We start from the raw sequence: 57,671 nt of genomic DNA, 5'->3' as shown, positions 1-57,671 counted from the left end.
CGCGCCTCGACCGCGATCTCGTGACTGGTGCGTTGGCGTTCGTTCTTGTCGGTCAACTGAACCTGGATTTCACCCTGCCACGGATCCGAGCGCAGATAGTAGTGCCGCACCATGCCATTGAAATCGAATGGCCGTGCCGTCCCCGCGTAGAGCTGGATCGCGGTCACCTCGGGGATACCGCGGAGCTTGTCCGCCATGCGGTGCGCGAGATTGGCCGTCACCGGCAGTGCCGTGCCCTCCGGCATATCGAGGACGACCGAGAATTCGGGCTTGTTGTCCAGCGGGAGCATCTTCACCGCGACCCACTGGAAGTAGAAAAAGGACAGGGTGAAGAGGAAGGTGCCCCAGAGGACGAGCTTGAAGACGAGACGCTTGCGCCGGTTCTCGATCAATGGCGTCAGCACCCGGCGATAGATCTTCTCAAGATTCTCCGCTTCCTTATGCTCACGCTTCTCCGCCGCTTCCAGATAGCGCATGGAGGGACGCAACCATTTGGAGATCGCGAAATAAGGCGTGAAGACGAAGGCGGCGAACAGCGAGATGAACATCGCCACCGAGCCGAGCACCGGGATCGGGGCCATGTAAGGCCCCATCATGCCACTGACGAAACCCATGGGCAGCAACGCCGCGATCACGGTGAAGGTCGCCAGGATGGTGGGGTTTCCGACCTCCCGCACGGCGTCGATGGCGGTGTCCTCGTCGGTCCGTCCCTCTTCGAGCCAGCGTCGGTAGATGTTCTCGACCACCACGATCGCATCATCGACGAGAATTCCGATCGAGAAGATGAGTGCGAAGAGGCTGACTCGATCGATCGTGTAGTTCGCCACCCAGGCGACGAAGACGGTCATGAAGAGCACGACCGGGATCACGAGCATGACCACGATCGCGGGGCGGATCGCCCGGAAGGCGAGGAGCACCAGGATGACAACGAAGAAGGTGGCCTTGATCAGTTTTCCGATCAACTCCGAAACCTTCTGATCCGCCGAGGCACCATAGTTGCGGGTGATGCTGACCTCGACATTCGCCGGGATGCGGTGCCCCTTCAGTTCCTCCACGCGCTCGATGATGGCATTGGCAACGGTCACCCCGTTGGTCAGTTCCTTTTTCGCGATCGCGATGGTCACGGCGGGGCGCCCATCGGCGCGATCCTCCACCTCCGCCGCGGGGCCGCTGTAATAGGCAACCAGCTCGCGCGCATCTTCCGGACCCTGTTCGACCCGTGCGATGTCGTGGATATAGACCGGCCGGTCGTTGAAGGTGCCGACGACGAGCCGGCTGATGTCCTCGACCCCGGTCAGGAAGGCTCCGGTCGTGACCGAGAACCGCGCACCGCTCGCCTCGAGCCCGCCCGCGACCTGCTCGGCATTGGCACTGATCAGGGTCTGGGCGACCTGATCGAGACTGACCCCATGCCCCGACAGACGCTCAGGCAACACATCGACGGTCACCACCTCGCGTCGCCCACCCACGATGAAGGCATTCCCGGTATCCTTCACCTGCTTCACCGCTTGCAACACATCCTGGGCAAGCAGACGCAACTGACCATCATCGACATCCGGAATGCCATCGCCATCGAGGTCTTTTGACCAGATGGTCAGGGTGACGATCGGCACATCATCGATCCCCTTACTTTTCACCAGCGGTGACATGACGCCAGGCGGGATCTTGTCCATGTTCGACGCGATCTTGTCGTTGACCTTGACCAACGACGGCCCCATCGACTCACCGACTTCGAACTCGATGGTCACGATGCCCTGACCACGCTCGGATGCCGAATAGACGTGCTTGACCCCCGGAATCTCACTCATCATGCGCTCGAGCGGCTGCATCGCCATGTTGGCGACCTGCTGCGCCGAGGCTCCGGGGTACTGCACCATGATGTCGATCATGGGGACCGAGATCTGTGGGTCTTCCTGACGCGGCGTCAGAATGAGACCCAACAGCCCCATCAGGAGCATCGCCACGTAGAAGAGCGGCGAGAGGGGCGAGCGAATGAAGAAACGGGCAGTTCGCCCGGCAATCCCGAGGCTGTCCTCGTCGTAAGCGGGTTCCTGACGCTCCTGCGGGGGGGATGTGACGTCTTGGCTCATGTCGAATCCAGATTAAACCGGCCGGGGCCGCATCACTGCGACATCGATGCCGGGGCGGCCGCGGTTGCGACCTCCCGACGGGTGCAAGATAGAGGTCAACTCAACGCGGCGCGGTGCCGGTCGCCCAACCCGCGGTGACGCGCGGTCCCGGGTTGGTCATCACCTGTTCACCGGCCCGCAACCCACTGAGCACGGTGATCATTCCGCCCCGCAGCTCTTCACCGACCCGAATGAGTCGGAGTTCAGGCTCACCGCGTGCATTGATCACATAGACCCCAGGCAAGCTTCCGTTGTAGCGCACCGCCGTACTCGGGATGACGGGATTGGAGCGGGCCGGTGCATTGACGTCGGGCACCAGCACCCGGGCATACATGCCGGGTTCGGACACCCCCTGGGGCAGGTCGAATTTCACCTTCACGGTATGACGTTGCGGATCGGCCATGGGGAAGATCTGTGCGACGCGAATCGGCACGCGCCGGTTGTCCTGGTCGAGCTCAGCCTGCACCATCATGCCGTCGCTTAGCCCTGGGCGCAGACGCGCTGGAACGTCGACATCCACCTGCAGGTATTCGACATCCGCGAAATTCAGCATCGGTTGTCCGGGCTGTACCGTGTCACCGACCTCGACCATGCGACGCACGATCACACCGTTGAAGGGAGCGATGCTGCGGGCGTCACGAATCTTTGAATCGAGGGCCTGAAGTTCGGCCTGCAATCGCAGCATGGCGTTCTGTGCCTCCTGGATCTGGATGCCTGAGGCGAACAGATCCGCGGAGCGCTCCGCGGTGCGATCCCGCTCGCCGATGAAGCTCTCAACCGGGCGGGTGAACATCTGATCGAAGAGATTCGGCAACCCCATCCCACCCATGGCCGAACGCGACTGCGGTGAGTAAATCTCTCGCGAGTACTGCACCCCCGCATTACGCAACTGGGCATCGGCGCTGGCAATCTGTGCCAGCAGGGCACGCCGGTTCGCTAGGAGTTCCTCATCGCCGATCGCCACCAGGAGATCTTTCTCGTTGAAGCGGTCCCCCTCACGCCCAGCCATGAAGGTGACCCGGCCTGGCAGTTGCGCCGCTAACATCACCTCCTTGTAGGGGACGACCGTGCCACCCAAGGCGACCGTTGGGGTGCCTTGCGCCTGCTGTACGACGAAGGTTTCGCCGAAATCGGCCTGGGCGAAGCTCGCGGGAGCGATCAGGGTGAGCGCGAACGCGCACGCTATCGGGGCGTTTCGAAACTGTATTGACATCGGATCGCACACCAAACGCTGGAAATTTGAATTGCAGTCCGTCAGCGGCATGGCGGTCGGACTTGCGGTGGAAACCGGGATGGCGCCGCGCACCCGGCGCTCGTCCGTTACCGGACAGCCGACATCAGGATACGGTCTCGGGCGACCGTGCCCGTGCAGCGTTATCATTTCATTCTAGCCACATCGCAGTGCGGCAGTATGCCTTCGAGCACGCTCGACATTCAAGCCGAAGCGCGCACAGCGCCCACCTAAGTCCGCAATTCCTGTGCGTGAATACCTATCCCTGGTCCGCGGGTTCAGTGTAACATTGCCACTTAAACACCCAGATTCACCGTGCGGGCGCCCTGCCCGAGCCACCTACCGCGTCTTGATCCATTCGGACGTCGAGCGCGCCCTCCTTCAGCGCTCCGCACGGACATCCGTCACCACCACCGAGGAGTCCGCCCCATGCCGTCTACCGCTGAGGCCGTTCAACAACGCATGCAGGAACTGGAATCGCATCTGGAGCAAGAAAACCCCGTTTTGTTGAGCGCTGTACAGAGTTTTCGAGCCATCGATGGCGTGGCTTACCAGACGGGTTTGCTCGAGCGCAACCAGTCGTTTGCGACGCAGATCCCCTGGTGGCCCCTGATTTCGATCCTCGGCACCTTCTCAGCGGGAAAATCGACTTTTATCAACTATTTTCTCGGTCAGAAATTACAACGGACCGGCAACCAGGCGGTCGACGATCGCTTCACCGTGATCGTCTACAGTCCCGAGAAAGTCAGCCATTCGCTCCCGGGCGTCTCGCTCGACTCCGACCCCCGCTTCCCCTTTTACCAAATGTCACACGACATCGAGCAGGTGGCCGGTGGGGAAGGGAAACGCATCGACGCCTACCTGCAATTGAAGACCAGTTGCAGCGAACGGCTGCGGGGCAAGATTCTGATCGACTCCCCGGGGTTCGATGCCGACGCGCAACGCACGGCGATCCTGCGCATCACCGACCACATGATCGATCTGTCCGATCTGGTCCTGGTGTTCTTCGATGCCCGCCACCCCGAGCCGGGCGCCATGCGCGATACCCTCCGCCATCTCGTCAAGGATACGATCCACCGCGCCGACTCCGGGAAGTTTCTCTACATCCTCAATCAACTCGATACCGCGGCGAACGAGGATAATCCAGAAGATGTCGTTGCCGCGTGGCTGCGTGCGATCGGTGAGGCGGGACTCACCGCGGGGCGCTTCTACACCATCTACAATCCAGAGGTTGGGATTACGATCGCGGACGAGCACAAGCGCCGTCGCTTCGAGAAGAAACGTGATGCCGATCTCGGCGAGATCTTCCTGCGCATGGAGCGGGTCGAGATCGAGCGCGCTTACCGCATCATCGCGGCGTTGCGCGAAACCGCGACGAGTTTCATTCAGGCCTCGGTCCCCTTGCTCCAACGGGCGATGTTGCGCTGGCGCTCCTTGACCCTCCTCGGGGACACCATCTTGGCCGCGCTCGTCGGCTTGCTGTTCCTCTACTGGAGCATCGGCGCGGGGCACTGGGTCGGGTTCTCCTACGAGCCCGCGTGGCTCAAGACCCTCACCGAGCAGGTGGCCTGGGGTCATGAGGCGCTGATCGGGATCCTCGTGGCGTTCGCCCTCGGTGTCCACTTCGGCTTTCGCAAGCTCGCCGCCGTGGTGGTGGCCAGTTGGTTGAAGAAAGAAGTCACGCGTAGGAATCCACCCGGCAACCTCATGACGGCCTTTCGCCGCAATACCAGGTTCTATCGACCGATGATCCTGGGACGCCCCTTCGGCTGGAGTAGCCGCGCTCGCCAGAAGATCGATGAAGTGCTACAAAGCTGTGAGAATTATGTGCAAACGCTCAATGAGCGCTACACCAACCCGAAAGGGCTGAAGGAGCCGCCACCCAAGCCACAGACCGAGCGGCTGCCCGCGCAAGCGGATCAACTGCTGGCTCAGAGCGCTACCGCATCCGCCTCATCGGGTTCGGACGCCTGAGCGGACCACTCTTTGTTGTTAGGAGCCTCAGGAGCATGACCAGCGCAGACCCTGTGCCGCGACCCGAGGGTCGGGTTGAGATTCCGCCACACCCACGGTGGCCGGTGTTGAACCCGGCCGCGAAGACGGCTCTCACCGAGCGCATCAAGGCGTTGCTGCACGCGCAGGACGCCGTGCTGGTCGCGCACTATTACACGGATGGCGATCTCCAGGCGCTGGCCGAGGACACCGGCGGCTGTGTCGCCGACTCGCTGGAGATGGCGCGTTTCGGTGCGGCCAGTCGGGCACGCACCCTGGTCGTGTGCGGGGTTCGCTTCATGGGGGAGACGGCGAAGATCCTCAATCCCGAGAAACGCGTTCTGATGCCCGATCTGCGCGCGACCTGTTCGCTCGATGAAGGCTGCCCGGCCGACGCCTTCGGCGCCTTCTGCGATGCGCACCCCGACCATCGCGTCGTGGTGTATGCGAATACGAGCGCCGAGGTCAAGGCACGTGCCGACTGGGTCGTGACCTCGAGTATTGCCTTGGCGGTCGTCGCCCACCTGAAGGCACAGGGCGAGAAGATCCTCTGGGCACCGGACCGACATCTCGGTCACTACGTCGAGCGCATGACGGGCGCACAGATGTTGATCTGGGACGGGGCCTGCGTGGTGCACGAGGAATTCAAAGCCTTCGCCCTTGAACGGGTCCGCAAGCTCCACCCCACGGCGGCGGTCCTAGTCCATCCCGAGGCCCCCGACGACGTGGTCGACCAAGCGGACGTGGTGGGCTCGACCACGCAACTCATCAAGGCCGTCGCCGAGTTACCAAACCCCGAATTCATCGTGGCTACCGACACCGGGATCTTTTGGAAGATGCAACAGGTCGCACCCGGAAAGCGCCTGATTCCGGCACCCACCATCGGGGTCGGCGCGACCTGTGAGAGTTGCGCCCATTGTCCCTGGATGGCGATGAACGCTCTGCAGAATCTCGAGGCCGTGCTGCGTCGTGGCGATCAAGAGATTCAGGTCGACCCAGCCGTTGCGGCGCGCGCCATGATCCCGATCCGTCGCATGCTGGATTTCGCGCAAGCACGAGGCCTGGGTTCTCGACGCGAGACCGACTGAGACGCGGTGCCGTCCGCGCCACTCACGGGAACGGCCAACCTCCCGGGGCGCGACCCGTCCCGAGACGGTCTCGAGTGCCTTCGCGACGGAGTGAGAGCCATGACCCGTGGGTGTCGTGATGCCTCTCGGCTAGGCCATCGGCCCCACCAATCCAGCTCCGCATGGCTCGGTTCAGGGGCCACCATGGCGCTTGCCGACGTGAGTCCGGGCGCGATCGGTCACGCATGGAGTCAACTTGGCAAGTGAACCACGGATGCCTTAACATCGTCCCGAATAACAATAAACCTTTCGGTCACACTGAATAATAAAAACAGCCGAAGGGATCACGACGTTCCAATCGTCGTTGCCGTCAAGAGGATGGACATGTCAAACCACCCCACATCATCACGCTCGAAATCGATCATCGTTATCGGCATGGTCTTTATTGCCGGGATCGGCTTCGCGGTGCTCCTGAACACCGGGATCGCCTACTCCAATCGAATGGACCTGTGCGTGTCCTGCCACAGCCTCCAGTTGCCCTACGAGGAGTATCGAGAAACGCGCCATTTCAAAAATCCATCCGGCGTGCAGGCCACCTGCGCGGATTGTCATGTCCAGCAGGAATTCATCCCGAAACTCCATGCCAAACTGATGGCTGTCAAGGATGTCTACCATGAAATCATGGGCACCATCGACACACCGGAGAAGTTCGAGGCGCGCCGTTGGGAGATGGCCAATCGGGTTTGGGATCGAATGAAGGCAACGGATTCGGCAACGTGTCGCAGTTGCCACGACTTTGCCAACATGGACCTATCGGAACAAAGTCGCACGGCACGCAGCCGCCATGGCGCGGCACAGGATCGTGGGCAGACCTGTATCGATTGTCACAAGGGGCTGGCACACCGCTACCCACGAGAGCCGCGCGAGGATCCCCCGGCTGCCGCGGCGGCGGAGGACGCGCCGGCGCAATCCGCCGACCCAGACGCCGCCTAAGCACCCGGTGCCGCCGACCATGAGGTTCACCATGACCGCACCTCCACTCCACGCGTCGCGTTGGTTCCGCGTCGCCGTCCCATTCGCGCTCATCTTGTGCTGGCTGGCCTGGGGCACGCCAACGCTGGCCGCCGGGGCTGATCTTGGCAAGGAGATGCGTCTGGCCGCGACCATCGGGGATCTCGAAACCGTGACCGCCTTGCTCGATCAGGGCGTGCATGTGGATAGCGCGAACGAGTTTGGCAAAACGGCCCTCATGTTCGCGGTCGAATCCGAGGACCTCGAGACCGTGGCCCTGCTGCTGACTCGGGGAGCGAATGTGAACGCCCGCACGGTGGCCAGTTGCACCCCGCTCACCTTCGCGGCCGAAACGGGGAATATCGCGATCACGGCATTGCTGATCGAGCGCGGGGCCAATGTCCACGACCGCACGCGTGTGGGGTGGGACCCCCTCATGATCGCCGCGCGCTATGGCATCCCCGATATGGTCGAGCAATTGCTCTTTCGCGGCGCCGACCCCAAAGCATCCGACCGTGATGGGCGAACCGCGCTCATGCTCGCCGCTGCTCATGGGCAGACGACTGTGATCGAGCTCCTCATCAACGCCGGCGCGGAAATCGAATCGCGCGACGTCGAGGGTGAAACGGCGTTGCTGATCGCGGCCGACCGTGGTGCCTGGCCCGTCGTCGCGGCACTGATCGCACGCGGCGCCGATGTCAACGCCCGCGACCAGATGGGCGCCACACCACTCATCCTGGCCGCGAGTCAGGGACACCTTGAAGCGGTTCGATTGCTCCTGGAACAGGGGGCAAATCCGAACATCCAAGACGAGGACGGGACATCGGCGCTCATGGAATCCGTGCTGATGGAGCAGGCGGAGGTGATGCGTGCCCTCCTCGCCTATCGTGCCAATCCGCTGTTGACCGATGCGGCTGGACGCACCGCGGCGGATCTCGCCGAGCTGAACGGGAATCGCGAGGCCGTTGCCATCCTGACACAAGACACTGGGCCCTGAAGCCATCCACCACACCGATGCCACTGGAGCCATCGACGAGTCGACGTCTGGATCGGTGCGCAGGCACCAGGGCTGAATATGAATGTAGGACGACGCTCGGACAACCGGCGTCTCATGCATCGCGGCGTCAGATGCCGCGTCAACGCGACTGCTCAGAGACCATTTGGAGGAATTATGGCCAGAATATCACCAACAGTGGCCCTACTTGCGGGGGCGATCGTCCTCGGCGCGTCCTCAAGCGCCCAGGCTGAGGCGACCGGACCCATGCTCGCCAACACCTGTGCCGGCTGTCATGGGACCAATGGGCAAAGCGTGGGACCCGCCTCGCCCATCATCGCCGGGATTAATCGCGATGTCTTCGTCGACATGATGAAGGGATATCAAAGCGGCGACATCTACTCCACCATCATGGGCCGGATCGCCAAGGGCTACACGGATGATGAAATCGAGGCCATGGCCGATTTCTTCAATGCCAAACCCTTCCAACCGGCCGCGCAGGAATACGAGGTGGCGCTCGTCGATTCGGGTGCGCGTTTGCACGATCAATTCTGCGAAAACTGTCATGCCGAAGGCGGGACGCCATTGCGTGACGAGGACACCGGCGAGGATGAGGAGGACTTCTATCTGCTGGCAGGCCAATGGACGCCCTACCTCGCATACACCATGTCCGATTTCCGCGAGGACCGTCGCCAGATGCCGCGCAAGATGAGGGAGAAACTCGACGAATTGCTCGCCGGCGATGGTGAAGACGGTCTTGCCGCCATTTTCGCCTTCTATGCGAGCCAGCAGTAAGACACCGGAGGAGAGGAAGGCATGAAATTCAACAGACGTGATTTTGTCAAAGTCGCCGGGACCGCCGGTGCACTCGGCATGCTGGGTGTCCCACACCTAGCGTTCGCAGCCAGCCGCAAGGTCGTGATCGTGGGTGGTGGAACCGGTGGCGCAACGGCCGCGAAATACATCAAGATGGCCGATGAGAGCATCGACGTCACTGTCATCGAGCCCAACACCGAGTATGTCACCTGCTACCTGAGTAACGAAGTGATCGGGGGCGACCGCGCCTACGATACGCTCCGTGTCAGCTATGACGGTCTGAAATCGCATGGCATCAATGTCGTGCACGAGATGGCGGTTGGGATCGACGCCGACAAAAAGGTGGTCAAGACGGCGGATGGTAGCGAGTTCGCCTATGATCGCTGCATCGTCGCTCCGGGGATCGAGATCCTCTACGATCAGGTCGAGGGCTACAGTGAGGCCGCATCACTGATTGCTCCGCACGCCTGGAAAGCGGGTGAGCAGACGAAACTGCTGCGCAGCCAACTTGAGGCGATGGAGGATGGTGGCGTCGTGCTGATCTCGGCTCCCGCCAATCCCTTCCGTTGTCCCCCCGGCCCCTATGAGCGCGCCAGCCAGATCGCGCATTATTTGAAGACCTACAAGCCCAGCTCGAAGGTCATCATCCTTGACGCCAAGCAGGCCTTCTCGAAGCAGGGTCTCTTCACCCAGGGCTGGGAGCGGATGTACGGCTACGGCACCGACAACGCGCTGCTGGAGTGGCGCCCCGGTCCGGATTCGACCGTGACAGAGATCGATATCGACGAGATGACCGTCGAGACCGGCTTCGGTGACGAGATCAAGGCCGACGTCATCAATATCATCCCTCCGCAACGCGCTGGCGAGATCGCCCAGACGGCTGGATTGGCGGATGACAGCGGTTGGTGCCCGGTCGACTTCCGATCCTTCGAATCGACCTTGCTCCCCGGTGTTCATGTGATCGGGGACGCCTGTATCGCGGGCGCCATGCCGAAATCCGGCTACTCCGCGAACAGCCAGGGTAAGGTTGCCGCCGCGGCCGTCGTGGCCATGCTCAATGGAGACGAGCCGGGCACCCCGTCCTATGTCAACACCTGCTATTCCATCGTGGGCACGGATTACGGCATCTCGGTTGCCGGGGTCTATCGCCTCAGCGAGGACGGCGGCATGATCGTCGATGTCGAGGGTGCCGGCGGCGTGACCCCAATGGATGCACCGGATTGGGCCTTGGCCCGTGAGGTGCACTACGCCTACAGTTGGTACGAGAACATCAAGCAGGACTCCTTCATGTAATCGTGGGATGAGGAAACGTCACCCAACCGTCCGAGCGTCATTCGGCGCTTGGGGGTGAACAACAAAAGGGGCCTCATCGGCCCCTTTTCCCATTCCGAGATCGGATGGATTGCAGGCGTTCAGCCCTGTTGCATCAGGATGCGCAAATCGAGCACCGCCGCGTTCGCCTTGGAGATGTAAGAGGCCATGACGAGCGAATGGTTGGCCAGGAATCCATAGCCATGACCATTCAGCACGATCGGACTTGCCATGGGCTTGGTCGCGCCCTCGAGATCGCGGATGATCTGTTTCAGAGAGACATCGGCGTTCTTTGAAGCCAGAATGTCGGCGAAATCGATCGAGATCGCCCGCATCATGTGCAGCAGGGCCCATGTGTAGCCTCGGGCTTCATAGAAGATGTCATCGACCAGATACCACGGGGTTCGCCCGGTACTATCCATAAACTGCGCCGACAACTCGAGTTGGGTGGCTGCGTCATCCATGTCAGTGGCATCATCATCCTTCGGAAGCGACTGAAGCAGGGCGGAAGTCAGTTCATGATCCCCAACGCTCGCACTCAGACGCACCGCCAGACTGCCCAGTCGCTTCTCGACAACGGACAGATAAGCCGCAAGGTTATCGGCCCGCGCGAAAAATCGTGCCGAGCGATCCTGGCCCAAACTGAGATCCCGCATGAAGGAACGGAGCGACTCCACGGCGAGGCGGTATTGATCTTCAGCCGAGGGGAGCATCCAGGACTTGGCATCGATCGCGAGCCGCACATCCGCGTCCTTCACGTGGGTATTTTCAATGGATTGGGTCTGGGACCGACTAAAGTCATTGCGCAGGGCCCGTACCGAATCCCGCAACTCCTTCAGAGCTCCGTACTCCCAGTTCGGCATGTTATCCAGATAGATGCCGGGGGGCATGATGTCGTTGTAGATAAATCCACCTGGCTTATTGAGCAAGGTCTCAGCCACACCGATCGACGCGGCGACCACGGCGGTGCCGGGTACGGGTCTGCCCGAGTAAGGCTTCAGTTCCTCGGCTTGCAAGGCCGCCACGTTGAAGGTCTTCGGCTGCTGGGACCAATAGATACCGAGTCCCACGATCGTCACGGCAACGACCACGATCGCGATCAAGAAAACGCGCGCCGGTGATGGTTGCTTGGCATTCCCGCCCGGCTGCCCCGCCTTCGGGTGCGCGGCTGCGCCCGGCGCACCGGTTGGCGGGGGCGTGGAGGGGTTGGGAACAGTGGTGGTTTTCTCACTCATGTCTAGCTCTCCATCAAAAGATAAAGTATCGATCTCATTGGCAAGCCGCCGTCATCAAAGCGGAGCCGTCGCTACTCGAGCCGAGATCAGGCTTCGTGAAGCGAATGGTGGCGGGGGCGGTGGTGCCGCCTGAAATCACAAAGGTCATGGCCTCGTCGACCGACCAGTCTTGCATGATCACACGATCCTTGGGAACGATTTCGAGATAGCCGCCGGTGGGATTGGGTGCAGTCGGAACGTACACGGCAGCCAGTTCGATCCCCGTCTCTTCGTCGACCATGGTGTGGGTGAGGAAGCCCACCGCTTTCATGGCGCTGTGAGGAAATTCGATCAACACGACCTTTTGCGGCCTCTCGCTCCCATCGGATTGAAATGTCTCAACGAGTTTTTTCGTCGCGCCATAGATGGTGGTCACGAACGGGATCCGCTTCAGGCCATCCTCGATTCGATTCAAGATGCGCCGCCCGACGAGGTTCGTCACCGCCCAACCGAGAACGTAGAACATCACGAGCGTCAGGGTGATCGCCAGGGTCGATGACAACCAGGGCACGTCGAGTATCCAGCGCGCCAGGTCGGGAGACAGAGGGCGCACGGCATTCGCGAGCACGATCACCTTCGGTCGGCCAATCCCCGAGAGCAGGTTCAGGAAGAACGAAAACACGAACAGCGTCACCATGATGGGGATCACGGTGACGACGCCGGTCAGGATATAGCGCCGGAAATGCGTCATGTCGTTCCAAATGCCTCGCTATGAGCCGTTGAGATCGCGGGCTCGGCCCGACCCGCAAGCGAGTCTGAGCTTGTGAACCGAACGATTCTGGTCTTCCTGCTCTCGACAAGTTCCGCATCCGCGCCGCACACTATTTTAGATGGTTCGTATCTTCTTATGGAAACCAAATCAAAACATCGATTATTTCATGGTTTTTGTTCGAATTTCCCTGATGATCCAGTTTTTTCTCGTTCTCCTTTGAACTCGGCTTGATCCTGCCCCAACAGTCGATACATCCGTGACGAACGGCTTCTTGGTGGGGAACTCCGCCTGGCCGTCATGACCCCGTCGGCCAGACCACCGTGTCGCGGGACAGTCGCGCCGGACGAGACCGAATAAGTCGATTATAATGCGCAGCGCGGTTTCGCGCCCCACCCATCCACGGCTGGATTGAGATCTGCCTGGATGCGGTTTCCGCGGCACTGGCTCAAACACTGGCTCAGACACTGGAATCAGATGCATCACGACCAATCCAGAGCGCGCGCGGCCGTCGTCTCGACCTCATGGAGGGCGCGTGGTCGATGAACAAGCGATACGTTTACCGCCACCCCCTTTCGGGCCTACTCCGTGGCACCCTCTTCATGGGATTGTGGTTCGTTTTCAACGGCCTCGACCCTCAGTCGCTGATGATTGGCATCCCCACGGTCATTGCGGCGACCATCATGAGCATGCGCCTGTCGCCACCACGCAAGCGGACCCTATCGGTGATCGGCAGCATCCGCTTCGCCCCCTATTTCCTGTGGGAGTCACTGCTCGGCGCGATTGATGTCGCAGCACGGGTGTTGTGGCCGCGCATGGCCGTCAACCCCGGATTCCACTCCTACCGGACGCGCCTGCGCAATCCCTCGGCGCGACTGGTCTTCATCGATAGCATCAGCCTCCTGCCGGGAACCTTGAGCGCGGACCTCCGAGGTGACGTCGTCGAGGTCCATGCCTTGGACCGCGAAGCCGATCTGGATCTGAGTCTGTCTGGTCTGGAGCGGCAGGTCGCCATCCTCTTCAATGAGTCACTCGAAGAGATTCGTACGACCCCGCATCCGCATCATCCGTCACCCGAGCCTGTATGATGCAAACGCCCCCCAACGCCATGACGCGCTCGCCATCATGACCGACGCCATCCTGATCGTGATCCTCATTCTGATGGCCAGCGTCGCTGCTGGACTGGTGCGCGTCGCAATTGGCCCGACGCCATCGGACCGCATGATGGCGGCGCAGTTGATGGGGACCTCTGGCATCGCCGTGGTCCTGCTGCTCGCGAACGTGGTCGAGGTCACCGCGCTGATCGACGTTGCGCTCATCTTCTCCCTGCTTGCGGCGATTGCCGTCACGGCATTCACGCGACGACGGGTTCAGGACAACGAGGAATGAATGATGAACGTAGCCGATCCGTTGAATTGGACGGCGATTGTGCTCATGGGTACAGGCGCCTTTTTTTTTGTGGCCGGTTCGGTCGGTCTGCTGCGCTTGCCCGATCGCTTCAGCCGGCTGCACGCCTTGACGAAGGCTGACAATGTCGGTCTTGGTTTCATCATCCTCGCGTTGATGCTGATCGCGCCCGACCCCTTCCACGCGGTGAAGCTCGCCTTGATTTGGCTGCTGGTCGTGTTCGCCGGGGCAACGGGTGCCCACCTCATCGCGAAACGTGCCTTACGCAACGATGGCGAGGATTCACGATGAGCGAACTCCTCCTCCTATTTGACCTCTTGTTGACCGTGACTCTGTTGGTTCTCGCCACCGCCGCGATCATGAGTCGCGAGCCGCGTCGCGCCGTGATCCTCTACATCGCCTTTGGTCTCCTCCTGGCGCTGGTCTGGGCCCGTCTGCGCGCCCCCGACCTCGCGCTGGCCGAGGCCGCGATTGGTGCCGGTCTCAGCGGTGCGCTCATGTTGGCCGCGGCGCGGCGCGCGACGGCGGCGAAACGCCAACACGCCAGTCAACCGGGCACGAAGGGTGAGACCTCATGACACCCGCATGGGCGAAAGTCCTCATCCCGATCGTCCTGATCGCCATCGGCGCGGTGCTGGTTTGGGCCTTTTCACTCGCTGCCCTCGAGGGCGGTGATCGCCTTGCCCTGATCGCGCTCGAGCGGGTACCCGAGAGCGGTGTCAGTAACCCGATCACCTCGGTCCTGCTCAATTTTCGCGCTTACGATACCTTGCTCGAAGTCGCTGTCCTCCTGACGGCCCTGCTTGGAATCTGGTCCCTCGGTCCGGCGGCCCCAGCGTTCCAACCGGCCTCCCCCATCCTCGGCGGCATGATCGCCTGGGTCGTGCCATTACTGATCCTCTCGACCGGCTATATGCTCTGGGCGGGCGGTCATGCACCAGGCGGGGCCTTTCAGGCTGGCGCCCTGTTGGGTGCGGCCGGCGTGACGCTGGCGCTCGGTGGCGATGCCTCGGCGGGGCTACCGGGCGAGACGCGCCTGCGGTTTCTGAGCGTGCTCGGCGTCCTCGTCTTCACGGCGGTTGGCGTCATCTTGATGGCCCTCGGCTATGGTTTCCTGACCTACCCAGAAGGCTATGCCAAGTGGTTGATTATTTTCATCGAGACGGCCGCAACCCTGTCGATCGGCGTGACCTTGGCCGCCGCCTATCTCGGTGGCGAACCGAGGGATGAGCGCACCTCGAGGTCCGCGACATGATCACTCAGTTCCTCTATGGTGGATCCGGGATCCTGCTGTTCCTGCTCGGCACCTGGTCCTTCATCGTGCATCCACCGCTCATTCGGAAGTTGATTGCCATCAACGTGATGGGCGCCGGTGTCTTTCACACTCTCGTGGCCTTGGCGTATCGCGGCCTGACCGCCCCGGCAGACCCGGTGCCTCATGCCTTGGTGCTCACCGGGATCGTGGTCGCGGTCAGCGCAACGGCCCTCGCGCTGGCCTTTGGCCAACGGTTGGATCGAGATCACGGGTCGTCTGCCGATGATGATTGATCTGCTCGCTCTCGCGGTGGCGTTCCCACTGCTTGGGGCCGTCGTGGTCACGGCAACCCCGAGTCATGCACGCGGACTTGGCCTGGCCTCAGCCGTGCTGACCACCCTCACCAGCCTGGTCCTGAGCCTGGGGGTTTGGCGGGACGGCAGTGTGCGGTCGGATTTCGGCGGCTGGGGAGCCCCACTCGGGATTGGCTTGCAAGCCGATGGGCTCTCGGTCGCCATGTTGGTGATGTCGAATCTGGTCGCGCTGGCGGTCAGCGTCTATGCCGGGAGTTATTTTTCGGCCACGGCCCGGCGCCACTTCTGGCCGCTCTGGTTGCTGCTCTGGAGTGCGCTGAACGGGCTCTTCCTGGCCACGGACCTCTTCAACCTCTACGTCACGCTGGAGTTGCTCGGTCTGTCCGCCGCCGCGCTCGGCGCGCTGTCCGGCACGCGCGCCGCGGTGGCGGCCAATCTCCGTTACCTGCTGGTGGGACTGCTCGGCTCCATGACCTATCTGATGGGTGTGGCGCTCCTCTACTCGCGCTATGGCATGTTGGACATTGGCCTGCTCGCTGAGGTGATCGAGCCCGGTCTCGTGGCCTGGACCGCGATGGCATTGATGTTCAGCGGCCTCTTCCTGAAGGCCGCCTTGTTTCCAATGCATTTTTGGCTGCCACCGGCCCATGCCAACGCCCCCGCGCCGGTGAGCGCGGCGCTCTCCGCGCTGGTCGTGAAGGCGGCCTTCTATCTGGTGCTGCGTTTGTGGCTCGACCTGTTCGACCCGGTCCTGAACGCATCCGTGGCCAACGTGCTCGGACTCCTCGGAGCCGGGGCGGTCATTTGGGGGTCCTGGCGTGCGCTGCGGGCCGAACGGCTCAAGCTCCTGGCCGCCTACTCCACGGTCGCCCAGATGGGTTATCTCTTCATTGCCTTCCCGCTGCTCGTCGCCACGCCGCCCGGGCTTGCGCGCGACAACCTCCTCGCTGCCGTGGTGCTGCTCGCCATGACGCATGGCTTTGCCAAGGCCGGATTCTTCCTCGCCGCCGGTTTGGTGCAGAAAACCGCCGGCCATGATCGCATCAACGAACTCGGCGGTGCGGCCCAGGCCCTACCCGCGGCGACCTTCGCCATCGGCCTGGCCGGAGTCGCCTTGATCGGACTGCCGCCGAGCGGCACCTTTCTCGCCAAGTGGATCATGATCGAACAGGCGATGATCCAAGGCCTCTGGTGGTGGGTCGTGGTCATCATGCTGGGTACCCTGCTGGCGGCGGCCTACATCTTTCGCGTCCTCGGACATGCCTTCAACCGTGAACCGACGCCTTATCGCTTTGTCAACGATGCCCGTACCGAAATCCCAGCACTGCTGCTCGCGTTCATCTCCGCCTTCGTCCTGGGCCTCATCGCTCAGCCGCTCTGGACCCTGCTCGATCAAGGGGTCTTAGGATGAACTTCGACGCCTTCCTGCCCGCCGCCATCGTCCTGAGTTCGATGATCCCAGGCGCACTGATCTTCTTCCTCAAGGAAGAGAGTCATCGGCTGCGCACCGTCCTCAACATGACCGGGGCCTTAGTCAAATTGGTCCTGGTCATCTGGATGATCTGGGGCGTCTACGACGGTCACAGCTACGAGACACGGCTGACCCTGGCTCCCGGCATCGACCTGGTGCTGAGCGCCGATGCCCTCTCGGTGTTGTTCGTCGCGCTCTCGACCCTACTGTGGCTGGTCACCACCATCTATGCGATCGGCTACCTTGAGGATTCGCCCAACCGGAGCCGCTTCTTTGGCTTCTTCAGCCTCTGCGTCTCGGCCACGGTGGGCATCGCCCTGAGCGGTACCCTGCTGACCTTCGTGGTCTTCTACGAAATCCTCACCTTGGCGACCTACCCCCTGGTCGCCCACCGTGGTACCCCGGATGCTGCCCGCGGCGCCAAGATCTACCTCGCCTACACCATGGGCGGCGGGGCGCTGCTGTTGGTGGGCGCAATCTGGTTGCAAGCCTTAGTGGGACCGGTTGAATTCACCCAGGGAGGCATCCTCGGCAACGCTCCCGAGGAAATCCGCGGGACGCTCGTCATCATCTTCTTCGTCCTGCTCGGCGGCCTGGGGGTCAAGGCGGCGCTGGTGCCACTGCACGGCTGGCTGCCGCAAGCCATGGTGGCGCCAGCCCCGGTCAGCGCGTTGCTGCATGCCGTCGCGGTCGTCAAGGCCGGCGCCTTCGGAATCGTGCGGGTCGTCTATGACGTCTACGGGGTCCAGTTCGCCCATTCCAACGGCCTGCTGTTCGCGCTCGGGATCATCGCCTCGATCACCATCATCTACGGGTCATTGATGGCGTTGACGCAGGACAGTCTGAAGAAGCGGCTCGCCTATTCGACCGTCAGCCAGGTCTCCTACATCGCGCTCGGCGCCTCGATCTTCGGTCCCATCGCGACCATTGGGGGCGTGGTCCACCTGGTCCATCAGGGACTCATGAAGATCACCCTCTTCTTCTGCGCCGGAAACTATGCCGAGGCACTTGGGGTGCACAAGGTCAGTGAGATGGATGGCGTCGGCAAACGCATGCCCGGCACCTCCCTGGCCTTCACCCTGGGCGCGCTCGGCATGATCGGGATTCCGCCGGTCGCGGGGTTCGTGAGCAAATGGTATCTCGGACTCGGTGCCGCGGAGGCCGGGGCGAATTGGGTCCTGGCCGTGCTCGTCGCCAGCAGCCTGCTCAATGCAGCCTATTTCCTGCCCATTCTCTACAAGACCTGGTTTCGCCCGACGCCAACCCAGTGGCCTGCCGAACACCCCCATCCGGGACGCCTCGAGATCGGTGGCGCCCTCCTGTGGCCACCCCTCATCACGGCCGCGCTCGCCCTCGCCGCCGGGTTGTTCGCGGCCGCGCCCTTCACCCCGTTGGAGTGGGCCAGTCTGATCGCTGAGCGGGAGTACGGACGGTGATCTGGCTCCTCCCCCTCGCCGTTGCCTTGCCGCTGCTCCTCAGCGGCGTCGCGGCGCGTCCCGCGGCCTGGTGGACACCAGGACTGGCTGCACTGCCGGCCTTGGTGGCCGCCTTCGTGATCCCGCTCGGCGAGATCCTGTCCTTGCCCTGGATCCTCCTGGGCATGCACCTGGGGCTCGACGAGACCACCCGGCTGTTCTTGTTCTTCACCGCCTTCCTCTGGGCGGTCGGGGGAATCACGGCGAGTGAGGCATTGCGGCAGGATCCCGCTGCCGGTCGCTTCCGGGTCTTTTTCCTCCTCGCCATGAGTGGCAATCTCCTGCTCGTGGTCGCACAGGACCTGGTCAGCTTCTATACCGGCTTCGCCATGATGGGGATTGCGAGCTATGCCCTCGTGATCCACGAAGGCCATCGCGCAAGCCTGCGCGCGGGCAAGATCTATCTGATCCTGACGCTGGTTGGCGAACTCGCGCTGTTTGTCGCGCTGGTGCTGATCGCCAGTCAAGTCGGCCTCATGATGCCGGACGCGGCGGATCTCGCCACGCTCCCGGGAGGGGTGATCGCCCTCGTGATTCTCGGGTTCGGGATCAAGGCCGGTCTGGTCCCAGCCCACTTTTGGGCACCACTCGCCTACCCCGCGGCGCCGATCGCGGCGGCGGCCATGCTCAGTGGAGCCATGAGCAAGACCGCGCTCCTGGGCTGGCTGCGGTTCCTCCCGCTCGGAGATGTGGCGCTGCCAGCCTGGGGCACGCTCCTCATCTTCCTGGGGCTGGTGAGCATGTTCTACGCCCTGACCGTCGGGCTCCTGCAATCGAATCCACGCGTCATCCTCGCCTATTCGAGCATCAGCAAGGCGGGGCTCTTCGTCTTGGTCCTGGGCATCATCCTGATCGACCCGCGGTTGGCGCCCGTCGGCACGGCTGGGCTCGTCCTCTATGCCACGCATCATGCCTTGGTGAAGGGCGGTTTGTTTCTAGGGTTGGGCCTGCGCCGGCCGGACCGCGATCCTGACAGGACGCAGGTCTGGGTGCTGGCCGGCCTCGTGCTCCTGGCCGTGGCGATGGCGGGGGGGCCGCTGACGAGTGGAGCCATCGCCAAGGACGCGCTCAAACCACTGCTGAACCTGACCGATTGGGGCTGGCTTGAGACCGCCGTGATGATCGCGGCGGTGCTGACCACGCTCTTGATGATCCGCTTCCTATTCACCCTGTGGAGTTTCCCACTTGCGGCGCGCCCCGGCGATCATGACCCGCTCGACCCGTCGAGCACTCAGCCCGCGTCGCTGGCCGTGTGGGCGGTGCTGGTCGGCATTGTCGCCATCATGCCCTTCGTGTTTGCCACGCCTGGCGCCTGGCTGACGAACTGGAACATCCTGCTCATTGCGTTCGTGATCGCCTGGCCCCTACTCGACGCCGCCCGTCACCATCGCGGCCTGTTTCGCCCGCTACAGCATGCCGTCCCACCGGGGGATCTGGTCGTGCCGCTGCGCGCGCTGCGGATCGCCTTGGTCTGGAGCGGGCGACAGGCGCTGCGCCGCCTCGCTCGGGGCCTAGCACGGCCACAGACACGCCTGACCGCCTGGATCGTCCAATGGTTCGGTCCCGCTCCCGCGGACCCGGAACGGTCCCTGCGCGACTGGGCGACCGCGGGATTGCTGTGGCTCGTCATCCTCGTCGCCCTCTTGCTCGCGCTGGTGCTAACCGTACAGAATCCATGAGCCTCCTGCTGATCCTGGCCTGGGTCGTGCCCTTGTTCCTGACGGTGTTTGCACGACGCCCCGGGTTCGGTTGGCTGCCCGCGATCGCAGCGCTGCCCGCGCTGGCCGCCGCCTTGCTCGTTCCAGACAGCGCATCACTGCGGCTCGACTGGCTCCTCCTGGGTTCGCATTTTGCCCTGGACCAGACCACGCGCCTCTTCCTGCTCTTCACCGCGATCCTCTGGGTCGCGGCCGGCATCTACGCCAGCGCAAGCCGTCATCACACCCACCACGAGGGGCGTTTCAACACCTTCTTCCTGCTCGCCATGACGGGCAACATCTGGCTGATCACCGGTCAGGATCTGGTGAGTTTCTATGTCGGCTTCGCCCTGATGGGGATCGCCTCCTACGGACTGGTGATCCATGAAGGCGACCGCGGCGCCTTGCGCGCCGGTCAGATCTATCTGACCCTCACCCTGGCCGCCGAGGTGATTCTCTTCCTCGCACTGGTGACGATCGCGAGCACGACAGGCACGCTTGAGCCAACCCCGGAAGACTTGAACGCGCTCGATGGGGCCACGATCACCCTGCTGGTGCTGGGACTCGCGGTCAAGGCCGGTTTGCTCCCCGTGCATGTGTGGCTGCCGCTCGCCCACCCCGCCGCACCGATCGCGGCAAGCGCGGTGCTCAGTGGCGCCATGATCAAGGTGGCGCTGCTCGGTTGGCTGCGGTTTCTACCCATCGGTGAGATCGCACAGCCGGATCTCGGTCTCTTCTTCGTGATGATGGGGCTTGCAACCGCACTCTATGCGATTCCCATCGCGCTGGTGCAATCGAATCCCAAGGTGTTACTGGCCTACTCCAGCGTCAGCAAGATGGGGCTGATGGTCTTGGTGTTGGGTCTAATCCTGATCACGCCCGCGTTGGCTCCGAGCGCCACGCTCGCGCTCGTACTCTATGCCGCACACCACGCGCTGGCGAAGGGCGGACTTTTTTTGGGCATCGGTCTGCGCAAGCATGCAGGCACGCGCGGCTGGGTGTTCGCTGGGCTCCTGGTGCTCGCGTTCTCGATGGCCGCGGTCCCCTTGACGGGCGGCGCGGTGGCAAAATTCGGCATCAAACCCGCGATTGACGCCCTCCAGTGGCCATGGCTCAAGGCCATGATCGCCCTCACGGTGATCGGCACCGCCTGGCTGATGGCGCGCTTTCTCTGGCTGCTGTGGAGGATCGAGCCCCAGTCAGACGTTGCCCAGACCGCGGCAGCTCGGCGCATCGAATGGGCCCTGCTGGGCTGGTGGCCTCTGGTGTTCCTGATTGCGCTCTATCCGTGGGCGCTCGGCTCACCGGCGGCGTGGCTGACCGACGTCGGGCTGATCCTCATAGCACTGATCATCGGCCTGCCCGTGGTCTGGGCCGCCCGCCATCGCCGCGCCCTGTTCGCCCCGCTGATCGACGGGATCCGGCCGGGCGATCTGCTCGGACCCATCCGCGTGATTCTGGCCGCGCTGCACTTCACGCTGCGTCATCGCCTGCGCCGCGCCCAGGAGGCGCGCATCCTGATCAATCGCCGTGCCCGCGTCATCTGGGAACAGGTGCTGGAGCGGCCAGGCGACGACTGGGAACAACGCTTGAGCGCCTGGCCAATGGCTGGAACACTCTGGCTCGCGCTGATCGTTGCCATCATCACACTCTCACTTCTCATCGTTTGATGACCTGATGGCTCCGTGAGTCTCGGACCCACGAGCGCAACCGCTCAACGCGGTTCCAAGGCACAGGCCTCGCCGGTACCGATCCAAAAATCGAGCCGCTTGCGCAGAAAGTCCTGCCAGGGCATGTAATGCGACCCATCACAGGAAAAGTTCAAACCAACCATCCCATTGAAGATGTTCAGCGAGCCCGAGCGCAGATAGATGGTCTCGTCCATGAATCGCAGTGCCTTGAAGGTCTGGAACACCTCTGCCAGTTGCTCCACGGGAATCACCGCCTGCGCGGGGTAGGGACGCTGCGGATAGGCCAGACAGATCCCGGGGTCGGCAAGGTCCTCGAAATCAAGGATGCGAAAGCGGAACGGATCATCCACGAGCCAGAGGGTGGCACGAGAACTCGAGAAATGGAGCTTCCCGTGAAAAACCCCGTGCGTACTGATCAGGACGATCAGCAAGTCGAGGATCTCATCGATCGCGCCATCCATCAGACTGGCGATCCGCTGTTGATTGAAGAGACCGCCACGAATGGCGGGGTCGCCCTTGAGTTGGAGCCATTGCTCGGGCTGTGCATACAATTCCCGGGTCAAGGGCAAGTCACGCAAGTCGAAATCGGCGCCAAGAAAGCCCAGGATCGCCCCTGTGTCATCCTCGATCCGCTGAATGGCCGTGATGGATGGTCGCCGAGCATTGCGACTGAGATAAACCGACGAGATCGCGAAGCGCTCACCCGCCAGTGACGCCAGCATGTAGGGCCTTTCACTGCGATCGCGCCCAAGATGCTCCGGCAACGGCCCGCGTGGACTCAGGTTGGCCGTCAGTTGGCGAGCGCTGTGATCAAGCACGTAGAGATACTTGCATGAGGTCATGCTGGGCAAGGCCGCGGCGAGAATCTGCTCCAAGGCCGCGCGCCGCGGCCAGACCGTGCGGCAGGGCACGACCAGCCGCTCCAGCACGGCGGCCAGTCGCGTCTGCAGCAGCATGCGTTGTCGTGCCACGACCGTCTTGAGCACCTGGCTCATCGCACGACTCCCTTTACTCGACCAACTCGCCCCGCAGCACCTGCTCGAATCGCAGTTGCCCATCGGCGACATCGACCTCAATCAGATCGCCCGGAACAAATTTTCCAGCCAGGATCTCCTGCGCCAAGGGGTTCTCGAGTTGAGCGCGAATCGCTCGTTTGAGGGGACGCGCGCCATAGACCGGGTCGAAGCCAGCCGTGCCCAAATGATCGAGCGCGGCATCACTGACCTCGAGGGACATGTCGCGGTCGGCGAGGCGTTGGCGCAGATAGTCGATCTGAATCCGGGCGATCGAGCGGATCTGTGTGTGCTGCAAGGGATGGAAGACCACGATTTCGTCGAGCCGGTTGATGAACTCCGGTCGAAAGGCGCTGCGCACGATCTCCATCACCGCGGCCTTCATCTCGTCATAGTTAGCCTCTCCCGCAATCTGCTGAATGATGTCCGAGCCCAGATTCGAGGTCATGACGATCACCGCATTGCGAAAATCGACCGTGCGGCCCTGACCGTCGGTCAAGCGACCGTCATCGAGGACCTGCAACAGCACATTGAAGACATCCGGGTGCGCCTTCTCCACCTCATCGAGCAGAATCAAGCTATAGGGGCGTCGACGCACGGCCTCGGTCAGATAGCCGCCTTCCTCATAACCGACATACCCGGGCGGGGCACCGATCAGGCGCGCCACCGAATGCTTCTCCATGAATTCGGACATATCGATTCGGACCATCGCCTCATCGGTGTCAAACAAGAAGGCGGTGAGCGCCTTGCAGAGTTCCGTCTTGCCCACCCCGGTCGGGCCGAGAAACAGAAAGGAGCCGATGGGCCGTCCCGGGTCCGAGAGCCCAGCGCGCGAGCGGCGGATCGCATCGCTGACCGCCCGCACCGCCTCGGCCTGCCCCACCACCCGCTGTTCGATCGACTCCTCCATGCGCAGCAGCTTCGCGCGCTCCCCTTCCAGCATGCGCGAGACCGGAATGCCGGTCCACTTCGAGACGATCTCGGCGATCTCCTCCTCGGTTACCTTATTACGCAGCAGTTGGTTCTCGGCGTGCCCGGCGTCCACCGCCGATGCCGAAGCCAGTTGCTTTTCCAGCGTTGGAATCTGACCGTGCTGGAGCTCAGCCATCCGGTTCCAGTCACCCGCACGGCGCGCCGTCTCCATCTCGACCTGCGCCCGATCGAGCGCTTCGCGAATGTGGGCCGTCCCTTGCGCCGATGCCTTCTCGGATTTCCAGATCTCGTCCAAGTCGGAAAACTCGCGCCCCAAGCGCTCGATCTGCTCCTCGAGATCGGTCAGGCGCTTTTTCGAGGCCTCGTCGGACTCCTTCTTCAGGGCCACCTGCTCGATCTTGAGTTGGATCAGACGCCGATTGAGCCGGTCCATCTCCTCGGGCATGGAGTCCATCTCCATACGGATCTGCGAGGCCGCCTCGTCGATCAGATCGATCGCCTTGTCGGGCAGTTGGCGATCCGAGATGTAGCGATGCGAGAGCACGGCCGCGGCAACGATCGCCGGATCGGTGATGTCGACCTTATGATGGACCTCGTAACGGCCTTTCAGGCCACGCAGGATGGCGATGGTGTCCTCGACATTGGGCTCGTCGACCAAGACCTTTTGAAAGCGCCGCTCCAGCGCCGCGTCCTTTTCAACATATTTGCGGTATTCGTCCAGAGTGGTCGCGCCGACGCAATGGAGTTCGCCGCGCGCGAGCGCCGGCTTGAGCATGTTGCCGGCATCCATCGAGCCCTCGGCCTTCCCCGCGCCGACCATGGTGTGCAGCTCATCGATGAAGAGGATGACATTGCCCTCCTGGCGCGCGACATCGTTCAACACGGCCTTGAGCCGTTCCTCGAATTCACCGCGGAATTTGGCCCCAGCGATCAGCGCCGCCATGTCGAGGGAGAGCAACCGCTTGGACTTCAACCCCTCGGGCACCTCACCGTTGACGATGCGTTGCGCGAGCCCCTCGACGATCGCGGTCTTGCCCACGCCAGGCTCGCCGATCAGGACCGGATTGTTCTTGGTCCGGCGCTGCAGGACCTGAATGGTGCGGCGAATCTCATCATCGCGCCCGATCACCGGATCGAGCTTGCCCTGCTCGGCCCGCTCGGTCATGTCGATGGTGTACTTCTCCAGCGCCTGACGCTGCTCCTCGGCGTTGGGGTCGTTGATGCTCTGGCCACCGCGCACCGCCTCGATCGCCTGTTCGATCGCCCCCTTGCTCGCCCCCGCCTCGCGCATGGCGGAGCCGAGGGCGCCGCGATCCTCCAGCGCGGCCAACACGAAGAGCTCGGAGGAGATGTACTGATCGTGACGCTGTTGGGCGAGCTTATCGGTCTGATTCAGGAGCCGATTCAGATCGTTGCCGACATGCACATCGCCGCCCGCGCCCTCAACCGTGGGCAGCCGATCGAGCAACTCACCCAAGGCCGAACGCAGCCGGCTCACATTCACGTCGGCCCGCGTCAGCAGGTGTCGCACCGAGCCGCCTTCCTGATCCAACAAGGCCACCATCAGATGGATTGGCTCGATGAACTGGTGATCACGCCCCACGGCCAGACTCTGTGCGTCGGACAGGGCCATTTGAAATTTTGCAGTCAGCTTGTCCATTCTCATGGCGATCAACTCCTGATTTTTTATATGGTCATTGGCCTGTCAATCTGGGGAACGAGGCCGCCGCAATCAAGCCACCCGCACGGGCTTCCAGTCGCTCGCACGAGCGGACATCCGCGGCACCCATCGTGTTCCCGCATCCCCCTAACCTCTTACGATCGACACGGCCTGGTTGTATCATGACGCAGTGAATCTCAGGGATCTCAAATACATTCTCGCAGTGTCTGAAACACGACATTTCGGTCGCGCGGCTGAGCGTTGTTTCGTGAGCCAACCGACCCTCAGCGGCCAAATCAAGAAGCTCGAGGACGAACTCGACGTGGTGATCTTCGAGCGCACCAACCGCTCGGTCGAGATCACCCCCGTGGGCGAGGCCATCCTCGCCCACGCCCGTCTCGCCCTCGAACAGGCACAGGCGATCGAACAAGTCGCGCGCGCGCACCAGGACCCCCTCGCGGGGCCACTGCGGATCGGGGCCATTCCCACCCTGAGTCCCTATCTGATCCCGCAGATCCTGATGCCACTGAAAACCCGCTTCCCCAATTTGCGGCTGATCCTCTCGGAGGAGATCACGGATAGCCTGATCAGCCGGCTGATCGGCCATGAGATCGATGCCGCGCTGGTCGCAACCTCGGTCGAGGAGCATGATCTCGCGGCGATCCCGCTGTTCGACGAACCCTTCTGGCTCGCGCATCCCCGCAATGATCCGCTGTATGAGAAGGAGGACATCACCGCCGCGGATCTCGCGGCGCTCGACCTCCTGCTGCTGGCCGATGGACATTGTCTGACCCATCAGGTCATGGAGGTCTGCCGTCTCGCCGAGCGCCCCTCGCGTGGCGATATGGCGGACCTGCGCGCCGCCAGTCTCGAAACCCTACTGCAGCTCGTCGGGGCCGGCTTCGGGTGCACCCTGGTCCCCGCGCTGGCGATCCGTGGGGCCTGGATGACGGAAAGCGGCATCATCGCCCGCCCCCTGAGCAACCTGCCTGATGCCCATCGGCGCATCTCCCTGGCCTACCGCCGGAGTTTTCCGAGACAGATCGCGTTACGCGCCCTCGCGGACCTGATTCGTCAACATCTGCCCAATACTGTCATGCGTTTGAGCTGACTTATATCAATCCATCGACAGATAACGATTCCCCCAGCCCACCGTGATGCCATCGCAACGGCACCCTCGGTCATGCGTATTTTTCTTGTAAAAACGTGACGCTGCGCGCAGTTTTTTCTCCGCGCACCCGGAGTCACCCGGCTGTGGTGCTGAGGCTGCACGTGTTTTAGCCACAACATCCCTGGGGTGATTGGTCTAGACTGACAGTGTGAATCAAGGCTCGACCGAGCATTGAGTCCTGTCGCGGATCAGCAACGCTCACTGACCCGCCCAGAATTTTGGGACACCGGCTCGAAAATTGCTCCACTTGAAGAGCAATCGAACGGCGTCCGTCGTCAAACCCACCATCAGGGGGTATGCATCATGAGCACGAAACGAACGATCGCTTTCTGGGAACTCTGTCGCCAGGGATTTCCGTTAATCGCTGATGCCGCGAACGACGCTTGGTCACATGGCAAAGCCTTTCGATTGTCCAGCGAAATCAAAGTGGCCCGGTCCCTGAAGGTCCTCATCGAGCAGTGTAACTGGGAGGTCGAGCGCCCGGCGGGCTCCCGCTGAATGGCCGCAGCCCGGCACCGCTTCTGATCAGCCGGGCGGCACTCCCGAAGGGGATGTCACGGCGCCACCGGCGCCTTGCCCCCGTCACGCCCAACTCCAGTCTGGACCCAAATCGCCGCGGGCATTATAGTCGGGGCTCGTGAGGTGCCCAACTCCAGGGGCCATGCCTCCAGCATCCCCCGAGCGTCGAGCAGCGAGCCCATCATCGTGCAGGACCCGCAAGGCTATCTGATCGTTGAAACGCATCCTGATCACCCCGGTCTCGTGCGCGTTCACGCCAGTCATGAGCAACCCGTGTTGCACACCGCGGGCGGAGTCGCGACACCGCGGCAGCCCGTGCGGCTGCATTATGTGGCCGCGTTCAACGCCTTGCACGTCGCCCGGATGCACGCGCAGACGGCCCTCGGTCGCTACCTCGTCGACAGCGAACACGGCCTCTATCGAACCGATCCCATCACGGCGATCGCGGCCGTCGACGCCATCGATCTCGCGCATCGTGAACGCTATCTCGATCCGGAGTATGTGGATGATCCGCGGCTGCTCGAACAGGTTGCACGGCGGCGGCGGCGTCACCGGATCAACCGGAGGATCTGGAATGGCATCGGTCTGCTCGCGATCATCCTGCTGATCCTGCTCAGTCAGGTGCCGATCTTCTAGGACGCGTCGCATGCGAATCGTCGAAGTCATCGCCGATACCCGGCATGCCCAAACCCTCGTCGGCATGGCTCGTTTCTATGGCGCCGATGACTATTGGTGGGGCGGCCAAGACCAGGATGGACGCTGCAGTCTGCGCATGTTGGTGCCCGATGACCGCCGCCAGGCACTCCTCGATGCCTTGCAGGATCTCTTCAAGGCGCATGACCGTGCGCGGATCGTGGTCCAATCCGTGGATGCCGTGCTCACGCACGAGGGCCAGGACGACCAGGATCTGCGGGAAAGCAAGGCCGCCACCGTCGCCGCGACCCGCGAGGAACTCTACAGCGAGATCGCCAAAGGGGCAAAACTCGACAGCAACTACCTCATCCTGACCCTCCTCTCAACCCTGGTCGCCGCGATCGGCTTGGTCGAGAACAATGTTGCGGTCATCATTGGTGCCATGGTGATCGCCCCCTTGCTCGGTCCCAATATCGCGCTTGCGTTCGCCACCTCCTTGGGTGATCGGGAACTGACATGGCGCGCCATGAAGACCAATGGTGCCGGCCTTGGCCTGGCGCTATTGGTCTCGGTGGCGATCGCCCTGGTGGTCCCCGTCAGTTTCGACAGCCCGGAATTACTCGCGCGCACCGATGTCGACCTGGGCGGCGTGGTGCTCGGCCTCGCCTCGGGTGCCGCGGCGGTCCTCTCCCTCACCACCGGTCTGTCCTCGACCCTGGTCGGCGTGATGGTCGCGGTGGCCCTCCTCCCCCCAACCGCGACCATGGGGATGATGCTCGGGGGTGGGCGGTGGGAGGAGGCACTCGGTGCCTTCCTCCTATTGGTCGTAAACATCGTGTGCGTCCTACTCGCGGCGAAGATCGTCTTCCTGCTCAAAGGGGTGCGTCCCCGATCCTGGACCGAGCGCAATCGCGCGAAGCAGTCGATGACCATTTATCTCTCCTTATGGGTCGCGCTGCTGTTGATCCTGATCGGCGTGATCCTCGTGCGCGCGGCGGGATGGCATCTCCCGGATGGTTGGCAACTCAGTTGGTGAACCCATCGCGCGCTGAGCGAAAAGCGGTCAAGTCATCTGACCATGACCGCGGCTGGATCACCGATCTTCCAGGCTTCCTGAAGTCCCCGTGCCCCGTTCATTGCGCGCTCAGTGGCGCGAACAGCAACTCCAGATCGTCCGCGCTGAGGCGTCCGGCCGCCACGTCGCCGCCCGCCAACATGGCCTCGGCGAGTGCGTGCTTGCGGGTCTGGAGATCGGCGACCCGCTGCTCCACCGTCCCGGCGGTCAGGAGCTTATAGACGAACACGCGTTTGTCCTGCCCAATACGGTGGGCACGATCGGTCGCCTGGCGCTCAACCGCCGGGTTCCACCAGGGATCATAGTGAATCACGGTGTCCGCCGCGGTGAGATTCAACCCCGTGCCCCCAGCCTTCAAACTGATCAAAAACAAGGGGACCGCACCGCTCTGGAAGCGGTCGACGACCCGGTCACGGTGACGCGTGCGTCCCGTCAGGGTCACATAGTGCTGGCCCTCGCGCAGCGCGACCTTGGCCAGTTCCTGTTCGATCAAGGACAGCATGCTGGTGAACTGCGAGAACAGGAGCACCCGCCGTCCCTCCTCGAGGAGTTCAGGCACAATGGTCATGAGTAACTCGAGTTTCGCCGACCCGGTCACCCGACGGGCACTCTCGAGCGCCACCAGACGCGGATCGCAGCAGACCTGGCGCAGCTTCAACAAGGCATCGAGAATCACGATGCCACTGCGCGCGAGTCCGCGCCGCGCAACCTCGGCGCGCACCGACCCATGTAGGGCCAAGCGCAGGGTTTCGTAGAGATCCCGTTGATCCTCGGCCAGCGCAACCTCCCGGATGATCTCACTCTTAGGCGGCAACTCCGTGGCGACTGCTTCCTTGGTGCGGCGCAGCAGAAAGGGCGCGACCCGTCGGCGCAGCTCCTCTTGGCGGACCGCATCCCCGTGACGCTCGATCGGCGTTCGGAAAAGACGCCGAAAGCGCCGCGCATCCCCGAGCAACTCCGGCATGAGGAAATCGAACAGGGCCCAGAGTTCGCCGAGATGATTTTCCATCGGGGTGCCGGTGAGGCACAACCGATGGCGTGCCGGAATGGCGCGCGCCGCCTGTGCCGCCTTGCTGCGCGGATTCTTAATCGTCTGCGCCTCGTCGAGGATGAGGAGATGGAACTCCTGCGCGGCAAACGTCTTGAGGTCGCGCGGCAGCAGGGGGTAGGTGGTGAGGACCAGATCGGATTGCGCCATGTGGGCGAACCGATCATGCCGCTCGCCCCCATGCAGTGACAGGACCCGCAGCGCCGGGGCAAACCGTGCCGCCTCACGCTGCCAATTGAACAAGAGACTCGTGGGCGCAACGACCAGACTCGGCCGCTGCGCCCGTCCCTGTTCCGTCTCCACCAGCAGATGGGCCAGCGCCTGTAGGGTCTTGCCGAGCCCCATATCGTCGGCGAGGATGCCGCCGAGATCGTAGGCCCGCAGGAACTGCAGCCAGTCCAGGCCGCTCTGTTGATAGGGCCGCAAGGTTCCCCGCAGGCCCTTGGGGGGCGCCACCGGCTCCAGGCCTTGGAACTCGCGCAGTCGCTGCCCCCAGGCCCGCATGGCCTCGCCACCGCGCCACCGTAACCCTGGATCGGCCGCGGCCAACGCCGCGAGTTGCGTGGCCTGGCTGCGCGCGAGCCGCAAACGTCCGCCCTTCTGACCAGACCCCATCGCAAGCGCACCGGGATCATAGAGCTCCACCAGGGTAAAGAGGATGGAGCGCAAACGCGCGACCGGCATCAAGATCAGCCGCCCATCGGCCAGGCGGATCGGCAGCCGCGCATCCTCGGGCAGTGATCGCAAGGTCTCGCTCGAGCATTCCCCCTGATAATCCTGGATCAAATCCAACAGCAGCGGCAACAGATCGTGTCGCTCGCCATTGATATTGACGCCGAGCCCAAGCTCGAACCAACGCCCGCCCTCCCCCTCGAGGATGTCGACGTCCCAGTCGTCGACCTCGGTGATCCGGTATTGAAAGGAGGGATCCTGTTCGATCGACCAACCCGCCGCGTGCAGCTTGGGAAGATCGAACCGCAGGAAGGCAAGCCAGGTGTCCGGGTCACGCCGTTCGAACGCCAGCTCACCGGTATCCTCAAGGACCAGGGCACTGCGCACGAACCCCAGTGATTCGAGCCACGCCACGGCGGCCCGCGCGGAGCCGAGACGTGCGTCGGCGCCCTCGTCAGGAGTGACGGCCTGCTCGTCAGCGCCGACCTCCAGGACGGCCAGGTGCACCCATGCCGGCGGGCGCCGGATCCCCCAGTAGCGCGCCACATCCTGTGCGTTCAAATCGAGGCTGCGCAACCTGAGTCGCGGTGTTGGTCTGCTCGAAGACATCACGATGACATCACGAAAACATGAGGGCTCGGCCCCTGCATCGCGGCAAATCGGCGAGCCTACAGGGTTCGGCGATCCAACGAAAGCGCCATTCAGTCACCGCACATTCATCTCGCCGTCATCCCCCGCACATCCTCATGCAATGGTCGATCACTAGACTTCGAGATTCTGAAGCTCCGCCATCGCAAGAGGATTCCCATGGTTGCCAGCGCATCGTCCTTGGCCACGACAGGGGGAGAGCGTTTCCGCGTTGAACTCGCTGCGGATGCCGACGCGATTCGCGCCGCCCAGGCACTGCGATATCGCGTCTTTGGCCGTGAACTCGGCGCCCGCTTGAAGGATGTCAGCAACGAACTCGACGTCGATGACTTCGATCCCTATTGCTGGCATCTCCTGGTGCGCGAGACCCGCACGGGTGCTGTCGTCGGTTGCACCCGGTTACTGAGCGAGACGCACGCGGCTCGACTCGGTCACTTTTATTCCGCCAGCGAGTTCGAACTCACCCCCATCATACAACTGCCCGGGCGCCTGCTCGAGGTCGGACGCACCTGTATCGCGCCCGAGGCCCGGCAAGGGGCGGCGATTGGCGTGCTCTGGTCGGGCTTGGCCATGTTCATCCAACGCCAGGGTATCGATTATCTGTTCGGGTGCGCCAGCATGCCGCTCGGGGCGGGCGATCTGCAAGCCGCGGCGATCATGAATCGCTTGCGTCGTCAGGCGCTGGCTCCCCCCCACCTGCGGGTGCGCCCACGCGTCCCGCTGCGCGCCGGTGCGATCGCGGAACCCGTATTGGATGCCCCCCTGCCGGGGCTCATCCGCGCCTATGTGCGACTCGGCGCGCGGGTCTGCGGGGAGCCCTGTCGGGACCCGGATTTCGGTGTCGCCGATGTCTTGATGCTGCTCGACATCCGCGATCTGAATCCGGCCTACGCCCGGCACTTCATCGATCGCGCGACGCGGTCTTGACGCCATGCGCGGTCTCGTCGCCGTCCGCCGCGCGGCCCTGCTCATGCTGCATCTGGGCAGCGGCGCCCTGCTGTCGCTCCCCCTATCCATCCTCTCCACCCTCTTGGGCAAACCCCTGAGAACGCCCGCGCTCGTGCGCTGGTGGCATCGCCGACTCTGTCATCTCCTCGCCATCCGGATCCGCGTCAGCGGACAGCCGCGGCGGGGGGCGCTGTTGGTCGGCAACCACGTCTCCTGGCTCGATATCCCCGTCATCGGGACGCACGTGGAGGCACATTTCCTTGCCAAGCGCGAGGTCCGTGACTGGCCGTTGATCGGCTGGCTGGCCGCGACCGCGGGCACGGCCTTCATCGACCGTGGCGCGCATCATGCCCTGACGGTCGCGGCTGCGCTGCGCGAGCGGATCCAGGAGGGCCAAACCCTCATGGTGTTTCCCGAAGGAACCACAACTGACGGGACCCGGGTGCAGCGTTTCCACCCACGCCTCTTCGCGCTCGCACAGGACGGGACGATCCCGATTCAGCCCGTCGCGATCGCCTATCGTGACCCCGAGACCCGGCAGTTGAATCCGCTCGCCCCGTTCCTTGGTGAGGACGATCTGTTCGCCCATCTCACTCGGCTCGTGACACAACACCAGGTGCACGTCGAGGTGCAGTTTCTCACGCCATTCCACGCGCCCGCGCAGGCGCGTCGCGCGGATCTCGCCAACCGTGCCCATCAGAGCATCACCGCCGCGCTGCACGCTGCTGCCGGGTCCGCTCATCAGGCACCTGGTCCACCGACGTCTCAAACCGCGTCCCCCGCCGTCGCGGTGGTCGTGGGGGAACACCATGCAGGAGCTGCCCATGCGACCTGAGACCCATTCGCCGACGAGTCCGCGGATCCCGGAGGATCCGTCCAACGCCATGTCGATCGCGGTGGTCACCGAGACCTATCCACCCGAGATCAATGGTGTCGCCAATACCATGCGCCATCTGGTCGAGGGCCTGATCGAACGCGGTCACCGCGTCCAGTTGGTCCGCCCCAAACAAGCGGGCGAACACCAGTCACGGGAGTCCACACCTCGGGGAATGCGCCTGCATCGCGTGCCGGGTCTGCCCATCCCCGGCTACCCGGGACTGCGCTTCGGGTTACCCGTGTTCTGGCGACTGCGCCGTCTCTGGCACGGCGATCCCGTCGATCTCGTCTATATCGCCACGCAAGGGCCGCTCGGGCACGCCGCGCTGTCGGCCGCCCAGGCGCACGGGATTCCCACCGTGACCGGCTTCCATACTCAATTCCAACAATACAGCGAACATTACGGACTCGGGCTCTTCGACCAGCAGATCGGCAAGACCCTGCAGCACTTCCACAATCGTTCAGACACGACCCTCGTGCCCACCACGCAACTGCAAGCTGATCTCCTCGCGCGTGGTTTCCATGACGTCCATGTATTCGGTCGTGGTGTCGATATCGATCTCTTCAACCCGGCCCGACGGGACCCGGCACTGCGGCGCGAGTGGGGCTGCGATGCCGAAACCCTAGCCCTGCTTTACGTGGGACGCCTGGCACCGGAGAAGAATCTCGAACTCGCCTGCGCCGCCCACGCAGCCATCCTCGCGCGGCATCCGCGCACGCGCCTGATCCTGATCGGCGATGGCCCGGAGCGGGAGCGGATTCGGCATCATCACCCCGAGATCATCTGCCCCGGATCACGGGTCGGCACCGCCCTCGCCGCCGCCTATGCCTCGGCCGATCTCTTTCTCTTTCCGAGCTTGACCGAAACCTTTGGCAACGTCGTGCCCGAGGCGATGGCGAGCGGGCTGCCGGTGCTGGCCTTCGACGATGCCGCCGCGCACACTCTCATCCGCCCCTGGGAGAATGGGGTGACCCAGTCCCCGAACGATCCCGAGGCCTTCATCGCCGCGGCCCTCGAGTTGGCCCAGGATCGCCCGCGCCTGCTGCGTCTGGGTCAAGAGGCGCGAGAAACAGCCGAGGGGATCAGTTGGGATCGGGTCATCCAGGGGGTTGAGACGCGCTTGCATCGGGTCATCGCCGAGCGGCGCGCACGCACGGCCAACCCTCTGAAAACGGCCGCGCTCGCGGATTGAGACAACCGCGCCCACGACCAGCAGCGAACCCGCCCACCTAGCGACCCGAGGGGCGGCACTTCACTGGATCGTCATGATTCCGGCATCAGGGTGCAATCGGATTCAGCGAAGATTCGGCTCGTCTTGATCATCCCTCGAGGTGGCCCCGTGACCGATCTCACACGCATGATCCCGCTGAAGTTCCGCAGTCTCTTCCTCTCCGATATCCACTTGGGATCGAAGGGATGTCAAGCCCATCTCGTGCTGGATTTCTTGCAGTCGACGGAGTGCAAACATCTCTATCTCGTCGGCGATATCGTCGACCTGTGGGCGCTGAAAAACGGCGTCTACTGGCCCGAAGCGCACAATCAGGTCGTCCGCGCGATTCTCGACAAGGCCCGCAATGGGACCGAGGTCGTTTACATCCCGGGCAATCACGATGAACTCTTTCGTGCCCATCTGGGTGCCGATTTTGGGCATGTCGCGATTCGCGACGAAGTGGTGCACACGAGCGCTGATGGGCGTCGTTACTTGGTCATTCATGGCGATGCCTTCGATACCGTCGTGCAGAACGGGCGCTGGCTCGCACGGATCGGTTCCCATGCCTACGATCACTTGTTGGCGTTGAACGCCGTGATCAATCGGGTCCGTCAGTGGTTCGGGCTCGACTACTGGTCACTGGCCGGTTTTCTCAAATACCGCGTGAAGAACGCCGTGCGCTATATCAGTGATTTCGAGACTGCCGTGGCCGAGGATGCGGTGCGACGCGGTCTCGATGGCATGATCTGTGGTCACATCCACCATGCCGAGATCCGGGACATTGCCGGGGTGCGCTACGGCAACTGCGGCGACTGGGTCGAGAGTTGCACCGCCCTAGTCGAGCACCATGACGGGCGTCTCGAACTGCTCAGGTGGACAGCGAGTACCGCGCACAGTGCGCCCCTCAATCCGCCCTCGAGCCCCACTCGCCCCCTGCCCGCGAAGGCCGCTTGAATCCGGACCCGCCGCTGGGATCGCGCGGGTCAGTCCTCGCCGGTGAGTGCGTCCAGGGCCGCGAGCGCGGCGGCGAAACGCAGTTCATCGATCGCGGCGGCGATGATCCGGATGCGTTCCGGACCATACGTCTGCGTGAGACTGGCCCGCAGGGCATGGAACGCCTCGCGTGCTGGACGAGGGCGTTGTGATTCCAGGGCCATGCGCAGATCCGCCAGCCGTGAGCGATCCAGGGGTTCAGCCACGCGCTCCGGGGTGATCGGTTCCTGATCTGGGCCATCGCTGCTGGGCGGCTCCGGCTGCCAGGACGCGGCCGTGTCCCGCAACCGTGCAAGTGCCGCATCGAGCTGTCCCAACCAGAGTTCCCGCGGTTCAGGAGCATCAGGTTGGGACCCACGCATTCGCTCTTCCAACTGGCGTGCGGGTTCGACCAGTTCGTACGCCCCCAGATTCGCCGCCGCACCGCGCAGTCGGTGCAGCAAGGCGGTGGCCTCATCCCGCGCACCCTGCGCGCAAGCGGCGCGCAGTTCCGTCAGGTTGCGTTCGGTCTCACTCAGGAACACCCGCAAGACCTCACGGAAGCGCGCTTGGCCAGTGCCCCCGAACAAGGCCGCCCGCGCGGGATCGATGCCGGCGAGCATCTCCTCCTGCGGATACGGTTCTGCGAAGGCAGGCACGGCCGGGACTGAGAGGCGCGGTGGAGGCATGGATGGATCCGCCGGCGGGCGGGTCGTCAAGCGGATCAGGGTGGCGACCAACTGCTCGAATTCGATCGGCTTGGGTAAGAGATCGTCGATGCCGGCGGCGCGCGCACGCTGCTGCTCGTCCTTCAGCACCCCTGCCGTCACCGCCAGGATCGGTAATCGCGTCAAGCCGAGTTCGCCCCGGATCGCGCGCGTGGCACTCAGTCCATCCAGTACCGGCATCTGCACGTCCATGAGCACCGCGTCGAATGCCATGGGCGCCGCGCGCAGACAGACCAAAGCCTGTTCGCCGTCACTCGCACGCGTCGCCCGTGCACCTTCCAACGCCAGCATGCGCTCGAGCACATCGAGATTGATCGCACTATCGTCCACCACCAAACAGTGCAGACCGGCCAGGCGCGCACCGCGCGCGGCCGGCGTCGTTAGGGTGGCGGCCACCCGTTCCTGGGTGCGCGCGAACGACATCTCCAGCCGAAAGGTGCTCCCGGCTCCGACCTGACTGCGTACGCTGAGCTCACCACCCAATAACTCCACCAGTCGTTTGCTGATCGAGAGACCGAGGCCGGTGCCGCCGAAGCGGCGACTGATCCCCGTGTCGGCTTGAGTGAAGGGCATGAAGAGGTTGGGCAGCGCCGCGGGACTGATACCGGTGCCCGTGTCACTGATCTCGAAGCGCAAGCGCACCTGCTCGTCACGCACGTCCAACGGCGTCACCTCAAGTCGCACCTCGCCGCGATCGGTGAATTTAATGGCATTGTCGAGCAGGTTGTTGAGGATTTGCTGGAGGCGCAGAGGGTCCCCACGCAACGCACCCTCGAACATCTCGGGGGCGGTGATCACGAAGACGAGACCTTTGGCACGCGCAACAGCACCCTGCAAGGTCTCGATGGTCGCGAGCAGGGTTTCGAGTCGGAAGGGGCGCGAGTCGAGATGCAGTTGTTCGGCCTCGATCTTGGACAGATCCAGGATATCGTCGAGGATGGAGCGCAACGATCGGCCCGCGTCACTGATCTGACGCAAGATCTCCACTTGATCAGGATCGTGCACCGAGTGTTCGAGCACTTGCACCAGTCCAAGAATCGCATTCAAGGGCGTGCGGATTTCATGACTCATATGGGCGAGAAACTGGCTCTTGGCCCGACTCGCTGCCTCGGCGGCCTGGGTCTCGGCGCGCAGTTGCGCTTCGGCGCGATGCTGGACCGTGACATCCTGATGGATTCCGAGCATCCGCGCCGGACCCTTCGCGGACTCCGGCTCGATGAAGGACACGGCGTGAATGGTGCGCTCGCGCCCGCTCGGCAAGGACAGCCGATAGCTGTGTTCGAAGGAGGTGCCCGTCGCAATCGCGCGTTCCAGCTTGGTTGCCGCCTCGTCAAGATCATCCGGATGAACGCGGGAGCGCCAGAACGCAACATCAACCCCGGCACGACACTGATCCGCGGAGACTTCGAACCAGCGACAGACCCGCGCATCCGCTGTAATGACCCCGCTCTCGAGATCCCAGGTCCAGACCCCGATCTCGGCGGCATCGGTCGCCAACCTCAGATGATAGAGGGTCTCGCGGATGCGGTTCGCACCCGCGACCCGCTCGGTACAGTCTTGCATGAAGGCGAGTTGGCAGGTCCGAGCCTCGTTTAGATTGATCGGCGCAACCCAGAGGTCGAACCAATGGAGCGAGCCGTCTGGGTGCGCATAACGTTGCTCACCATGAAAGCTCACACGGGAACCGCGGTTGAGTTCCTCAAGGGCCTGCTGAATCGACGGCAATTCATCCGGATCCGCCAGTTCCATCCATTCCAGCTGCTCCAGGTCACCCCGCGCGCGGCCCACGATCTCGGCACAGCGGTCGTTCACCTCGATGATGCGCCCGGTTGTCGCATCCGCGAGCAGGATCCCCAGCGGAGCTTGCTCAAACAGCGCCCGATAGAGGGCCTCGGACCGTGTGAGTTGCGCCATCGAGGCTTCGAGCCGAGCTTGGGTCGCGCGCAGATCGGCCGTGCGTTCGGCCACGAGTTGAGTGAGCGATTGCTGGTTCGCTTGGATCTCCCCGGCCATCCGATTGAAGGCATGCGCTAGGGTTCGCAGCTCACGGGTCTCGCCCCGGACAGACTGAACACGCGTCTCGAAGTGCCCATGACCGAGTTGTCCAACCGCCGCGGTCAGGGCACGGAGGGGATGAGTCAGTCGCCGCGCGGCCAAGGTGATGAGCAACAAACCCAGCATCGTCAGGAACAGGCCGACCATGATCAGTGGTCCGACGCCCACCTCCAGTCGCTCGAGCGCCTCGGACTGACTCAGCGCCGAAGCCAGCGTCCAGACCTGGCCGTCGCCCAAGGCAACGGCGCGATAGGACACGGCCCCCTGCTCCACGGCGACCCACCGCGCGAGGGTCTCTGCATCGCCACAGCCAAATGAATCCCGAAGGCGGATACCCGTGTGCGGATCCGTCTCGCCGCGCAATCCGCGAATGACCCGGCCCTGGGAGTCAAAAACACAGACGCGGGTCCCCAGCAGTGGGGAGACGACTGCTGGGCGACTGTAACCCTCGAACAACAGCGCCACATTCAAGAAGGCAACCGCGATCCCGATGGGCTGAGTCGCCGGGTCGTCATCCAAGCGCTCGCCAAAAAACTGACGGATGATGACGAGCCCCGAGGTGCCATCCGGAAAGGGTCGTTCCGCGATCAACTCGGCGTGACCGGACTGACGCACACGCTCGATGAGACCGAAGTCCTCAAACACCTGCCCGCGTTCGGCGGGATCATGACTGGCAAGGATCTGGCCCGTCTGTGGGTGCAGGATCAGGAACCGTTCATAGCGCCCCGGGTAGGCGCGCTGCAACCGCTCGTAGAGCGTCTCGAGACTCTCTTGTACAGCCGGATCATCCGCTCTCAGTTGCCGAGCCAGGGTGCGACTCTCGGTGTTGAAGAGGATATCGCTGCGCCGTTCCTCCAAGGCGCGCAGCAGTGTCAGGAGCCGTTGATCGGCTCCGTATTCCAGCAAACGCGAGGTTTCCTGCAACCACCGGTGCCGCACACCCTCGAGACCCAATTGCGGAAGCCCCAGGTACCACAGGGCGAACAGGGTCCCCAGAGTGAGCGCGAACAGGGTTCCAAAATAGAGCGCCAGGCGCGTCGCGAAACGTGGCGGCCTCGTCCACCAGCGCTTGAGACCGTGCGCGTCAGCACGCGTGGTTCGGGTCATGACCAGATCCTTGACAGCGGTTTGGCGAGCCCTCGCGGGCGGGACATCAGCCGGTCCCGGTCGTCGGGATCAGCGTGGGGTCGAAGAGCACCACCCCGTCGCGTCCCTGTTGTTTGGCGAGGTACATGGCATCATCGGCATGGCGCGCCAACACGAGGCTCGAATCACCATGATCCGGAAAGATCGCAACACCGACACTCGCCGAAATCCGCACCGTCTGGCCCGCCAGGTCATAGGGTCGACGAACCGCATCGCGCAGTTTCTCCGCGACCAACCGTGCATTCTCTGGGGTGTCAAGACCGGTGAGCAGGGCGACGAATTCATCGCCACCAATCCGCCCCACGGTGTCCGCGTCGCGTAAGCTGCTGGCCATGCGGCGCGCCGCCTGCTGTAACAAGCGATCGCCCACGGCATGACCCAAGGTGTCATTGACCGGCTTGAAGTGATCGAGATCGATGAACAACAGCGCCAACCGGGTGCGGTTCCGACGGGCGAGGGCCAGGGCGCGATCCAGGTGCTCGAAGAAGAGCGCGCGATTCGGGAGCTTGGTCAAGGCATCGTGCGTGGCGAGATAGGTCAAACGCTCCTGGGACCGTTTGCGCTCGGTGATGTTGAGCTTTACCGCCACATAGTGCGTCACCTCGCCATGCACATCCTTCACCGGCGCGATATGTGCCTCTTCGGAGTAGATCTCCCCCGTCTTGCGCCGATTGATCAGTTCCCCGACCCAGGGTTCGCCGCGTTGCAGATGCTCCCACAGGGACCGGTAGGTCGCCGGGTCATTGAGGCCCGATTTCAGAAGACGTGGATTGCGTCCCACGGCCTCAACGAGTGAGTAGCCGGTTTCCTCGACGAAGGCTGGATTCACATACTGGATCGTGCCATCAAGCCCGGTGATCACGATCGAAGCCGGACTGTGCTGGATGGCTTGCGTCAGGACCCGCAGCCGGTCATTGGCCGCCGCGACCTCGATCAGGCTGCGTTCGAGTTCGCGGGTGCGCCGCTGCAACTCCAAGTGCAACCGCACCCGTGACCGCACGACCTGACTGTTGACCGGTTTATGGATGAAATCCACGCCACCGGCATCCAAGGCTTGGGTCTCGCTCTCGGCATCGGTCTTGCCCGTGACGAAGATGATCGGGATCGCGCGTGTTCGCGAGTCCGCCTTCAAGGCGGCACAGACCGCGTAGCCATCCATTTCGGGCATCATCACATCGAGCAAAATGAGGTCTGGACGTGCGCCCTTGGCCAGCAGATCCAAGGCGTGACGGCCCGAGGTGGCGAAACTCACATCATAGTCCGGCTCCAGGATCCCCAGCAGCACTTCGATGTTCGTCGCCACGTCATCGACGATGAGGATTTTGGCAGTTTGAGCAGAACGCATCACTTCAATCGCACTCCGCGCCATGGTCATCGTTGGTCCGAATCGACCAACGCGGCGATCGGGCGCCTGGTAGGTCATCTTCCGCTTGAGGGCGTCCCACTCCAAGTGCGCACTCCCAACCCTGTCCAAGCCCGCGGGGGGCATGCCGCCGCGTCGATCCCGTGGGAGAAGGCTAACATGGGTCCAGGCCGCCGGCTGTGACCTTGGTCAAGACGTGTCGGGCCGCACTCGCGACCCGCGGTTGCCCTGACCCGCAGCCCTGGCCATCGCATTGTCATCTGGCGCGCGTATGCTGCAATGAGCGTCGGATCGCGGGGGATCAATGAACCTGGCTCGCTCGGGCCGGCATCCCGCGCGCCAGGCGACCAGATCTGGGCGCACATGGCCGGATGGCGGCGCCCATCACGGGTGGCGGCACCCACGGACCCAGACTCACCGAGGTAGCATTCCAGCATGTCACGCTCAACCCGCAGCTCCCATCCACGTCCGACGCAGACCCAGGCCCAACGCCACGAGGCCTCGGACGACCAGTCCACCAATCCCTCAGCGGCCCCCACGCTCGCCGACGTCCTGCAGGCACGCTGCGATCGCCGCACCCTCCTGCGCGGCGCGCTCGCGCTCACCGCGCTGAGCAGCCTTGGCGCCAGCCCCCTCGCGAACCGCGCCCTGGCCTCGAGCACGCCGCCACCCGCGCCCGAGCCCTTAACCCGCTTCGGTTTCAGCGAGATCACGCGCGGGGTCGACGACACCCATCATGTCGCACCAGGGTATCGTGCCGATCTGCTCATCCGCTGGGGCGATCCGCTGTGGTCCGACGCCCCACCATTCGATCCCAACGCCCAGCAAGCGGCGGCACAAGGGCGCCAATTCGGCTACAACAACGACTATATCGGCTACATTCCCTTGCCCCTTGGATCGAACAACTCCGAACACGGCCTGCTGTGCGTGAATCACGAATACACCAATGCCGAGGTGATGTTCCCGGACGCGGATCAGCGCACCGCCGCGCACGTCGAGATCGAAATGGCGTGCAATGGGGGCTCCATTCTCGAGATCCGCAAGCACGCGGGACGTTGGCGGATCGTGCCGGACAGCCCCTACACCCGCCGGATCACCGCGCTTGACACCGAGATCGCGCTCTCCGGGCCGGTCGCGGGTCACGCGCGCGTCAGGACCACCGCCGACCCGAGCGGAACGCGCGTGATCGGGACGCTGAACAACTGTGCCGGTGGGATCACCCCCTGGGGAACCTATCTCATGGCCGAGGAGAACTTCCACAGCTACTTCAGTGGCGACCTCGATCGCCCATCCGGCCCCACGGATGCGCGCGCGGACGAAGGATCTGGCGCGCATCCGGAAAAAACCAACTACGAACGCTATGGCGTGCCCGCCGGGTTCTTCGCCTGGGGCGACTTCCAGCAGCGTTTCGACGTCAACGCCGAACCGAACGAAGCGAACCGGTTCGGCTGGATCGTCGAGGTCGACCCGCTCGACCCATCCGCCATGCCGGTGAAGCGCACCGCGCTCGGACGCTTCAAACACGAGGGTGCCGAGTCCATCGTCAATACCGATGGACGCCTGGTGCTCTATTCAGGCGATGACCAGCGCTTCGAATACCTCTACCGTTTCGTCACCCGCAATCCGGTTGATCCCGTCAACCGCGCGGCCAATCGCGATCTCCTCGATGACGGGACCCTTGCGGTGGCGCGTTTTGATGAGGACGGCACCCTCACCTGGCTGCCTTTGATCTTCGGTCACGGCGGGCTGACCCCCGAGAATGGCTTTCACTCCCAGGCGGATGTCTTGATCGAGACCCGGCGCGCGGCCGATCTGCTCGGCGCCACCCCGATGGATCGCCCGGAGGACGTCGAGCCCGATCCACGTACGGGACGGATCTATGTCATGCTCACCAATAACAGTCGCCGCACACCCGAGCAGATCGATGCCGCCAATCCCCGCGCGGAGAACCTGTGGGGCCACCTGCTCGAACTCACCCCGCCGCAGGGCGATCACACCGCCGCGCGCTTCACCTGGGACATCCTGGTCCAGGCTGGCGATCCTCAAGACCCGAACGTCGCCGCCCAGTGGCATCCCGCGACGAGCGCCAACGGCTGGTTCGCCTGCCCGGACAACTGCGCCATCGACCCGGCAGGGGGACTCTGGATCGCCACCGATCAGGGCCGCGGTTGGGCCACGGCCTCGGGCGGCGCGGATGGTCTCTGGGCGCTCGAGACCGCGGGGCCGGGCCGTGGGATCGGTCGGATGTTCTTCCGTGTCCCGGTGGGCGCGGAACTCTGTGGCCCCTGCTTCACCCCCGACGGACGCAGCCTCTTCCTGGCGGTGCAGCATCCTGGAACCGATGGGACGCTTGACTACCCTGGCTTCGAGCGGCTCTCGACCTTCGCCGATCCGGCAACGCGCTGGCCCGATTTTGATCCGAACATGCCGCCGCGCCCATCCGTGCTGGTGATCACCAAGGAGGATGGAGGACCCATTGGCGGCTAAACGCATGACGGCCCCCTCGCATGCGGATCAGGGCTCCCGCGAACCCAGTGCGCGCGCGCCGGAGGAGGCGACCCTGACAGCCGCCGGACTGGGGCTCTGCGCGCAGCATGAGCCCCTGATGATCGAGGCCTTCGGCTTCGCGCGCCGCACGCTGCGGCTCACCCATCCCTTCATCACCCGCGGCGGGCGCACCGAGACCCTGGAGCGAATTTATCCGCTGCTGCGCTTGCGCAACGCGGCGGGCGCGCGCCTCACCGGCATCGGCGAATGCCCGCCATTGGCAACCCCTTGGTACGATGGCGAATGCGCCGGCACCGTCACCGTGGCGCTGCGTCATATCGCCCGCTCACTGCGCGCCGACCCGACGCCCATCACCGGCGTGGACTCCTTCATCGCACGCTATGGATGGCTGGTCGGCCATGCGATGGCGCGCGTGGGCGTGGAGGGCGCCTATTGGGATGCGATCGCGCGCCACGCCGGGGTTCCGGTCTGGTCACTGTGGGGCGGTCAGCGCGAGCGGGTCGCCGCCGGCATCAGTCTCGGGTTGGAACCGACCCCCACCGACCTGTTGCGGAAGGTCCGGGTCGCCGTCGAGGAGCAGGGCCTGACGCGGGTGAAGATGAAGATCGCACCCGGACACGACCTCGCCTTCGTCGCGGCGGTGCGGCGCGCCTATCCGAGTCTCCAGCTGCAGGTTGATGCCAACTCCGCCTACGATCTCTTCGATCCCCATCATCTGCGTGCCCTCGCCGCGCTCGATGCGCATGACCTCCTGATGATCGAGCAACCGGGCCCCGCGGATGATCTCCTCGACCACGCCCGTCAGCTCGCCCATCTGCGCACGCCCATCTGCCTCGATGAGAGCATCCGACACGCCCGGCATGCCCGCCAGGCGATCGACTGTTGGCGGCGCGACGCCGATCCGTCCCGGCTCGTCTTGAATGTGAAGCCACCACGGGTTGGCGGCTTCCTCGAGGCAATCCGGATCGCGCAGCTCGCCAGCCGCCATGGGGTCCCGGTTTGGTGTGGCGGCATGCTCGAATCCGGCCTCGGCAAGCTCGCGAACCTGCACTTCTCCAGCCGGGCGGAGGTGAGCCTACCGGGCGACCATGTCGCCCTAGGTCCCTACTTCACCGACGACCCCATCGCCCCCCTTCCCTGCCACAGGGGTGAGATCGCGCTGCCGACCGATCCGGGTTGGGGGGTCGATCCCGAGGTCCTCTTGAGGCAGAGCGCGATGCATTGGGAACCCTAAGCCCTGTGTGAAGGCGAGGGCGACGCCAGCGCGGCGGTCCTCGGGGCGCGGAACCCCGCACGTGCGCCGATCGATCCAGGCCCCGCGGATCAGCTACACTATTCGCATTGGCTGAAGAACCTAGGATCACCCTTCGCAACCAACGAGGTCCATATCAGATGTGCCGCCACCAGCGTCCCCGAGTCCATCACGAAGCGCGTCATTGCCGTCGGACGCCGGCGGCGGTCCGCGGCACCACAGGTGCGGAGCGACATCTCGGTCGCGCGGCCAGACGCGTCCTGCCGCTCACGCTCCTCGCCCTGTTCGTCCTGCCGTCCGCTCACGCCGATCGCTGGTTCATCGGTGCCGAACTGACCGGCAGCGAGGTGACCTTTGAACCAACCGTTCGCTTCACCTCGGGTCGCGCCCCAAACCGTTTTGAAGATGTCGCCGACGGTCTGGGGCTGAGCATCCTGGGCGGGCGGAAGATCGATCTCACGCCACAATGGTCGGTCTCCGCGCAGGGGCGGTTCTCCTACCTCGACGCGCAATGGACCACCACCACCCCGCGCTCCTACATCAAATACGACATGCCCTACAACTTCGCCCTCAGCTTGCTCCCGGAGTATCGGTTGAGCCAAGCCTTCTCGGTGTTCGGCGAACTCGGCGGAACCGTCGGCGAGTTCAATTATCTGAAACGCACAAGCGCGCCCCAGAGTGTCACCGCCTACAATGAGTCGACCACCGCGCTCGGTTATGTCCTAGGTCTCGGGATGCGCTATGCCCTGACACCGCAATTGGACATCCACGCCACCTACCGCTACGCGGGCTATCCCTCCTATCAGTTCGTCGGACGCCTTGGGAATGGGGAGGTCCGCGAACTGTTCGAGATCGACCAGAGCACCCAGGATATCGGCGTTGGGATGCGCTGGTCTTGGTAACCAAGACCCGGGGCAGCGGTCGCCACTCGGGCACTCGGGATTAGGCCCTGCTCGTGGAGCGGCGGCGCGCGAGTCGCTCCGCTAGGATCGCGTAGCTCATCACCGAGATGATCGGAAAGATCGAGGCGAAGGCGATCAAGCCGAAGCCGTCGATCATCACATTGCGCCCCTCGATCTGGGACGCCAACCCGATCCCCAGGGCCGTCACCAGCGGCACCGTCACCTCCGAGGTCGTGACCCCGCCTAAGTCGTAGGCCAGTGCGATGATGTCTTTCGGCGTCAGGAGGGTCAAGACGATCACCAACGCATAACCGCCCATGATGTAGTAATGGATGGAGTCGCCGCTGATGATGCGATGCACCCCGATGGTGATGCCAACCGCGACCCCGAGCGCGACCAACAACCGAATGGTATTGCCCTTGAGACGCCCCTTCGCGGCCTCCTCCGCCTGATGGCCGATCGCAATCAGGGCGGGCTCGGCCATGGTGGTCGCGAAGCCGATCGAAAAGGCAAATAAATAGACGAACAACCATTGGTCGAGCGCGATCAACTGCTCGGCCATGCTCTGCCCAATCGGGAAGAGCCCCATTTTCAGGCCCACCACGAACGCATAGAGGCCGATGATGACCAGCACGAAGCCCCCGGCAACCTTGTGCACATGCGCGATGTGCTTGCGAATCACCAAATACTGAAAGCCCAACACCACGAGGATGATGGGGAGCACGTCACGAAACATCTCGATCAGGTCGCCGAGCATGCCGAGCAGGATCCCACCGACGCCCGCATGACTCCCTCCCTGCGGGATACTCGCGCTGCTGTCACTGACCTGGGGCAAGACCGTGGCGACCTCAGCCGCCTCACCAAAGCTGTACACCAGGATGCCGTACAACTGGACCGAGATCATCGGGACCATCACGGCCAGTGCCACCAAGCCAAAGCCATGGATCATGGCGCTCCGCCCACGAATCGAGACGGCCAACCCAAGGCCCAAGGCGGCAATCAGCGGAACAGTGACGATATTGGTTGTCACGCCACCTGAATCGTAGGCCAGTCCCACGATCTCGGCCGGTGCAAAGAAGGTCACGGTCACGACCATCAGGTAACCGATGATCATGTACCAGTGCAGACGATGCCCCAGGATGATGCGCAGGATGCCCAAGGCCACCACCGCACCCACCGAGACGGCGACCAGCACCCGCAACACGAACCCATCGATCCGCCCAGCGCTGATCGTCTCGGCTTGCGTGGCCACGGCGATCAGGGCCGGTTCCGCGATCACCGCCGCGAAGCCCAGGGAAAAACCAAACACCATTAGCCAGGGCAGCGAGCCCTTGCGCGCAAACTCGTTCGAGAGGTTCTTCCCGATCGGGAAGATGCCCAACTCTAAGCCATGCAGGAACAGGGCAACGCCCAAGATGACGACCAGCAGGCCGATCACCATGCCAAGCCAGGCCTCCGGCACCTGCTGGATCACCAACAACTGAAAGACCCCCACCACCAAGATGATCGGGAGCAGATTGCGGAACGAATGGTTCAGCAATCCAAGGAATTCCTTCAGTTGAGACATGGCTGGCGTCCGCTCCGTCGCTCGATCAACCGGATCAGGTCCCGGTCCGTATGGGTCTTGGCAAGAGGTCTGCGTGCGCGTCGTGGGAGTGCATGCGGCAAGCGGCCACGACACCATGGGACAGCGCGCATAGGGACAGCGCGCATCGTTCGCACCCTCCTCACGTCCCCTGCCCGCACACGGCGATCGCGCGCGGGCAAGAGCCGATCGCGCCCATCTTATGTGATTTCCAGACTCCCGGGCAGCAGCCGAGCAACCGCCGCGCGTCCATCCAGTAGCTCCGCCCCAGTGGCTCCCCCGGGCACGCCTGGACACCCCCACCCGGGATCACAACGCGGGAGCCAGCGACCCGGCTTGATCCCGGCACCCGCTTAGGATTGGTGCAGAGGGTCTCGATCAATGCCCGCTCGCCGCACACCAGGGCGTCCCCGCGGCCGCCCGCGCCGGGGCGGACCGGTGTCCCACGAGGATCGCGCGGGACAACCTGACCAAACCCACGGAAATCAGATCTTTTTCGTTCCTTTCCATCATTTTATCCGTGATCTCCGAACTCCTTTCGAGTGAACGATCTATTGTGCTGTCGGTCTAGTGAGTGGCACCATTGGAAGGTCCTGCGGGAATCGCACCAGGATTGTGCGCATGCCGTATCCCGTGCACTTCGATCGTCAGGCAGGTTCGGGATTCAATCAGGAGAACGGACATGTTGCTTCAGCCTTCGCGGCACGCTTCACCCACGACCCAGCGTTGGAACGATGCCATTCGCATCGGCGACCGTCTCAACGCAGGTCGGCTCCCGGTCGTCACGTGCGGAGATGAAACCGCCTTCACGACCCGCGTTCCAGATCTCGACTACCGGGTTCAGGATGGTCTCTTGCAGGTCCAGCTCTATGGTCCGCTCGATCTGCGTTGTCACGCCCATCTGCTCAGCCTGGCCGATGCCGTCGACGCGAGCATTCAGGCCTGTGTCTTGGATTTGAGCGGGGTCGATTATGTCTTCGACTCTGGTCTCGTCGCCATCGTGCTGCTGCGCGAGGCGCTCGCCGAGCGCGGGGTCACCTCGCTGACCATCAAGGGCTTCGATCTCGCTCCGCGGACCATGATCGGCCGCATGGACTCTTAAACGGCATCCCCCCTCGCATCGCCGCCGATTGTCGTCCTCTCGCACGGATGGATGCCGTTCGAGAGGCAGGGCGGGGTCAACACAACCCTCAGGTGATGGGCACGGCCGCGCCGCGCACTCAGCGCTCGCGCTCGGAAGGTGGGGACCGCTCGCCGTCACCGCCCGTGCGCTCGGACTCAGGCGGATCGTCGAGGTGCGACAGCACCGCTAGGACATCCTCGGTATCCGGCAACACATCGGCGAATTCGACCCCGTACATCTCCCAGATCGAGATGAAGAAGGAGGCGATCAGCGGGCCGATAAAGATGCCGGTGAAGCCGAACATCACCAGTCCCCCGAGCGTGCTCAAAAAGATCATGAGCTCATGCATTTGGGTGTCGCGGCCAACCAGGATGGGACGCAGGATATTGTCCAGGCTGCCCACCACCAGGGCGCAGAACAGCCCCAGCAGCAGCGCCGTCATCACCTGTCCCTGAAAGGCCAGGACGATGCACGCCGGGATCCAGACCAAGGCCGCGCCGACCGCCGGGATGATCGAGAGGACCACCATGAGGGTGCCCCAAAACACCCAGTTGTCGATCCCCGCCACGGCGAACGCGATCCCCGCCAGGCCACCCTGCAAGAGTCCAATCACCAGGGTTCCCTTGATGGTCGCGCGCGTGACCGACGTGAACTTCTGGAGCATGATCCGCTCATCCGCCGCCTTCAACGGCAGATAGTAGAGGATCCGCTCGACGACCCGATCCCCGTCCATCTGCAAAAAATACATGCTGTAGAGGATCACGAAGGACATCAGGAAAAAGTTCAGGGTGCCGATCGTCAAGGAGGAGAGACCGCCGACAATGAACTTGCTGGTGATCGACACCGCCTCGCCGACCTGCTCCAACAGCAGATTCCGCAACGGCAACAGCTCCTCATAGAAGGGAAGACGGCGCAACCCCTCGGAGAAGGAGTCGGGTGAGGCCAATTGCGCCTTCACCCAGGGGGTGACCACGGCTGAAATCTCGATGGCCTGCGCGATCACCACGCCGATCAAGAGCGTCAGCGGGAGCAACACCAGGATCACCATCACCGCCAGCGTCGCGGCGGAGGCCAGATGGCGACGGCCGCCGAAGCGGGTTTCGAGACGCAGGAACAGGGGCCGTGCCAAGGCACTGAAGATCGCCGCGAGGAACAAGGCCATCAGGAATTTCTGGATCATCGCCAGGAACAGCAGCGTGATCCCGAAGGCCATCACCAACACGATCGACTTGGTCGCCACATCTTGGTTCATGGATTCAGTCCATCCAGGTCAGGTCGGGAGCGTCGCCTCATCCGTGAGGACGGAGGGATAGCGATCCAGCCAGAACGGCGCTGGGCCTGGCGGGAACGTTCCCCAAGGCGAAGGGAAGGGGGTGACGGGCGGCGGCTCATCGGGGCGCCCCCGCCATTCCCCCCGCCGGGGCGCGGCGCCCTGGGGTGGACGTCCTGAATCGGTGCGCGTGCGGGGTGGATCGAGCGGGCGAAAGCGATAGGCCGGTGTCTCGGGAGCCGGGTCGACGCCACCTTCAAACCGCTTGTCGGGCCGAAAGCGCAGGGGCGCCTCCGGTGTCCACCAGGCATCGACATCGCCCTGCTCGACGCGACGCGTCGGCTCGGCTGGACGCGTCGCGTCCGGCGCACCAAAGGGACGAAAGGCGTCGGGACCGGGCGTCGGGCCAGAGGGATCCGGCCGGGTTGGTGGGGCGGGCTGCGACCAGAATGGCGGGGATGGATCCTGCCACACCGGCGCGGGATCGGGCCGGCGCGGCTCCCCGCGACTTGGGTCGGTCCAACCCGGAGCAGTGGGCGCTGGCGGGCGCGCGCCCCAGGTCTCGGGAGCACGGCGTTCGGCCTCCCAGTCCCGTCCCAGAGGGGGGCTTGCCGGTGACACGGTGGCCGGCCTGGGCGCCGCGGTCTCGCCCACGGAGATCCGTTCGCGCGCCGGCACCACCAGCGTCAACTGGATCACCGTGGTCACCACGAAGATCGCGAGAAACAGGCTCCCGAAAAACAAAACGAGCACAAGGCGCTGATTCATCAATCCTGAACAGTTGTCATGAGTCAGTGTTCGATAGTCGGTGATCCGCTGCCTGTCGGTTGCACCTGCCCAGCCGATTCGGCACGTCCGCGTTGACACACTCTCGCTGCCTGGACCAGCGGCACGCGACCCGCTGCACCCCGCGGTGTTAGGGATAGGCTGTTGCGCGGGAAGATGCAAGCCATCCTCTCCGCTGTCTCCCCGATGCGCCCTCCAATCGGCCCGACATCGGCCCAGCGTCAGCGTCCCACGCCACCCCCGGCACCCGTTCCAGCCGCGGCCCTGGTTTCGCGCGCGAGCCGCGCCCAGGCCTCAAGGATACAGGCCACCGACCACGCCTGTGCCGGACAGCCGCGCGGGTCATGCGGGGGGTCGCCGTCGAAGATCTCGCTCACGCTGCCCAAACCCGCATCACTGAGATGATCCCCGATGGGCTCCAAGAGTGAGCGTGCCGCAGCGGCATCGCCAGTCACGCGATGACTCGCCAACGCGAAGGGTCCCAGGAGCCACGCCCAGACCGTGCCTTGATGGTAAGCCCGATCGCGTTGCCGTACATCCCCCTCATAGCGACCGCAATAGTCTGGGTCCCCCGGCGCGAGCGAGCGCAGACCATAGGAGCACAGCAGGTGCCGCGCGCAGGTGGCGACGACTGCGGCCTGCTCAGCCGGTGCGAGCGGGCTATGACTCAGGCTGACCGCAAAGATCTGATTCGGGCGGATGCGCGCGTCGTCCCCGTCGGGTCCATCGAGCACATCATAGAGACCGAGTCCATCGGGGCGCACGAATCGGGCGAACCCGTCTCGCGTGCGCGCGGCCAGGTCCCGATAGGGCGCGCCATCCCGACCCAACCGCGCCGCGCATGCCGCCATGGTGCACAACCCCTGATACCAGAGCGCATTGATCTCCACCGGCTTACCGATTCGCGGCGTCACCACCCAATCCCCCACTTGGGCGTCCATCCAGGTCAGCGCGACCCCGGGCTCGCCCGCCCGCACCAAGCCATCGCGCGGATCCATGACGATGCCATAGCGCGTCCCGCTGCGATACTGCGCGATGATGGATTCCAGGACCGGGAACACCGCCGCGAGGGCGTCCCAATCGGCGCTCACCGCGAGATAGGCGCGCCAGGCCTCCAGGTACCAGAGCGCCGCATCGACCGTATTGTAGACCGGCGTCTCGCCCGCCCCGGGGAACCGATTCGGCAGCATGCCACGATCGACGAAGCCGGCAAAGGTCTCGAGGATCCGTCGTGCATCCCCGAGCCGTCCCGTCGCCAGCGTGAGCCCTGGCACGGCGATCATGGTGTCACGCCCCCAGTCCCCGAACCAGGGATAGCCCGCGATCACGGACATCCCGGTCGTCGCCCTGCCCCCGACCCCGTCCGGTTGCGTCTCGCCGCCCCCCAGCGCGCGCTCGATCAGAAAGGCTTCGGCCGCGAGCACCAGGCGCTCGACCCAGGGCGGCCAGGCGGTCGCGACCGCATTCGCCGCGCGCGCGGCTTGTTGGAGTCGCACCTCACGATCTCGGAACGCAGCCAGACTGGTCGCGGGGTCGGGATCCAAGGGCAGCGGGTCCACTCCAGCCAGTACCCCGCTCCAGCGCGTCCCATCGAGTGTGACCGTCGCCCAGCCGAGGCGCAGATGGCCGTCACGATCCGAGAGTCCGCGCGCCCGTTCGGCGGGCAGGTCGAAGCCCTCACAAAGGGCCAAATCCAGCTCGAAACGCCCTCCCACAACGGCACAGGCGAGCCGGTGACCCCCGCGCAAGGGCATCACCGCACGGGTCGCGGTCGCGGCGACTTCCACGCCATCGAGCGCTCCACCCACCGCATGATGGTCGCGGTCGGCGACTAAGAGTGCGAGCCGCAGACGCAACGGCCCCCCTGTCCCGGTCGCCGTACCGGCCTGGGTGTCGGCAGCGATCCTGGTCCGCCGGCAGCGATAGACGACCCACACGGCATTCGAGCCCCGCGGCAACCACACCCGCTGCTCGATCAGATGCTCGCCACAGGCCCAGTGCCACACCGGCATGCGCCCCTCGAGCGTGAAGGATTCGAGCCACTGAAAACCGTTCGGCGTCACCTGATCCCCCGCCCAACGATTGGCATGCAGTGGCCACTGACGTTCCCCGTCGTCCAGGGTGGCATCCAGCTTGACCACCACCAGTCGACGCCCCAACGGCGGATCGAGCGGTGCGACCAAGAGACCGTGATACCCCCGCGTCAGCGTCCCCGCCAACGTCCCCGCCGCATAACCGCCGCGGCCATTGGCCAACCACCACTCACGCCGCTCGGCCTCTGCCAGCGACCCACAGACCGCCCGGCCACAGCGCAACCGGACCGCTTCGAGCGTCTCGTCAAAGGGGCGTTGATCACGTCTCGTGCTCATTCGGATCACCGCTCAACAGCAGATCGGGATTGGAAAGAGTATCGATTCAACAAACGAATCTGAAGAAAGCCTCCGATGCCGTCGGCCCCCGCTTGCGGGCGCCATCGTCAGGCTCTTGGCTGACTGTGAAGGTCTGGGTCGCCCGAAAGCAGAACATCTACCGGCCGACCCAGCCGATCGCACTGAGGTGATGTTAGAGCGTTAGCCGGTCATGCACTACGATCTTCCGCTGTCGGTCATCGAAGACGGAAGCCGCACACTTGATATCGGCGCTGAACGCGGTGCCCTGGTCAGACGTTGCGACGGATCCATGCGCAGCCAAGGATTCGTCCAAATCAAATGGAGCCTGACCAATGATTGCGACACCAGAACGTTAAGTCGATCGCCGTTGACGCCGTTTGATCGCAATACCACCCATCATGCCTAAGGCGGATCCGAATAGCCAAACGGCTGCAGGTAACGGGACAGGACTGGGCAGGGTGCCTTCAAATAAAACATTATGCATCTCGATGTTTCCATCGAACGACTGCGCAATCAATTGACCGTCTAATGCACCCCAACCACCCGTCACATCAGCAAAAGGAGCGAGGATCGTCCCATATGGGTTTTTGCTGCCCGCAAGGTGTAAGTCTGTAGCCTCACTGAAATTGTACAGCACATTGTGCTTGCTGATCCCATTCAAGAATACTTGGCCATTTTGGAAAATCTGTCCGGAACCGCTGACGTTGATCAAAACAGTCGAACCAGCATCAGCTGTAATATTTACGGAGTTGGTATTGGTCAATTGATCAGCGGTGACTGAGAACACACTCAAGCCAGAACCAGTGCCGGTCAAATTCAAGCTACCCCATTCTACATTGGTTGTCCCGTTCGCAGTTAATGCCGCCAAGCTTGTCGACAGACCTTTATAAAGGCTTTCCGCGGCTGCAAAATCCACTAACGTTTGTGGCTGAACGCCGCCGGTGGCCGTAAAGTTTGTCAAATTGGTCGAATCGGCATAAATTCGGCCGTTTTGGCCATCCCCGACACCGCCATTCGTTGCCGTCACGTGACCGCCCGCCACGAGGCGGCCGCCGTCCTGTCCGGGAATCTTCGAAGCCACCGCATAATTCGTCAGATTGACATTACCGCCTGCCGCCAAATTCCCCTCTGTATCACTGTTAGAACTCGTGAAGTTTCCAAACACAAAGACATTGTAATCAGCGGCTGGACCAATCAATGCGGCATGTGCGGTGGTGACGGACGCCCCAAGTAACAGCGTCGTTAAGATCGTTGTTGTAAAACGCATATCGTCGTGACCTCATTCATTTTCGTTCAAGAGATGATCCGATCACTCAAGACCGACACTCGTGATGGTGATCATCGGGATGTATCTTGAAACAATAGGACTCAGACGATTACACACGCAAATACCGGGCCATGGAAATCATGATCGCATCAGACAACCGCCCCACTAGATTGCGTAGATTGCGCGCGCGGCCCCGCACCCCGCACCCTGCTGCTCCTAGGCACTCGTTGCGAAACGCGTTCAGCACGGCGCGAAAAAACGAACCAAGGCCCTCTAGTCCTGAGTTTGTGGCCAATCTGATCTGCGCACGCAGCATCGAAACTGCCGCAAAAGGCGGACACGGAAACGAGACGATATGAGGACGTTTAGCGATCGGCGAGCACGATCAACGAAGACCGGCCTGAATCAGGGCGCTGACTGTAAAAAAACTTGACAGTTTGGCCTCTACAGGGAACGCACGGCAGTCTTCACGCGCCATCCAATCCGTGATTAATCCAAAATAATGATTTTATCATCAATCATTTACTCTCGGATCTAAGGTGTCACTAGAGCTGTAAAAAAACCTGACAGCATGAGGGATAAAGAGGGCTTAGCAGAGTGAAAACCGGACGCGTGCCGGTCGAGAGACAGCCATTCCGGCTTGGATCCGACAAGAGCGTCGCAGATTGAGGCCGATTGCAGATTGAGGGTTGTCACCTGATAACAAACCACTATACTCGGTCTCTCTGGAACCAGCCCCTGAGGCAGACGGATCGAATTCTGCCCAATCTCCATAATAAAAGACCTGTTCGCGGCATCCAGATTTCACCAGGGCATGATCGCTGATCACTCCCTGCGCGCATCCAGGTCATCAACCACCAGAGGATCATCATGATGAGAACAGCGACAGGATACATCTGGTCCGCGATCACCGGCACGGCAATGGGGTCATTGATGATGGTCTCTGCTCAGGCTGAGGAACCGCCCTGCCCCTTTGATGAAAATCGCGCTGGGCTCTGTGGCTACTACAAGTCAGAGATCAGCCCTGCCGAAGCCTATCTGCATACGGTGGTCCAGCGCGGTTTTGTGAACCTCGGCTCAGGCGGTCGTTTGGGTAACCCCTTATTGCGTGCGGTCATCGTCGACGTACGCAGCATCCCCGAATACAAGGCCGGCCACCCCGAACGCTCATACAACGTCCCCTATCCCTTTATCTATCAGTTCTGCGATGAGCGTGGTCGCCATCCCGATGGCGCCTGTGTCGCTCGTACCTCTCAGATCGACCAAAACGATGCGGATTTCCTCAGCTACATTCAAAAAATCATTCCCAATCAAGACACCCCCATCTACCTGTTATGCCGCACCGGCGTCCGCAGCGTTGCCGCCGGCAATCTACTCACCGATGCCGGCTACACGCATGTCCGAAACATTTGGGAAGGCTTCGTCGGAGTCTTTTTGACCGCACCGAAACTCCAAGAGGATGGCTCCCGCGTCATCTCCGCGGTCGATCTCAATCATGATCTCGTCTTGGATGACCGGGACAAGAACGGCTGGCGCTATCATCAGGGCCTACCCTACGAAACGCGGCTCTTGCCTTGGTTGATGTATCAACCCATGGCCGACCTCTACACTTGGGTCGATTGACGTCGCTTACGGGTGATCTCAGGTCTTGGGTCGAGGGTGACGAACGCCATCGCTTGCGAGCGACCCAAGATCTCGGATCGAGGGTAACGGACGACCCTGCTTGAAGGCGATCCAAGATCTCGGATCGAGGGTGACGGACGACCCCGCTTTCAAGCGACCCAAGATATCTCGGATCAGTTTTAATGTAGGAGCCCGCTTGCGGGCGACCAGACCTCCGCAAACCACCATCGCCCAATGACTTCTAACATCCCAGGAGTCACCCACCACACCATCTTGTCATCGATGCGACACATCACCGTCGACACAGTCGATGACCCATCCTAAGTCATTGATCTAAAAAACCCAGATACTTGGCTCGCGATGTGCTATGGATCCTTGAAAACAACCCTCAAGTCGATCCAGACCATGGCACAGCCCCCCGCTCACGAAACCGAGAAACGAGACCACCACACACCCAGCGTCATCCCACCACAGCGCGCCGGTCGTCATCAACCCGAGGCGGCGCAACCAGATGGCCCATCGCCGCGAATCGCGACAACGCGAGTGCCCACGCCATGAGTTCGTCATCACCACCCCAGACGCTCTCGGCACTTGAGCGACGCAAACTGTTGGTGTGCCCAAGCGCTGATCTAAAGGAGCATCAGCATCGCATCATCCCCATCCGATTCAAGCAGGCACCGCAAAGCGCCATCGTGTTGCGATTCGGCGGACAGGTCTATGCGTATCTGAATCAATGCGTGCACATGGTACGGCGCCTAGACTGCATGCACGACGGGATCTTCGATACCGACCAAGACTCCCTGCGCTGCTCCATGCACGGCATCGTCTACGACCCCACCACCGGTGCATCCAAAAGCGTGCTCTGTGCCGGCGAGCGACTCGAGGCGTTGCGGACCCTGGAAATCGATGGTCAGATCTACCTCACAGACAAACGCGTGCGGCACCCGACCTGACCGCGGCCACCCAGGCCCATGGCTGCATCGCCCGCAAGCGGGCTCCCACTTCACCCTGGCGCGCGCACGTCCTCGTAAATCACATCCAGCGGTACGTCGACATCAAGGCACGCTAGCCGGACGCGGCCATCGGTGACGGTGTCGAGTGCCCAGTCCCGCGCGCGCCGATGGATCTGAACCACCCGCGCGGTCTGCGAAACCAGGACGTATTCCTGCAGGCTCGGAATGCTCTGGTAGGCCCAGAGTTTCTCGCGCTGGTCGATCCGTGCAGTGGAGTCCGACAACACCTCGACGAGCAAGCAGGGGCGGCTGCAATAGTAGGTTTCGCGATCGTTCTCGTCGCAGCTCAGGAGCAGGTCAGGATAGTAGAGAATGTCCTGATCGTTGATCCGCAGCCGAACTTTCATATCGTTAGCAAAGAGTTGGCAGGGGGTGCCTCGCAACAGCGGGCGCAGCAGTGCGTAAAGATTACCAACGATCAAGCCATGGTTGCGGCTCGCACCGTTCATCGCATAAAGCTGACCATCGATATACTCGTGACGGATATCGGCCCCATCCTCATTGGCTAAATAGTCATCGACGGAGACTGAGGAGTGGTCTCGGGCTAGAGTCGTCATGTTGGTGTGACTCCTGGTCTTGAATCAGTGCTGAAATCGCCTTTATGATCAAGCGGCTAAAGGCTTCCTGACCTTGATAATTCGGGACAATCCCAACACATTGGCTTTGTGAATTTCTTCCACCTGCCAACCCTTCGAAACGACATAATCTTCGTACGAAAAATCCGACCTAAACCCTACCGAGTCAGGAAATGATTTCACGATGAGTCCGACATAATCCCAAACGGTTCCGAAACCGCTAAAGTGATTGAGTATCCAAATATTTCCGCCAGATTTGCAGACCCTGAAAGACTCAGCGATCAAGTGATCGGGGTCGGGAGTGACAGAGTACACGTATGGCAGCACAACATGATCAAATGACTCATCCGGAAAACCGCCATTTTCCCCATCGACATGGTGTAATGTAATCGTCTTATTTCGCAGCAAACCCGCTCTCTTCCTTGCTTTCGCGAGCATCTGATTGGAAATGTCGACCCCCGTGATACTGAGATGGTCTGGGTATAACGGCAGCATTAACCCACTGCCAACTCCGATTTCAAGCAAATGGCGACCTGGTTCCTTGGAAATCAGCCGGGCAAGTTTCTTCCGACCATCTTGTAGGACAGAGCCATAGATAAAATCATAGAATGCTGCGTAACGGTTGTATGTGGACTCGACGCTCATTGGTAACTGTCAGATCAAAAATTTGTAACCACGGGTGAATGGGTTCGCCCCTGTATTAAACACGGTGTGATCAAAAACACCGACCGCATTGGGTTTTCCAATCATCTTGCCAACGTCAAATCCTCGCGCCGCCACTGAATTGTCCTGCACCCACCCACAGGTTGGAGACCGCTTGCGGGCGACCCAAGGCCTCAGCAGACCACTACCCCAACCAGAA

General features: G+C 62.9%; 46 protein-coding genes (1 of these 46 running past the window's edge). 29 read left to right on the top strand and 17 right to left on the bottom strand.

Translation table 11 applies throughout. From position 1 onward, the window contains the following. Nucleotides 1-2,090, bottom strand: partial view of an efflux RND transporter permease subunit gene (locus CKO25_RS13955; protein ID WP_200388558.1) — the 5' portion only. 1,840 nt of this gene lie to the left of the window's left edge; only the first 2,090 of its 3,930 coding nucleotides appear in the window; the start codon lies at nt 2,088-2,090; its stop codon lies off the left edge, out of view. 100 nt (nt 2,091-2,190) lie between these two features. Continuing rightward, entirely contained in the window at nt 2,191-3,342 is a 1,152-nt protein-coding gene (locus CKO25_RS13950; protein ID WP_200388557.1) for an efflux RND transporter periplasmic adaptor subunit, read from the bottom strand. Between the two features lie 447 nt (nt 3,343-3,789). Between CKO25_RS13950 and CKO25_RS13945 the strand changes: the two genes are divergently transcribed. The 6 genes from CKO25_RS13945 (at nt 3,790) to CKO25_RS13920 (ending at nt 10,533) form a co-directional block, all read left to right on the top strand. Next, on the top strand, nt 3,790-5,334 hold the full coding sequence (locus tag CKO25_RS13945; protein WP_200388556.1) for a dynamin family protein: 1,545 nt from the start codon (nt 3,790-3,792) through the stop codon (nt 5,332-5,334). 35 nt (nt 5,335-5,369) lie between these two features. Beyond that, complete coding sequence (nadA, locus tag CKO25_RS13940) at nt 5,370-6,440, top strand: quinolinate synthase NadA (protein WP_200388555.1); 1,071 nt, start codon at nt 5,370-5,372, stop codon at nt 6,438-6,440. Between the two features lie 363 nt (nt 6,441-6,803). Further along, nucleotides 6,804-7,412, top strand: a complete 609-nt coding sequence (locus CKO25_RS13935; RefSeq protein WP_200388554.1) for a NapC/NirT family cytochrome c — start codon at nt 6,804-6,806, stop codon at nt 7,410-7,412. A gap of 31 nt (nt 7,413-7,443) precedes the next feature. Next, on the top strand, nt 7,444-8,427 hold the full coding sequence (locus CKO25_RS13930) for an ankyrin repeat domain-containing protein (RefSeq protein WP_200388553.1): 984 nt from the start codon (nt 7,444-7,446) through the stop codon (nt 8,425-8,427). 174 nt (nt 8,428-8,601) lie between these two features. Continuing rightward, the gene (locus CKO25_RS13925; protein ID WP_200388552.1) at nt 8,602-9,219 is read left to right on the top strand and encodes a c-type cytochrome; all 618 of its coding nucleotides are present in this window, start codon (nt 8,602-8,604) and stop codon (nt 9,217-9,219) included. Between the two features lie 21 nt (nt 9,220-9,240). Continuing rightward, nucleotides 9,241-10,533, top strand: a complete 1,293-nt coding sequence (locus tag CKO25_RS13920) for an NAD(P)/FAD-dependent oxidoreductase (protein ID WP_200388551.1) — start codon at nt 9,241-9,243, stop codon at nt 10,531-10,533. Nucleotides 10,534-10,652: 119 nt separating this feature from the next. Here the strand turns inward: CKO25_RS13920 and CKO25_RS13915 are convergent, their stop codons facing one another. After that, the gene (locus tag CKO25_RS13915) at nt 10,653-11,786 is read right to left on the bottom strand and encodes a DUF2333 family protein (RefSeq protein ID WP_200388550.1); all 1,134 of its coding nucleotides are present in this window, start codon (nt 11,784-11,786) and stop codon (nt 10,653-10,655) included. 34 nt (nt 11,787-11,820) lie between these two features. Continuing rightward, entirely contained in the window at nt 11,821-12,516 is a 696-nt protein-coding gene (locus CKO25_RS13910; protein WP_200388549.1) for a DUF502 domain-containing protein, read from the bottom strand. Between the two features lie 560 nt (nt 12,517-13,076). Here CKO25_RS13910 and CKO25_RS13905 point away from each other — a divergent pair. Genes CKO25_RS13905 through CKO25_RS13860 form a run of 10 tightly spaced genes read left to right on the top strand, consistent with a single transcriptional unit; the run spans nt 13,077 to nt 21,823 of the window. Continuing rightward, nucleotides 13,077-13,622: a Na+/H+ antiporter subunit E gene (locus tag CKO25_RS13905; RefSeq protein WP_200388548.1), complete on the top strand. Its 546-nt coding sequence runs from the start codon at nt 13,077-13,079 to the stop codon at nt 13,620-13,622. Nucleotides 13,623-13,659: 37 nt separating this feature from the next. Continuing rightward, nucleotides 13,660-13,923: an MrpF/PhaF family protein gene (locus CKO25_RS13900; RefSeq protein WP_200388547.1), complete on the top strand. Its 264-nt coding sequence runs from the start codon at nt 13,660-13,662 to the stop codon at nt 13,921-13,923. A gap of 3 nt (nt 13,924-13,926) precedes the next feature. Beyond that, nucleotides 13,927-14,232: a cation:proton antiporter gene (locus CKO25_RS13895; protein ID WP_200388602.1), complete on the top strand. Its 306-nt coding sequence runs from the start codon at nt 13,927-13,929 to the stop codon at nt 14,230-14,232. Continuing rightward, the gene (locus tag CKO25_RS13890) at nt 14,229-14,519 is read left to right on the top strand and encodes a Na(+)/H(+) antiporter subunit B (RefSeq protein WP_200388546.1); all 291 of its coding nucleotides are present in this window, start codon (nt 14,229-14,231) and stop codon (nt 14,517-14,519) included. The genes CKO25_RS13895 and CKO25_RS13890 overlap by 4 nt, the downstream gene beginning before the upstream one ends. Beyond that, nucleotides 14,516-15,196: an MnhB domain-containing protein gene (locus CKO25_RS13885; RefSeq protein WP_200388545.1), complete on the top strand. Its 681-nt coding sequence runs from the start codon at nt 14,516-14,518 to the stop codon at nt 15,194-15,196. The genes CKO25_RS13890 and CKO25_RS13885 overlap by 4 nt, the downstream gene beginning before the upstream one ends. Next, entirely contained in the window at nt 15,193-15,489 is a 297-nt protein-coding gene (locus CKO25_RS13880; RefSeq protein ID WP_200388544.1) for a cation:proton antiporter subunit C, read from the top strand. The genes CKO25_RS13885 and CKO25_RS13880 overlap by 4 nt, the downstream gene beginning before the upstream one ends. Then, nucleotides 15,482-16,921, top strand: coding sequence for a complex I subunit 5 family protein (locus CKO25_RS13875; protein WP_200388601.1), 1,440 nt, complete (start codon nt 15,482-15,484; stop codon nt 16,919-16,921). The genes CKO25_RS13880 and CKO25_RS13875 overlap by 8 nt, the downstream gene beginning before the upstream one ends. Beyond that, the gene (locus CKO25_RS13870) at nt 16,918-18,417 is read left to right on the top strand and encodes a complex I subunit 5 family protein (protein WP_200388543.1); all 1,500 of its coding nucleotides are present in this window, start codon (nt 16,918-16,920) and stop codon (nt 18,415-18,417) included. The genes CKO25_RS13875 and CKO25_RS13870 overlap by 4 nt, the downstream gene beginning before the upstream one ends. Then, on the top strand, nt 18,414-20,135 hold the full coding sequence (locus tag CKO25_RS13865) for a complex I subunit 5 family protein (protein ID WP_338115139.1): 1,722 nt from the start codon (nt 18,414-18,416) through the stop codon (nt 20,133-20,135). The genes CKO25_RS13870 and CKO25_RS13865 overlap by 4 nt, the downstream gene beginning before the upstream one ends. Beyond that, entirely contained in the window at nt 20,132-21,823 is a 1,692-nt protein-coding gene (locus CKO25_RS13860; protein ID WP_200388542.1) for a complex I subunit 5 family protein, read from the top strand. Before CKO25_RS13865 ends, CKO25_RS13860 begins: the two co-directional genes overlap by 4 nt. Nucleotides 21,824-21,867: 44 nt before the next feature. Here CKO25_RS13860 and CKO25_RS13855 read toward each other — a convergent pair whose 3' ends face one another. Both CKO25_RS13855 and clpB read right to left on the bottom strand, forming a co-directional pair. Continuing rightward, nucleotides 21,868-22,839: a PDC sensor domain-containing protein gene (locus CKO25_RS13855; protein WP_200388541.1), complete on the bottom strand. Its 972-nt coding sequence runs from the start codon at nt 22,837-22,839 to the stop codon at nt 21,868-21,870. A gap of 13 nt (nt 22,840-22,852) precedes the next feature. After that, nucleotides 22,853-25,456 (bottom strand): ATP-dependent chaperone ClpB, encoded by a 2,604-nt coding sequence (clpB, locus tag CKO25_RS13850; protein ID WP_200388540.1) that lies wholly within the window; start codon nt 25,454-25,456, stop codon nt 22,853-22,855. A gap of 184 nt (nt 25,457-25,640) precedes the next feature. Here clpB and CKO25_RS13845 point away from each other — a divergent pair, with 184 nt between their 5' ends. From CKO25_RS13845 to CKO25_RS13835, 3 genes are all read left to right on the top strand, one after another. Continuing rightward, nucleotides 25,641-26,561 carry a LysR substrate-binding domain-containing protein gene (locus CKO25_RS13845; protein WP_200388599.1) on the top strand — a complete coding sequence of 307 codons (921 nt, stop codon included), beginning with the start codon at nt 25,641-25,643 and terminating at the stop codon, nt 26,559-26,561. Nucleotides 26,562-27,326: 765 nt separating this feature from the next. Next, the gene (locus tag CKO25_RS13840) at nt 27,327-27,776 is read left to right on the top strand and encodes a hypothetical protein (protein WP_200388539.1); all 450 of its coding nucleotides are present in this window, start codon (nt 27,327-27,329) and stop codon (nt 27,774-27,776) included. 10 nt (nt 27,777-27,786) lie between these two features. Next, the gene (locus CKO25_RS13835) at nt 27,787-28,809 is read left to right on the top strand and encodes a TIGR00341 family protein (protein ID WP_200388538.1); all 1,023 of its coding nucleotides are present in this window, start codon (nt 27,787-27,789) and stop codon (nt 28,807-28,809) included. 97 nt (nt 28,810-28,906) lie between these two features. Here CKO25_RS13835 and CKO25_RS13830 read toward each other — a convergent pair whose 3' ends face one another. Next, entirely contained in the window at nt 28,907-31,177 is a 2,271-nt protein-coding gene (locus tag CKO25_RS13830) for a DEAD/DEAH box helicase (protein ID WP_200388537.1), read from the bottom strand. A gap of 198 nt (nt 31,178-31,375) precedes the next feature. Between CKO25_RS13830 and CKO25_RS13825 the strand changes: the two genes are divergently transcribed. From CKO25_RS13825 to CKO25_RS13810, 4 genes are all read left to right on the top strand, one after another. Continuing rightward, nucleotides 31,376-32,143, top strand: coding sequence for a GNAT family N-acetyltransferase (locus CKO25_RS13825; protein ID WP_200388536.1), 768 nt, complete (start codon nt 31,376-31,378; stop codon nt 32,141-32,143). 4 nt (nt 32,144-32,147) lie between these two features. Continuing rightward, on the top strand, nt 32,148-32,999 hold the full coding sequence (locus CKO25_RS13820) for a lysophospholipid acyltransferase family protein (protein ID WP_200388535.1): 852 nt from the start codon (nt 32,148-32,150) through the stop codon (nt 32,997-32,999). Continuing rightward, the gene (locus CKO25_RS13815) at nt 32,989-34,233 is read left to right on the top strand and encodes a glycosyltransferase family 4 protein (protein WP_200388534.1); all 1,245 of its coding nucleotides are present in this window, start codon (nt 32,989-32,991) and stop codon (nt 34,231-34,233) included. The genes CKO25_RS13820 and CKO25_RS13815 overlap by 11 nt, the downstream gene beginning before the upstream one ends. 147 nt (nt 34,234-34,380) lie before the next feature. Then, nucleotides 34,381-35,205, top strand: a complete 825-nt coding sequence (locus tag CKO25_RS13810) for a metallophosphoesterase (protein WP_200388533.1) — start codon at nt 34,381-34,383, stop codon at nt 35,203-35,205. 29 nt (nt 35,206-35,234) lie between these two features. On the opposite strand, the gene CKO25_RS13805 is transcribed toward CKO25_RS13810, so the two are convergent. Further along, nucleotides 35,235-39,113, bottom strand: a complete 3,879-nt coding sequence (locus tag CKO25_RS13805; protein WP_200388532.1) for an ATP-binding protein — start codon at nt 39,111-39,113, stop codon at nt 35,235-35,237. Between the two features lie 46 nt (nt 39,114-39,159). Next, complete coding sequence (locus tag CKO25_RS13800; protein WP_200388531.1) at nt 39,160-40,497, bottom strand: GGDEF domain-containing response regulator; 1,338 nt, start codon at nt 40,495-40,497, stop codon at nt 39,160-39,162. A gap of 453 nt (nt 40,498-40,950) precedes the next feature. On the opposite strand from CKO25_RS13800, the gene CKO25_RS13795 reads away from it, so the two are divergent. The 3 genes from CKO25_RS13795 to CKO25_RS13785 all read left to right on the top strand — a co-directional run bounded on the left by CKO25_RS13795 (nt 40,951) and on the right by CKO25_RS13785 (nt 45,177). Then, entirely contained in the window at nt 40,951-43,002 is a 2,052-nt protein-coding gene (locus tag CKO25_RS13795) for a PhoX family protein (RefSeq protein ID WP_200388530.1), read from the top strand. Next, on the top strand, nt 42,980-44,257 hold the full coding sequence (gene menC / locus CKO25_RS13790) for an o-succinylbenzoate synthase (protein ID WP_200388529.1): 1,278 nt from the start codon (nt 42,980-42,982) through the stop codon (nt 44,255-44,257). The genes CKO25_RS13795 and menC overlap by 23 nt, the downstream gene beginning before the upstream one ends. Nucleotides 44,258-44,415: 158 nt before the next feature. Next, nucleotides 44,416-45,177: an outer membrane protein gene (locus tag CKO25_RS13785; protein WP_200388528.1), complete on the top strand. Its 762-nt coding sequence runs from the start codon at nt 44,416-44,418 to the stop codon at nt 45,175-45,177. 40 nt (nt 45,178-45,217) lie between these two features. Here the strand turns inward: CKO25_RS13785 and CKO25_RS13780 are convergent, their stop codons facing one another. Next, complete coding sequence (locus CKO25_RS13780; protein ID WP_200388527.1) at nt 45,218-46,744, bottom strand: DUF1538 domain-containing protein; 1,527 nt, start codon at nt 46,742-46,744, stop codon at nt 45,218-45,220. Nucleotides 46,745-47,444: 700 nt separating this feature from the next. Between CKO25_RS13780 and CKO25_RS13775 the strand changes: the two genes are divergently transcribed. Further along, nucleotides 47,445-47,864 (top strand): STAS domain-containing protein, encoded by a 420-nt coding sequence (locus CKO25_RS13775; RefSeq protein WP_200388526.1) that lies wholly within the window; start codon nt 47,445-47,447, stop codon nt 47,862-47,864. Nucleotides 47,865-47,982: 118 nt separating this feature from the next. Here CKO25_RS13775 and CKO25_RS13770 read toward each other — a convergent pair whose 3' ends face one another. The 4 genes from CKO25_RS13770 to CKO25_RS13755 form a co-directional block, all read right to left on the bottom strand. Beyond that, complete coding sequence (locus tag CKO25_RS13770; protein WP_200388525.1) at nt 47,983-49,137, bottom strand: AI-2E family transporter; 1,155 nt, start codon at nt 49,135-49,137, stop codon at nt 47,983-47,985. 18 nt (nt 49,138-49,155) lie between these two features. Beyond that, the gene (locus tag CKO25_RS13765; RefSeq protein ID WP_200388524.1) at nt 49,156-49,923 is read right to left on the bottom strand and encodes a hypothetical protein; all 768 of its coding nucleotides are present in this window, start codon (nt 49,921-49,923) and stop codon (nt 49,156-49,158) included. A 239-nt stretch (nt 49,924-50,162) separates the two neighbouring features. Next, the gene (locus tag CKO25_RS13760) at nt 50,163-52,310 is read right to left on the bottom strand and encodes an amylo-alpha-1,6-glucosidase (RefSeq protein WP_200388523.1); all 2,148 of its coding nucleotides are present in this window, start codon (nt 52,308-52,310) and stop codon (nt 50,163-50,165) included. Between the two features lie 373 nt (nt 52,311-52,683). Beyond that, the gene (locus CKO25_RS13755; RefSeq protein WP_200388522.1) at nt 52,684-53,598 is read right to left on the bottom strand and encodes a choice-of-anchor A family protein; all 915 of its coding nucleotides are present in this window, start codon (nt 53,596-53,598) and stop codon (nt 52,684-52,686) included. 870 nt (nt 53,599-54,468) lie between these two features. Between CKO25_RS13755 and CKO25_RS13750 the strand changes: the two genes are divergently transcribed. Together CKO25_RS13750 and CKO25_RS13745 are read left to right on the top strand one after the other, a co-directional pair. Then, nucleotides 54,469-55,221 carry a rhodanese-like domain-containing protein gene (locus CKO25_RS13750; protein ID WP_200388521.1) on the top strand — a complete coding sequence of 251 codons (753 nt, stop codon included), beginning with the start codon at nt 54,469-54,471 and terminating at the stop codon, nt 55,219-55,221. 554 nt (nt 55,222-55,775) lie between these two features. After that, complete coding sequence (locus CKO25_RS13745) at nt 55,776-56,174, top strand: Rieske (2Fe-2S) protein (protein ID WP_200388520.1); 399 nt, start codon at nt 55,776-55,778, stop codon at nt 56,172-56,174. 50 nt (nt 56,175-56,224) lie between these two features. On the opposite strand, the gene CKO25_RS13740 is transcribed toward CKO25_RS13745, so the two are convergent. The 3 genes from CKO25_RS13740 to CKO25_RS20895 form a co-directional block, all read right to left on the bottom strand. Further along, nucleotides 56,225-56,791 carry a Uma2 family endonuclease gene (locus CKO25_RS13740; RefSeq protein WP_200388519.1) on the bottom strand — a complete coding sequence of 189 codons (567 nt, stop codon included), beginning with the start codon at nt 56,789-56,791 and terminating at the stop codon, nt 56,225-56,227. A 48-nt stretch (nt 56,792-56,839) separates the two neighbouring features. Beyond that, nucleotides 56,840-57,454 (bottom strand): class I SAM-dependent methyltransferase, encoded by a 615-nt coding sequence (locus tag CKO25_RS13735; RefSeq protein ID WP_200388518.1) that lies wholly within the window; start codon nt 57,452-57,454, stop codon nt 56,840-56,842. A gap of 9 nt (nt 57,455-57,463) precedes the next feature. Continuing rightward, nucleotides 57,464-57,671: hypothetical protein (locus tag CKO25_RS20895; protein WP_207162296.1), on the bottom strand; the 208-nt coding region annotated here is incomplete at its 5' end.

Origin of the sequence: Thiocapsa imhoffii (genome assembly GCF_016583985.1) — a bacterium.
Taxonomy (GTDB): domain Bacteria; phylum Pseudomonadota; class Gammaproteobacteria; order Chromatiales; family Chromatiaceae; genus Thiocapsa; species Thiocapsa imhoffii.
The sequence above is the reverse complement of the archived record's forward strand: the minus strand, read 5'-3'. Positions and strand labels throughout refer to the sequence as shown.

Excerpts from the sequence above, each read along its gene's own strand:
- CKO25_RS13950 (WP_200388557.1), bottom strand. The coding sequence starts at position 3,342 with ATGTCAATACAGTTTCGAAACGCCCCGATAGCGTGCGCGTTCGCGCTC.
- CKO25_RS13945 (WP_200388556.1), top strand. The coding sequence starts at position 3,790 with ATGCCGTCTACCGCTGAGGCCGTTCAACAACGCATGCAGGAACTGGAA.
- nadA (WP_200388555.1), top strand. The coding sequence starts at position 5,370 with ATGACCAGCGCAGACCCTGTGCCGCGACCCGAGGGTCGGGTTGAGATT.
- CKO25_RS13935 (WP_200388554.1), top strand. The coding sequence starts at position 6,804 with ATGTCAAACCACCCCACATCATCACGCTCGAAATCGATCATCGTTATC.
- CKO25_RS13930 (WP_200388553.1), top strand. The coding sequence starts at position 7,444 with ATGACCGCACCTCCACTCCACGCGTCGCGTTGGTTCCGCGTCGCCGTC.
- CKO25_RS13925 (WP_200388552.1), top strand. The coding sequence starts at position 8,602 with ATGGCCAGAATATCACCAACAGTGGCCCTACTTGCGGGGGCGATCGTC.
- CKO25_RS13920 (WP_200388551.1), top strand. The coding sequence starts at position 9,241 with ATGAAATTCAACAGACGTGATTTTGTCAAAGTCGCCGGGACCGCCGGT.
- CKO25_RS13915 (WP_200388550.1), bottom strand. The coding sequence starts at position 11,786 with ATGAGTGAGAAAACCACCACTGTTCCCAACCCCTCCACGCCCCCGCCA.
- CKO25_RS13910 (WP_200388549.1), bottom strand. The coding sequence starts at position 12,516 with ATGACGCATTTCCGGCGCTATATCCTGACCGGCGTCGTCACCGTGATC.
- CKO25_RS13905 (WP_200388548.1), top strand. The coding sequence starts at position 13,077 with ATGAACAAGCGATACGTTTACCGCCACCCCCTTTCGGGCCTACTCCGT.
- CKO25_RS13900 (WP_200388547.1), top strand. The coding sequence starts at position 13,660 with ATGACCGACGCCATCCTGATCGTGATCCTCATTCTGATGGCCAGCGTC.
- CKO25_RS13895 (WP_200388602.1), top strand. The coding sequence starts at position 13,927 with ATGAACGTAGCCGATCCGTTGAATTGGACGGCGATTGTGCTCATGGGT.
- CKO25_RS13890 (WP_200388546.1), top strand. The coding sequence starts at position 14,229 with ATGAGCGAACTCCTCCTCCTATTTGACCTCTTGTTGACCGTGACTCTG.
- CKO25_RS13885 (WP_200388545.1), top strand. The coding sequence starts at position 14,516 with ATGACACCCGCATGGGCGAAAGTCCTCATCCCGATCGTCCTGATCGCC.
- CKO25_RS13880 (WP_200388544.1), top strand. The coding sequence starts at position 15,193 with ATGATCACTCAGTTCCTCTATGGTGGATCCGGGATCCTGCTGTTCCTG.
- CKO25_RS13875 (WP_200388601.1), top strand. The coding sequence starts at position 15,482 with ATGATTGATCTGCTCGCTCTCGCGGTGGCGTTCCCACTGCTTGGGGCC.
- CKO25_RS13870 (WP_200388543.1), top strand. The coding sequence starts at position 16,918 with ATGAACTTCGACGCCTTCCTGCCCGCCGCCATCGTCCTGAGTTCGATG.
- CKO25_RS13860 (WP_200388542.1), top strand. The coding sequence starts at position 20,132 with ATGAGCCTCCTGCTGATCCTGGCCTGGGTCGTGCCCTTGTTCCTGACG.
- CKO25_RS13855 (WP_200388541.1), bottom strand. The coding sequence starts at position 22,839 with ATGAGCCAGGTGCTCAAGACGGTCGTGGCACGACAACGCATGCTGCTG.
- clpB (WP_200388540.1), bottom strand. The coding sequence starts at position 25,456 with ATGAGAATGGACAAGCTGACTGCAAAATTTCAAATGGCCCTGTCCGAC.
- CKO25_RS13835 (WP_200388538.1), top strand. The coding sequence starts at position 27,787 with ATGCGAATCGTCGAAGTCATCGCCGATACCCGGCATGCCCAAACCCTC.
- CKO25_RS13830 (WP_200388537.1), bottom strand. The coding sequence starts at position 31,177 with ATGTCTTCGAGCAGACCAACACCGCGACTCAGGTTGCGCAGCCTCGAT.
- CKO25_RS13825 (WP_200388536.1), top strand. The coding sequence starts at position 31,376 with ATGGTTGCCAGCGCATCGTCCTTGGCCACGACAGGGGGAGAGCGTTTC.
- CKO25_RS13820 (WP_200388535.1), top strand. The coding sequence starts at position 32,148 with ATGCGCGGTCTCGTCGCCGTCCGCCGCGCGGCCCTGCTCATGCTGCAT.
- CKO25_RS13815 (WP_200388534.1), top strand. The coding sequence starts at position 32,989 with ATGCGACCTGAGACCCATTCGCCGACGAGTCCGCGGATCCCGGAGGAT.
- CKO25_RS13805 (WP_200388532.1), bottom strand. The coding sequence starts at position 39,113 with ATGACCCGAACCACGCGTGCTGACGCGCACGGTCTCAAGCGCTGGTGG.
- CKO25_RS13800 (WP_200388531.1), bottom strand. The coding sequence starts at position 40,497 with ATGCGTTCTGCTCAAACTGCCAAAATCCTCATCGTCGATGACGTGGCG.
- CKO25_RS13795 (WP_200388530.1), top strand. The coding sequence starts at position 40,951 with ATGTCACGCTCAACCCGCAGCTCCCATCCACGTCCGACGCAGACCCAG.
- menC (WP_200388529.1), top strand. The coding sequence starts at position 42,980 with ATGGAGGACCCATTGGCGGCTAAACGCATGACGGCCCCCTCGCATGCG.
- CKO25_RS13785 (WP_200388528.1), top strand. The coding sequence starts at position 44,416 with ATGTGCCGCCACCAGCGTCCCCGAGTCCATCACGAAGCGCGTCATTGC.
- CKO25_RS13780 (WP_200388527.1), bottom strand. The coding sequence starts at position 46,744 with ATGTCTCAACTGAAGGAATTCCTTGGATTGCTGAACCATTCGTTCCGC.
- CKO25_RS13775 (WP_200388526.1), top strand. The coding sequence starts at position 47,445 with ATGTTGCTTCAGCCTTCGCGGCACGCTTCACCCACGACCCAGCGTTGG.
- CKO25_RS13770 (WP_200388525.1), bottom strand. The coding sequence starts at position 49,137 with ATGAACCAAGATGTGGCGACCAAGTCGATCGTGTTGGTGATGGCCTTC.
- CKO25_RS13765 (WP_200388524.1), bottom strand. The coding sequence starts at position 49,923 with ATGAATCAGCGCCTTGTGCTCGTTTTGTTTTTCGGGAGCCTGTTTCTC.
- CKO25_RS13760 (WP_200388523.1), bottom strand. The coding sequence starts at position 52,310 with ATGAGCACGAGACGTGATCAACGCCCCTTTGACGAGACGCTCGAAGCG.
- CKO25_RS13755 (WP_200388522.1), bottom strand. The coding sequence starts at position 53,598 with ATGCGTTTTACAACAACGATCTTAACGACGCTGTTACTTGGGGCGTCC.
- CKO25_RS13750 (WP_200388521.1), top strand. The coding sequence starts at position 54,469 with ATGATGAGAACAGCGACAGGATACATCTGGTCCGCGATCACCGGCACG.
- CKO25_RS13745 (WP_200388520.1), top strand. The coding sequence starts at position 55,776 with ATGAGTTCGTCATCACCACCCCAGACGCTCTCGGCACTTGAGCGACGC.
- CKO25_RS13740 (WP_200388519.1), bottom strand. The coding sequence starts at position 56,791 with ATGACGACTCTAGCCCGAGACCACTCCTCAGTCTCCGTCGATGACTAT.
- CKO25_RS13735 (WP_200388518.1), bottom strand. The coding sequence starts at position 57,454 with ATGAGCGTCGAGTCCACATACAACCGTTACGCAGCATTCTATGATTTT.